Genomic DNA, 56,465 nt, shown 5'->3' on the forward strand with positions numbered 1-56,465 from the left:
TTGTTCAGCGCGCTCCTAGACAGCGCTCAGGCGACGCCGACGTAGGAGAGGACGCCGTCGAGTGCGCGCTCGAGGTGCACGAAGTCGCCGGTCGCCTGGTAGATCGACGCCCCGCCCTGCACCGCGGCCAGCACGACCGACGCGGCGGCCTCCGGCTCGACGTGGCGGCAGCCGCCGCCGGCTGCCTGCAGCCTGCCGACCGCCTGCGTCATCAGCGTGTGCCAGCGCGACTGCATGTCGAGGACGATGCCCTCGGCCTCGGGGCCCGTCCGGGACAGTTCGACGACCAGCGCGTTGACCGGGCAGTAGCGGCCGATCTCGACGTAGCGCGCGATCACCGCGGCCCGCCAGGCGCGCCACGACTCCGCTGTGGACAGATCCTCGATGTGCGGCTGCTGGTCGGAGATGACCCGGTCGGCCTCGAAACGGGCGATCGCGCAGAACAGCTCGGCGCGGCCGTCGGGGAAGTAGTGGAACAGCTGGCTCTTGCTCGACCCGGTGGTCTGGCAGATGAGTTCGAGGCTCACGCCCGCGGTGCCGTTGCGGCGGAGCAGCTCGGCGGCGCCCTCGAGGATCCGCCGGCGTGTCGCTGCTCCCTTGGCCGTCAGCACGCGTGCCATGGAGGCATCGTACGGCCACGACAGATACGTCGGGAAAGGCCTAACGACTCTCCCTCGGACGGGGCCGGACGGATCGGCCGTTCGCGCTGCGCCTCAGGGGCGCCCCGACGCGGGCGCGGCCGCCGTCGGTGCCGGTCGGCGGTCCGTCCGACGATCCGTGCGGCGTGCGCCGAGCGCCGGGGCGACGACGTCGGCGACGGCGCGCATCGTCGCGACGTGCGTCGCAAGACCTCCCCCGCCGGGTTGGGTCTGCACGACGAGTTCGGTGGCCCAGCCGAGGGCGGGATCGCGGCGCAGCCGGGCGACGACGTCGGCGGCGGGTTCGCCCGCGGACACGATGCGCGACACCGCGACCCGGGGTGCGCCGACGGCGCGGGACCAGTAACGCGCGAGGTCGGCGGCGACGGGGGAGCCGGGGACGTCGGCGGGCCGTCCGGTGATCAGGCCCATGCTCCGGGCCGCGGCGGCGTCGACGGCCGCCGTGGACCCGGTCGCCCACCACAGCCGTTGCGTCAGCCCGGCTGCGGCGGGGACGAGCCGGGGGCCGCGCAGGATCGTGCGCAGCGTGTCGACGAGCGCGACGGTGTCGTCGTGGCGGTCGGCGTGGTCGCGGCCGAACGCCGCGGAGGCGGCCGCGTCGGCACCCGCGCCGACGCCCAGCTCGAGGCGGCCGCCGCTGAGCGCGTCGACGACGGCGGCGTCCTCGGCGAGGCGCATCGGGTCCTCCAGCGGCGCGGCGACGACGCCGGTGCCCAGCCGGATCCGGGTCGTCGCCGTGGCGGCCGCGGCGAGCAGGACGAGCGGGGACGGCAACAGGCCGCGGGCCTCGTCGGCGTGGTGCTGGGCGACCCAGAACGTGTCGAAGCCGTGTTCCTCGGCGGCGACGGCTGCGGCGACGGTGTCGCGGTAGGTGGCGGCGGGACCGGCGGGACCGGTGACGTGCGTGAGGTACCCGAGCCGCATGCGCGGAACGTAGCGCATCGGGCACGCAGGGTGCGCGACCTGGGCGGGGGTTGTGACGGGCGCTGCGCCGGCTTGACCCGTGTCCGAGCCGCCCGGTTCACTGGTCGTGCCATCCAGAGCGGCCGAGAGACCTGGCTCGTCGACGCCGCAGCAACCACGTCCGGTTGACGGACGGGGTGCTTCCGCCGGGACCGATGGGAGAGGACCACACCGTGAGGCCGAGCACCGCCGACGCCGCCCATGCCGACAGCCGCACGGTGCGGCGGCTACAGATCGCCGACGACCTCCTCGACCGGTTGGAGGCGCTGGTCGACCGGCATCGGGCCCTCGCCCCTCACGAGCCGGGTCTGCACGACGCGCTGCACGCCGAGCTCGTCGCGGCCGAGGTCGCGCACGAGCTGGCGGTGGCACGCAGCGCGCTGCGTGCCATCCCGGAGTACGTCAGCCGGGCAGGTGCAGAATCCCCAGCCGCAGCGCGGCCGTGACGGCGGCCGTCCGGTCGTCCACCTGGAGCTTCTCGAAGATCCGCAGCAGGTGGCTCTTCACCGTCGACTCGCCGATCCCGAGCGCGCGCCCGACCGCGGGATTCGACAGCCCCTGCGCCACGGCCCGCAGCACCTCGGCCTCGCGCGGGGTGAGCGCGGGGACCGGCGGGGTGCGCACGGCCCGGGCGAGCCGGGCCGCGACCGGCGGCGCCAGCACCGTGTCGCCGCGGGCGGCGGCGCGTACCGCGGTGACCAGCTGCGCCTGCGGGGTGTCCTTGAGCAGGTAGCCGACCGCCCCCGCCTCGACCGCGCGCAGGATGTCGGCGTCGGAGTCGTAGGTGGTGAGGATCAGGACGCGCCCGGTGCCCGCGGCGACGATGTCCGCGGTGGCCTCGACCCCGCCTCGCCCGCCAGGCATCCGCAGGTCCATGAGCACGACGTCCGGGCGCAGCGCCGCGGCGGCGGCCACCGCCTCGTCGGCACCTGCCGCGTCCCCGACGACCTGAATGCCGTCCTCCGCCGCCAGCACGCTGCGCATGCCTTCCCGGACGATCGGGTGGTCGTCCACGAGCAGCACCCGGACGGTGCTCATGCCGCCTGCCGGGAGCGTGCCGGGAGGCGCACCTCGAGCCGGCAGCCCGCGCCCGGCGCACTGTCGACGGTGACTGTCCCGCCGAGCTCGGCGGCCCGCGAGCGCATGTTGTCGAGCCCGAACCCCGAGCGCGGCGAACCGGGGTCGAACCCGCGTCCGTCATCGGAGACCAGGAGTGTCTCCGCGGCGCCGTCCCGGGTCAGCCGGACCTCGAGCCGCGTCGCGCCGGCGTGCTTGCGGACGTTCGCGATCGCCTCCTGGGTGAGCCGCAGCAGCGCGACGTCGTGGCCTCCCGGCAGCGGCCCGTCCGGCCCCTCCAGCGCGAACGACACGGCGATCCCGAGCTCGCCGCCGACGTCGTCGACGATGCGGCGCAGTGCCGCCGGGAGCGGAGCCTCCGCGAGCGGGGCGGGCGTCATCGCGCGGACGAGCGCGCGGGTCTCGGCGAGGTTGTCCCGGGCGGTCCGGCCCGCCAGGTCGAGGTGCCGGCGGGCGGCCTCGGGATCGCGGTCCAGCTCGTCGGACACCGCGCGGACCAGCAGGACGAGGCTCGTGAACCCCTGCGCGAGAGTGTCGTGGATGTCTCGGGCGAGCCGCTCCCGCTCCGCCAGCGCACCCGCCTCGCGGTTCGCCGCGGCGAGCTCGGCCCGGGTGCGGTCGAGCTCCTCCAGCAGGGCCGCGCGGCGGGCGCTCTGCGAGCTGATCGTGGTGATCCACAGCCCGAGCAGGACGGCGGCGACCAGCGCCCCGCCGAACAGGGCGAGCAGGGCCGGGGTGTCGGCGGGGTCGGTGCCGCGGGCGAAGAGCCCGATCGCTCCGAGCGCCGCCATCGTGACAACGGTGGCCACCACGGCCGCGCGGGTCGGCAGCAGGCGCCATATCAGCGGGAACAGCACGAAGAGCATGACCGCGCCGACCGGGGCGAGGGTGAACAACGCGAGCGTCAGCGGCCCCGCGACCGCGAGATACGCCGCGCCGAGCTTGCCGCCGCGGTGCAACGCGGGCCCGCCCGCAGCCGCGTAGGCGGCGACGATCCCGCCCAGGAGCACGAAGGCGAGGACCGGATGGTCCGGGCGGCTCACGACCAGCAGAACCGCGGTGACGACCGCGAACCCGGCGAACCCGGCGTGCCACGCGGGGTCGAGCCGCTCCCAGACGTCCCGGTCCTCGACGTGGCTGCTCACCGGCGTGATACTGCCCGAACGCACGCCGGATCTCCTCCACCGGTCGATGGAGGGTGGCACCCGTCCGTCGTGGGTGCCACGGCCGGCACGGGCGGGTCAGGCTCCGGTCCATGACCGAGAACCGCATGACCGCAGGTGCCGTCGTGGTGTCGATGATCTTCGGGATCGTGGTGGCGATCCTGGCCGTGACCGGAAGCGAGGCGCTGAGCCTCGTCGCGATCATCGGGGGTGCCGTGGTCGGGCTGACGTGGGTCGTGGTGGGCATGACGTCGGCGAGCCGCCGCCGCGGAACGCAGACCCGTTCCTAACGGGGACCCAGGAGGTCGAGGAACCCGAGCACGACCTGGGTCTGCAGCCCGCCCGCCGCCGAGCGCCAGTCGTCGTCGCCGAGGACGGTGTCGATGCGGGCGATGCGCTGGTAGACGGTGTTGACGTGGACCCCGAGGTCGCGTGCGGTCGCGGGCGGGTTGCGGTCGTGGGCGAAGTAGGCCCGCATGGTCGCGACGAGCGGGGTGCCGTGCTCGCGGTCGTAGTCGACGAGCGGGCCGACGCAGCGGTCGAGCAGCGTGGCGACCCGGTCGGGGGCGACGTCGGCCAGCAGCGAGCCGAGGACCCCCAGCTCGTCCACGGCGGCGCCCTGCCCGGTGCGGCCCAGGGTCGCGAGGAGCCGTGCACCGCGGGCGGCGCCGGGGTGCAGGTCGTGCACGTCGTGCAGGCACTCGGCACCGGTGCGCGGTCCGTCGGCGCCGGTGGTGACGGGTGCGCCCGTGGCCGTGGTGAGCGCGGCGGCGACCCGGCGGGCGGCCGCGCCCGGGTCGGCGCCGGGGACGACGAGGACCGCGAGGCCGGCGTGCTCACCGGCGATGCCGTCGTCGGGTTCGGCGAGGTCGGCGGCGGCCGCGAGCAGCGCCCGGCGGGGGACGGCGTCACACACCGCGACGACCACGCAGTGCAGCAGGTCGGGGGCCAGCACCCCGAGCCGGGCGGCGCGTCGTTCGAGCACGCCGGGGTCGGCGCCGGCGACGAGGTCGGTGACGAGCGCGGCGAGCTGTTCGCGGGCGACGGCCTCGGTGCGCCGCCGCGTCAGCAGCAGCAGCGCGGCGGTCTGCGCGGCCCGTTCGACGATGCGGGCGTCACCCTCGTCGAGCGGGGTGTCGCGGTGGACCCGCAGGACACCGAACGTCTCCGGCCCGGCGCGCACGGCGACCTCGCACCCCGGCGCGCCCGACGACGAGCCGGACGCCTCGGCGAGCACGGCCCCGTCCCCGGCGACGAGCGTGACGTGCGCGTCGAGGAGGGCGGCGACGGTCGTCGCGAACTCGTCGAGACCGGCCTGCCGCAGCGCCATCGGCATGAGCTGCTCGTGGGCGCGCCCGGCCCGTTCGAGGGTCTCGCGGTGCTCGCGGAGCCGGGCGTTGGCGGCGCGCAGGTCGGCGGAGTCGGCCTGGACGCGCTCGAACAGCCGCGCGTTCTCGATGACGATCGCGGCGTGCGCGGCCAGGGACGCGAGCAGCGCGATCTCGTCCTGGTCGAACGTGCGCCGGTGCCGGTCGGCGGCGAACAGGGCGCCGATGACGGTGCCGCCGGCGGCCATCGGCACCCCGGCGATGCTGACGACGTCGTCGGCGGCGACGGCGGAGGCCACGTCGGGGTCGTGGTGGATCCGCGGGTCGTGGAGGTAGTCCGACGTGGCGAGCGGCCTGCCGGTCTGGATGACGTACCCGCCGACGCCGAACCCCGGGGCCTGGCGCACCCGTTGCAGCGCCTCGGTCCGGGTGCCGGCGGTGACGCGCATGAACGCGTCGCCGGTCTCGGGGTCGACGAGCGCGATGTAGCTGGAGTCGCAGGCCAGCAGCGTGCGGGCGCGGTCGACGATCGCGGCGAGCACCTCGTCGCCGGGGCGCAGCGAGGTGAGGTCCTCGGCGGTCTCGTAGAGGGCCTGGCCCTCGTGCTCGCGGCGGGCGGTGCGGTCGAGCAGCTCCCGGACGCGCGCGGCGTCGGCAGCGGGGGAGCGGTGCGGCCCGGCGAGGTCGAGTACGGCCGCGAGCTCGGACGCGGGCGCCTCGTCGGCGAGCATCCGCAGCACCGTCGCGAGCGGGCCCGTGGCCTGCCCGGTGGTCGCGCCCATCTGCCGCTCCCTCACGTCCCCGGCGCCGGGACGAGCTCCTCGAGCGGGATCTGGGTGGTGAGCCGGTGCAGCTGCAACCCGAGCTGCATCGTCACCCCGCCCTCGGTCTCGCGCCACCGCCGGTGCCCGAGGACGTGGTCGACGCGGTCGAGACGTTGGTAGACGGTGTTGGGGTGGACCTGCAGCCGACGCGCCGCGGCCCGCGGGTTGCGGCCGGCGGCGAAGTAGGCGTCGAGGGTGTCGAGCAGCAGCGCGTTGTGGTCGGCGTCGTAGCGGCGAAGGGGTTCCACGGTGCGGGCGAGCAGGGCCCGGACCTGGCGCTGGGTGGTGCCGTCGAGGATGACGCCGAGCATCCCGAGGTCGGTGGGGCAGGCGCCCTCGCCGTCGCGGCCGAGCGCGACGAGCAGCCGCAGGGTGCGCTGCGCCTCGCGGTGGCGGGCCCGGACGTCGGCGGCGGTGTCGGCGGGCCCGGCGACGCCCGCGGTGACCCTCCCACCGGTGAGCCGGCTCAGCTCGACGGCGATGGTGCGGGCGACGGCGTCGGGGTCGGGTCGGGGCAGGACCATGACGACGCGGCCGTCGTGCTCGGCGGCCAGGCCCCCACGGACGCCGACGTGCGTGGTCGCGGCCCGCAGCAGCGCGGCCCGGGTCACGCCGGTCGCGGTGGCGACGACGACGGTGTGCGCGACCCGCAGGTCGAGCGCCCCCGAGCTGCGGATCCGCCGGGTCAGCGCGGTCCAGTCGGGTTCGCGCTCGGCGAGCAGGTCCTCCAGCAGCTCCCCGCGGACCTGGTGCTCGGCGGCGCCGACCTGCTGGTCGATCAGCAGCATCAGGGCCGCGGTCTGCGCGGCCCGTTCGAAGGTGCGGACGTCGGCGTCGGAGGGCACCTCGTCGGTGACCAGGACGAGATGGCCGAACGACGTGTCGCCGGCCCGGACGGGGACCGTCCAACAGGTCGGGACGCCGCCGGGCAGTGCGACGTGCGCGTCGTCGGGCGGTTCGGGCAGCGGGGACGGGAGGTCGCCGTCGCCGCTGGTCACGAGCACGGACCCGTCGGTGCCGACGGCGGCGACCGTTCCGCCCAGCATCACGGCGACGGTGTCGACGAGCTCGCCGAGGTCGGCGCGGCGCAGCGCGAGCGGCATCATCTGCTCGTGCGCGGCGCCGGCCCGTTCCAGGGCACGTTGGCGTTCGGCGAGCTCCTCGTTGGCCGCGCGCAGCTCGGCGGCGGTGCGCTCGGCGCGCTCGAACAGCTCGGCGTTGCCGATGACGATCGACGCGTGGTCGGCCAGTGAGCACAGCAGGTCCATCTCGGCGGTGTCGAAGGCCCGTGAGTACCGGTTGGCGACGAACAGCACCCCGACGACCTCGTCGCCGCGCCGCATCGGGGCCCCGGCGATGCTGACGATGCCGTCCTCGACGACGGCGTCGGTGACGTCGGGGTCGCGGCGCAGCCGGGGGTCGGCGAGGTAGTCGGCGGTCGCGAACGGCACCGCGGTGGCGACGACCCGGCCACCGATCCCGCTGCCCACGGGCTGCCGGATCGTCTCGATCGCCCTGGTCAGGGTGCCCAGCGTGATCCGCATGTAGACGTCACCGCGGTCGGGGTCGCGCAGCGCGAGGTAGGTGGCGTCGGTGCGCAGCAGCTGGCGGGTGCGGCGCACGAGCGCGTCGAGGACCTCGTCGACGTCGTGCAGGGAGGCGAGGTCACGTGCCGACTCGACGAGCGCGAGCGCCGCCCGCTCCCGGCGGCGGCGGTGGGCGAGCAGGTCGCGGACGCGCCCGGCGCTGCCGAGGGCGAGGAACATCTCGTCGCGTCGCGGGCCGGGCGGGCTCGCCTCGACGGCAGCGGCGAGCGCCTCGAACTCGACGGCCGGTGCTTCGGTGGCGAGCAGGTGCAGCAGCCGCGCCGCCAGGTCCTCGGCCGTTCCCGGGGCGGAGCGGGCAGCCGTATCGGCGGTCGGGTCGAGCATCGCGTCACCTCCGTCGGTGTGTCACCGGGCCGTTCCCCACGGCCGGACCGCCGCCGATCACGTTAGGGGGACGGTCCGGCCGAGGGGCAGCGGCTGATCAGGCGGCGTCCGGCGGGACACCGCGTTGTTCATCCCGCGCGGGTCACGCCGCGGGCAGCCCGGCGCCCTGCCCGAACTTCGCGGCGACGCGCTCCTGGCTGACCTTCGGCGTCCAGCGGTCCTCCTCCTCGCCCCACACGTCGCGCAGCTTGGGGATGACGTCGCGGCCGAACAGCTCGTTGTTGCGCCGGGCGACCTCCTCGGGCAGGTCGCCGACGTGCATGCACGTGATGAGCTGGCCGATCCGCAGGTCGGTGGCCAGCTCGCGGACGCGCTGCTCCACCCGCTCGGGGGTGCCGGCGATGATGTAGCCGAGCTCGTCGTACTCCCAGAACGACAGCTCACCGCGGGCGGCCTTCATCCGCTCCTCGGCCGACTGGGTGCGGGCCCGTTCCAGGTTGGCGCGGATCGAGGGCAGCGTGTTGTAGCCGGGCGGTGTCGCGAACTCCAGGCCGGTCGGGTTCTGCCGGTAGAAGTACTTCACGGCGTCGGCGTACTGCGCCTCCGCCTCCTTCTCCGAGTCGGCGCAGCAGATGATCTGCGTGAACGCCATCCGGTTCGGGTTCATGTTCGCGTTCTGGCTCTCGGTGTAGTCCCAGAACCCGCCGACGATCGGCGCCGCGCTCTGCTTGCCGGAGAACGACAGGTAGCCGTAGCAGTAGTCGAGCGCGTTGACGACGTCCCACGTCTCCGGGCTGCCGGAGCCGGGGATCCAGACGGGCAGCTCGTCCTGGATCGGCCGCGGCCACGTGTTGACGTAGCGCAGTTGCGTGTACTTGCCGTTGAACGCGAACGGCTCCTTCGCCTCCCAGGCCCGCACGATCAGGTCGCGGGCCTCGTGGAACCGCTCGCGCAGCTCGATCGGCGGCACCCCGTAGGAGAACGCGGTGTCCATCGGGGTGCCGAACACGATGCCCGCGATGATCCGCCCGCCCGACAGGCAGTCGAGCATCGCGATCTCCTCGGCGACGCGCACCGGCGGGTTGTAGAGGGCCAACGAGTTGCCGCACAACGCGATCGCGGCGTTCTCGGTGGTCGCGGCGAGCGCCGCGGCGATCAGGTTGGGCGACGGGGTCATCGCCAGTGTCGTCTGGTGGTGCTCGTTGAGCAGCAACGAGTCCCACCCGAGGGTGTCGGCCTGCTGCATCAGCCGCAGGTAGAGGTGGTAGTCCTCGCCGACCTGCTGCGGGTCGGCCACCGAGATCGGTGGCGTCACCCACGAGCTGTGGACGGTGTCGCCGAAGTCGGCGGGAAGTTTCGTGTAGTACTGCTGGGCGAACCAGTGGAACTTCACCTGTGGTGCTCCTGCTCTCGAAAGAAGGGGGCGTCAGCCGGCCGTCATCCCGCCGCCGTCGACGCGGTAGACCTCGCCGTTGACGAACTCCGAGTCGTCCGAGGCCAGGAACGCGACCATGTTGGCGATGTCCGAGGGCTCGCCCACGCGCGGCGACGCGACGCCGGCCAGCGCCTGGGCGGGCAGGTCGGGCACCGCGTCGAGCAGCTGCTGGGTGCGGATGACACCGGGGGCGATCGCGTTGCAGCGCACGCCCTGACGGCCGTGCTGGGCGGCGACGTAGCGGGTCAGCCCGATCACCGCGGCCTTCGACGACCCGTACGCCGTGAGCGCGGGGGAGCCGCGCAGCCCGGCGACCGAGGCCATGTTGACGATCGATCCCTTTCCTGCGGCGGCCATGTGCGGCAACACGTTCTTGCACATGACGAAGATGCTGCGGACGTTCGTGGCGAACGCGCGGTCCCACATCTCGATCGTGGTGTCGACGACCGAGCCGTCGGTGTACCAGGCGTCCGGTCCGACGAGCGCCGCGTTGTTGTGGACGACGTCGATCCGCCCGTGGCGCCCGACCACTTCGGTGACCAGCGCCTCGATCGACGCGGCGTCGGTGGCGTCGAAGTGCAGGGCCGACGCGGCGGCCCCGATCTCGTCGGCGACCTGCTTCGCGCGGTCGAGGTCGATGTCGGCGATCACGACCTCGGCGCCCTCCCGGGCCAGCGTCCGGGCGGTCTCCCGGCCGATGCCCGCGGCACCGCCCGTGACCAGGGCGAGCTTGCCCTCGACCCGGCCGGTCACGACCCGCTCCCCGCGGCGAGGAACTCACTGACGACCGACACGAACGCGTCCTCCTGCTCGACCTGCGGGTAGTGGCCGGCCTCCGGGAGCACGGCGAGCCGGGCGTCGGGGATCAGGCGGGTGAACTCCGCGGCGTAGGAGACGGGCAGCAGCCCGTCGGAGGCGCCGTGCACGACGAGTGTCGGCGCGTCGACCAGCGGCAGCCGCCTGCGCAGGCCGCGATCGGCGATGGGCCACATGAACTTCGTGGCCGAGCCGAGGTTGCGGGCGCTGAACAGGACCGCGCCGTGCGGGTCGCCCGGGTCGGGGACGAAGTTGGTCGGCTCCTGCGCGGGGGGCTCGCCGTGCCACTTCGCGGCGGCCACCTCGTCGGCCGGGCCGAACGGGTCGAGGGCGGGTTCGTCGTCGAGCCAGAGCCCGAAGGCGTCGACGAGCACCAGCCGGCGGACCAGCTGCGGCGCGAGGACGGCGAGCTCCGCGGCGAACATGCCGCCCAGGGAGTGCCCGACGACGTCGATGCGGTCGATGCCCCACGACTCGACGAGCTCGCGGTGGAACAGCGCCACGTCGTGGATGTCGACGAACGCCTCCACGCCGGTGGAGCGGCCGTAGCCGGGCTGCTCGGGGGCGAGCACGCGACGGTCGGCGGCCAGCCGGGTCAGGAAACCCGCCCCGCCGGGGTGGCGTTCGTATCCGTGCAGGTAGAGCAGCGGTTCGCCGCTTCCCTGCTCCCAGACGTCGACGTCGAACGTGCCGACGTGCGGGATCTCGAGGGTGGTCACACGGTTCTCCTTCCGGCACGGGCGTGGCGGCCGGGGGCCGCCCGTGCCCGTGCTGCGAGTCTGTGGCTGACGGGCCGGGGCGGACAACGGGACGATGTCCACCCCGGCCCGGGTCGTCATGTGCGGACGTCCATGTCCCCGGCGGCCAGGGACGGCTCCGCCATGGGCTCGCTCGTGGCGGCGACGGCCTGGTGGACGCGCACCTCGCGGGACAGCAGCACCGGGATGATCGCGAGCGCGAAGATCACCGCGCCGACGATCCACACCGTGTTGAGCTGCGAGCGTCCCTCGGCGGCGGTGTTGATCCACTTGCCGCTCTGGTCGGTGATGATCCAGCCGACGGCGACCTGCATGGCCGCGGAGGCGCCGTTGAGGGTGCCGGTCACCTCGGGGCGCGCGATGCCCGACCAGTAGCTGTTGACGGTGCCCCAGAACATCGGGTCGCACAGGAACGCGAACGCCCCGATGAAGAAGCCCCACAGCACCCAGGTCGAGTTGTCGAGCAGCACACCCATCAGGAAGCCGAGCGCGCCGCACGCGGGTCCGGCCACGAGCCACGGCCGGGTCCGCCCGCCGAAGAACTTCGCGACGAGGGAGCCGTTGAACAGCCCGAACACCACGGGGACGGCCGCGATGAGCGGGCTGACCCAGGCGACGGTGTCGGGGTTGACCTTGTCGAGGGTGATCAGGCCGTAGGGCAGCCACGGCCCGGACAGCCAGGTCGGGGTGGTGGCGAAGGCGGTCGCGATGATCATCGTGAAGACGCTGCGGCTGCGCAGGGCCCGGCCGAGCTCGCGGAACGTCAGCTTCTCGCGGACGGTCGCGCCGCGGTGCTCCTCCTGGATGGATGCGATCTCGGCGGCTCCGATGCCGCGCAGCTTCTCCGGCTTGTTCGAGGTGAACAGCAGCAGCAGGACCAGCGCCGGGACCCCGAGCGCCGCGACGATCAGGAACGCGTCACGCCACGACAGGTGGTTGGCCAACGGCAGCGCGATCGCCGGCGCGATCACGCCCGCGACCAGGCACGAGCTCATCCACGTCGACGTCGCCCGCGCGTTGAGCGCACCCGGGAACCACACCGACAGCAACCGTTGCGACGGTGCCCAGAGGAACCCGAAGAAGATGCCGAACAGGAAGTTGCGCCACCACATCTCCTCGTAGGTCTGGACGAACGCCATCGTCGCCGACAGCACGGTCACGCCGCAGATGCAGATGACGAGCATCAGTTTCGCGCCGATGCGGTCGGCCATGATCCCGGCGAGCAGCAGCAGGGGGAAGTAGCCCAGCAGGTAGCTCGCGGTGACGCTGGAGATCTGGGCCGTCGTCAGATGGAGGTCGACCGACCAGAACGGGTTGAGCAGGCTGAACTTCGCGCTGTCGAGCCAGACGACGAAGTTGAGGAAGAGGATGCTCGCGAGCATCAGACCGCGTTTGCCCGCGAACAGGCGTGGGGCTGCGGTCGCGGTGATCGACATGGATGACCTCCGGTCGGCCGGCGACGGTGCCGGCGCGGATCGGCCCGGACACGGCGGGCGGGGCGCCCACGACCCGGCGGGGCCCGCGCAGGGCTCCCGCCGGTTGTCGTCCGGGGTGGTGCGTCCTCGAGGGACCGAGGGGCGCGCGCGATGGCGGCGCCCGGTTCACGACGTGGGGGTTCGTGACGTGCTGACCGGTTCACTGTGACCGCGCTCGCACCGCGTCACAACGGAAGGGCGACCAGGCCGGCTCGGCGCCGGATGGTCGGATGCACATTGCGCGGGCGCGGTCAGCCCGTGAACTGGCCACCCGCCGGGTGCAGCATCTGCCCGGTCACGAACGACGATTCGTCGGTCGCCAGGAACAGGCACGCCGCGGCGATCTCCTCCGGGCGCCCGAGCCGGTTCATCGGGGTGATGCTCATCGCCGACGCGAACGCCGCCGGCTGCTCCTCGATACCGTCGATCATCGGCGTGGCGGTGTAGCCGGGGCCGACCGCGTTGACCCGCACCCCGGTCGTCGCCAGCTCCAGGCCGAGGACCTTGGTGAGCATCCAGACGCCCGCCTTGGAGACGCAGTAGGGCGCCGCACCGGCCAGCGGGATCCGGGCCGCGCTCGAGGCGATGTTCACGATCGAACCGCTGCCCTGCGCGACCATCCGCCGTGCCAGCGCCCGGTCGGTCTGCATCACCCCGATCACGTTGACGTCGAGCACCCGCTCGAACGTCTCCGTCGCCAGGTTGACGACGTGCGTGGCGTTCTCCACGTCGGCCGTGCGGGTCTGGACGTTGCTGGGCCCCGCGGCCGTTGCGATGCCCGCCGACGCGACGCCGACGTCGACGCGGCCGAACCGGTCGACGGCCAGCGCGACGAGCGCCTCGCAGTCGTCCTCGCGGGTGGTGTCGGTGCGCAGGTACGCGGCGCGGCCGCCGGCCTTCTCGACCTCGGCGACCGCGTCGTCGCCGGGCGCGAGGTCGCCGATGACGACGTCGGCACCCTCGGCCGCGAACCGGACGGCGGTGGCGCGACCGATGCCGCTGGCCCCACCGGTGATCACGGCGACCTTGCCGTCGAGCGCTCCCATGCGGGCTCCTTCCGTTGCAGGGTTCAGGGACGGTCGGGCAGCACGACGACCTTGACCGAGCCGTCGGTGGCGTGCTGGGCGGCGAAGGCCTCGTCGACCCGCGACAGCGGGATCCGGTGCGTGACCAGGGGTGCGACGTCGACCGCGCCGCTCTCCAGCAGGCGGAAGGCCTCGGTGGCGTCGTCACCGGTGTAGGCGAACGTGCCGCGCAGCCGCAGCTCCTTCTGCACGACGGTGTCGAGGTCGACGCCCGGCCGGTGCCCCGACAGCCCGGTCAGCGCGACGGTGCCGCCCGCCCGGGTCACCGCCGTCGCGGCGTTGATCATCGGCTGGGCGCCGGAGCACTCGAAGAACGCGGCGACGTTGCCGCTGCCCGGCTGGTACGGCGAGTCCGAGGTGCCCCAGCGGTCCAGGAGGCCCGCGACGACGTCGCCCTCGCGGGCGTCGAGCACGTCGACCCCGGTCGCGGCGGCGACCCGCAGCCGCGGCGTCGAGACGTCGATGCCGACGACGTCGGAGGCGCCGTAGGCGCGCAGCACCCGCACGACGCACTGCCCGATCGACCCCAGCCCGGCCACGACGACCGGCGCGGCGAGATCGGGGTCGGCGCAGCGCACCGCCCGGACCGCCACCGACAACGGCTCCAGGAACGCGCCCTCCTCGAACGACATCGTGTCGGGAAGCCGGAACAGCCGCGCACCCGACTCCGCGTGCGCCACCAGCACCTGGTCGCCCAGCCCGCCGAAGGAGCTGTGCGCCGGGTTCGCACACAGGTTCGAGGAGCCGCCCGCGCACTGCCCGCACGATCCGCAGGGGCCCATCGGGTTGACGGCGACCCGGTCGCCCACGGCGAACGTCGACACCTGCGGGCCGACTGCGCTCACGGTGCCCGCGAACTCGTGTCCCATCGGGTCGCCCGCGGAGATCCAGGCGCCCTCGGCGAACGCGTGCACGTCGGACCCGCAGATGCCGCACGCCTCGACGTCGAGCACCACGTCGTGGGGCCCCGCCTGCGGCGCTGCGGTGTCGACGAGGCCGACCGAACCGATCGCCTGCCATCGCGTGGATCTCACCGGCACCACTCCTCGACGTCGTCGTCGGTGGGAATCGGACAGCTCCGATGCTAGGAACCGGCCTCGCCGCGGCGCGATGTGAAGGTCTCCACGAAATCCGTGCCCGGAGTGGTCGGCGATCCGTTGCCGCCCATCAGGTGCCGACCGACGATGAGCGCGCAGGCACGACGGTCGACGAGCAAGGGGTGCCCATGGCCGAGTCAGTCGTGAACGGGGTGCGGCTGCACCACGAGACCGTCGGGTCCGGGCCGCCGCTGCTGCTCGTCGCGGGCCTCGGGTCGAGCTCGGCGGCCTGGGCGGGCGCCGTCCCCGTGCTGGCCGAGCGGTTCAGCGTGACCACCGTCGACAACCGGGGGACCGGACGCAGCGACGTCCCGCCCGGCCCGTACGCGATCGACGAGATGGCCGACGACGTCGCCGCGCTCGTCGACCGCCTGGGCATCGGCCCGGTGCCGGTCGTCGGCTGGTCGATGGGCGGCTCGATCACCCAGTCGCTGCTGGTCAGGCACCCCGAGACGCTGTCGCGGGCGGTGCTGCTCAGCGCCTTCCCCTCCTACACCCGGGTGCAGGACGCGTGGCTCGACGCCGGCCTGACGCTGCGCCGGGCCGGGCTCGACGCCGTGGCGGTCGGGGTCGACTCGATGCCGTGGGTCTACACGCCGCGGCTGCTCGCCGACCACGACGCGGCCATGACGCTGGCCGAGCTGGCCCGCAAGGACCCGTACCCGACGTCGCTCGCCGGGTTCGAGGCCCAGGCCGCGGGACTGCGCGGCTACGACTCGCGCCCGCAGCTGCCGACGGTCACGACCCCGACGCTCGTGCTCGTCGGTGCCGAGGACGTCCTCACCCCTGTCGCGCAGTCCGCCGAGATCGCCGCGCTCGTCCCCTCGGCGCGGCTGCAGGTCCTGCCGCGCGGTGGGCACGCCATGCTCGTCGAGTACCCCGACGACACGCTCGCCGCGATCACGGCGTTCCTCTCGTGAACGCGCCCGCCCTCGACGGTCTGGGCTCCGGCCGGCCCCTCGTGCTGCTCGACGACGCCGGACCGGGCCCCGCCACCGGCGTCCTCGTCTCAGCCGCCGGGGCCGTCGACCCGGCGGCGATGGCGTTCGTCGTGCGCGCGAGCAGCGGCGTCGTCGGCGTCGCGCTGCCCGGCGACCGGCTCGACGCCCTCCGGCTCCCGCCGCAGGTGACGGGCGGGCGTGGCCCGGCGTTCGCCGTCTCCGTCGACCTGCGTCGCGGCGTCACGACGGGCATCTCCGCCCGCGACCGCGCCGCCACCGTCCGCGCCCTCGCCGACCCCGACCTGCATCCCGACGACCTCGTCCGGCCCGGCCACGTGCTCCCCGTCCGGGCCCGCGACGGTGGGCTGGCCGAGCGGGCCCGCCCGGCCGAGGCGGCCCTGGCCCTCTGCACGGCCGCGGGACTGGCTCCGGCCGCGGTGCTCGCGACGCTCGTCGCGCCCGACGGTGACGTCGCCGGTCCCGCGGCCGCCGCCGCCTTCGCCGACGAGCACGGGCTCGCCGCCGTCACCGTCACCGACCTCGTCCGCACCGACCTCGGCGTCGTCGCACCGACCGCCCTGACGCTCCCCGACCCGCTCGCCGACGCGGGCTGACCAACGGAGACCTTCGTGACCGACCCTGCCGACCTGCCCCTCCTCGAAGCGCTGCACTCCACACCGGCGCGGCGCTACCTCGCCACCGACCCCGTCCCCGACGAGATCCTCTGGGAGCTGCTCGACGCCGCCGTCCGCGGCCCGTCGGGCGGCAACTCCCAGGGCTGGGGCTGGGTCGTCGTCACCGATCCGGACGTCAAGAAACGCATCGCCGGCTGGTACCGCGACAACTGGGACCGCGCCTACGGCCGCAGGCGCGACGAGATCCTCGCCCAGCCGCCGGGTGCACCGGGCCTGAGCCGCAACGGGTTCCTCGGCGCCGAACACCTCGCCGAACACCTCGAGGACGCGCCCGTCTGGGTCTTCCCCGTGCTGCGCGGAGCCGCCGCCGCCACCGACCCCATGACCGGCGCCTCCGTCTACGGAGCCGTGCAGAACCTGTGCCTCGCCGCCCGCGCCCACGGCCTCGGCACCTCGCTCACCACCCTCTACCGCGGCCACGAGGACGAGCTGCGCGAGCTCCTCGGCCTCCCCGACGACGCGCTCACCATGGCGCTGATCCCCATCGGACGGCCCGCCCGCGGCCGCTGGGCCCAGCCGCGGCGCCGGCCCGTCGAGGAGGTCGTGCACTGGGACCGCTGGGGCGCCACCCGCACCCGCGACACGGGCGCCGCCGACGCCTGACACCCGGGCCGGCAGCGACGGGCGAGCGGCAGCACCAACCGGACCCACCGGACACCACGGCATACTCGGGTCGACCGTGATCGTCGTGTGGGGAGTGCGCGTGCTCGAGGTTCGCAAGGGTTCCAAGACCGACCTGACCGGTGGCCGCTACGACGTGACGGTGACGGTGCCCGACCGGCCCGATCTCGTCGACGTCGCCGTCGCGCTCCTCGGCGCCGACGGCCGCGTCCGCACCGACGACGACTTCGTGTTCTTCAACAACCCGCACGGCCCGGGCGTCACGCTGACCTCGACGACGACCGTCGCGATCGACCTGGACGCCGTCCCCGGCGACGTCGACCGCGTCCTCGTCACCGCCAGCACCGAGGCCCAGGGCGCCCGGTTCGGCGACGCCTCCGGCGCCGTCGCCGACCTCACCGGTGCCGACGCGCTGCGCCTCGACCTCGGCGGCCTCACGACCGAGACCGTCGTGCAGGTCGTCGCGCTCTACCGGCGCGGCACCGGCTGGCGCCTCGACGCCATCGCCCAGGGCTACGCCGCGGGCCTCGCCGCGCTGGCGAAGGAGCTGGGGATCGACGTCGCGGAGGACCCGCCCGCTGCGGTGCCGCCGCCCGTCCCGGCTTCTGCGGCCCCGCCCGCAGCCCCTGCGGGCTCCCCGATCTCGTTCGAGAAGGTCCGCGTCTCGCTGGCCAAGGACGCCCCCGACAAGACCGCCCGCATCGACCTGCGCAAGAGCGGCGGCGACCCCGGCTGGGTGCTCACCGTCGGCCTCGAATGGGACGGGCGCGGCGCCAGGTACGGCCGCGACGGCACCGTCAAGAAGTTCGGCACCGGCGACCTCGACGTGTACTTCTTCTGCCGCAACGAGATCACCGGCGAGTACGTGGTGATCAGCGGCGAGCACCAGCACCGCGGCAGCCTCGACGTGTGGCCCTACGTCCACCACGACGGCGACAGCCTCGGACCCGGCGGCAACGGCCGGCCCGCCACCGAGCAGGTGCGCATGACCCCCACCGAGAACGGCGACATCCTCGTCAACGTCTACCAGAGCGTCGACAACGGGGCCGGGGCCATCGACACCTTCGGCCGGCCCCGCGTCGCCGTCCGCTACGGCCGCGCCGGCGCCGACGGCCTCCCCGGGCCCGACGCCGACGAGATCATCGTCGAGGTCGGCAACGGCAAGAACTCCTACTGGGCCACGGTCGCCCACATCGACGTCGAGGGCGGCGTCCTCACCGTCGACGGCGAGACCCGCTACAGCGCCTTCGGCAGCGAACGCATGCCCGGCCTCGACACCGCCGGCAACTGGGTGCGCAAGCCCGCGGACGGGCCGGTCGGGCGGAGCAAACAGCGCAACAACGGCATCGGGCTCACCCGCTACTCGGGGACCTGCCAGCCGGGCTGACCTTCCTGCACACGCAGGGCACTCGCGCCACACCGCTCGGCGATCGCGGCGCGGGCCGCGGGGTGGCAGCCTGCTCACCGGCGCCGTGCCACATCGCTGCGGGGCGTCGGAAGGTGGTGCGCGATGACGGTCGATCGGATGCCCGGTGGGGCACCGTCGAAGGCCTCGGTGCGGCGGTGGCGGCGGATGCTGGCCGACGAGCGGGCGGAGTCGCGGCTCTACCGCGACCTCGCCAGGCGCCGCACCGGTGAGGACCGCGAGATCCTCCTGGGCCTGGCCCAGGCCGAGGAACGTCATGCGGCGCACTGGGAACGCATGCTCGGCCCGGACGTCGGACGGATCCCGCGGCCCGGCCTGCGCAGCCGCGTCCTCGCCGTCCTGGCCCGGCGGTTCGGGTCGGTGTTCGTGCTGGCACTGGCCCAGCGCGCGGAGAGCCGCTCGCCGTACGCGACCGACCCCGAGGCGACGGCGACGATGGCCGCCGACGAACGCATCCACGAGGAGGTCCTGCGCGGGCTCGCGGCCCGCGGCCGGGCGCGGGTCTCGGGGACGTTCCGCGCCGCGGTGTTCGGGGCCAACGACGGGCTCGTCAGCAACCTCGCGCTCGTCCTGGGCGTGTCCGGTGGCGGCGCGACCGCGCGGACCGTCCTGCTGACGGGCATCGCCGGGCTGCTGGCGGGCGCGCTGTCGATGGGCGCGGGGGAGTACGTGTCGGTGCGCTCGCAGCGGGAGCTGCTGGAGGTGTCGGCGCCGGAGCTGTCCGACGCGCCGCAGGTGCTGCCCCACCTCGACATCGACGAGAACGAGCTCGCGCTGGTGATGCGGGCGCGCGGGCTGTCGGAGGAGGAGGCCGTCGTCCGGTCGCGGGAGATGCTGCGGACCTTCGACCCGGCGGTCGGGCTGCGCGGCGGCGCGGCCGGGTCCGACGACGCGCACGAGACCGTCGGGACCGCGCTGGCCGCGGCGTCGTCGAGCTTCGCGTTCTTCGCCTCCGGTGCGGCGATCCCGATCCTGCCGTTCGTGTTCGGGGGCTCGGGGGCGATCGCCTACGTCGTCTCCGCGGTCCTCGTGGGGCTGGCGCTGATGGCGACGGGCGCGACGGTCGGGCTGCTCTCGGGCGGCCCGCCGCTGCGCCGCGGGCTGCGCCAGCTGCTGATCGGCGCCGTCGCCGCGGGCGTCACCTACGGCCTGGGGCTGCTGTTCGGCACGGTCCTCGGATAGTCAGCCGGCGTCGAAGGTGAGTGCCGCCGCGTCGGGGTCGGGTGCATCGACTCGGACCCGGCCGCCCGGCGCGACGTCGCCCGCGATGACCATGCGGGCCAGCCGCCGCTCCAGCTCGCGGACGATGGTGCGCCGCAACGGCCGCGCCCCCAGACCCGGCTCGTGGCCGCGCCGCGCCAGCCACGCCAGGGCACCGTCGGCCACGTCGAGCGTGATGTGCTGCGCGGCGAGCCGGGTGGTCGTCTCGGCGAGCAGCAGCCCGGTGATGGTCGCCAGCTCGGCCTCGCCCAGCGCGTGGAAGGGCACGACGTCGTCGACACGGTTGAGGAACTCCGGCCGGAAGTGCATCCGGGCCGCGGCGAGCAGCGTCTCGCGCGTCGGGTCCCCGACCCCGGGCAGGATCGGCGCCCCCAGGTTGCTGGTCATGATGACGACGGCACGCGTGAAGTCGACGGTGCGGCCGTGGGAGTCGGTGAGCCGGCCGGCGTCGAGCACCTGCAGCAGCGTCGCCACGACCTCGGCGTGCGCCTTCTCGATCTCGTCGAACAGCACCACCGCGTACGGGGTGCGACGCACCGCCTCGGTCAGCTGGCCGGGCTCGTCGAAACCGGCGTGCCCGGGCGGCGCCCCGACGAGCCGGTAGGCCCCGGCGCGGTCGGAGTACTCGCTCATGTCGAAGCGCAGCAACGCGTTCTCGCTGCCGAACAGTGCATCGGCGAGCGCGCGGGCCAGCTCGGTCTTGCCGACGCCCGTCGGACCCAGGAACAGGAACGAGCCCACCGGCCGCCCCGGGTGCGCGAGCCCCGCCCGGCCCGACCGGACCGCATCGGCGACCGCGGACACCGCCTCGTCCTGGCCGACGATCCGCCGGTGCAGCACGTCCTCCAGGTCGAGCAGGCGTCGCCGGTCGTCGGCGGTGAGCCGGGCGACGGGGATGCCGGTGCTCTCGGCGAGCACCGCGGCAACGTCGTCGGCGGTCACGGTGAGCGGATCGGGCCCGGCGCCCGTCCCCGTCCCCGTCCCCGTCCCTGTCCCTGTCGCCTCCTCGATCTCTCGGGTGAGCAGCAGCGCCCGCTCGTAGTCCTCGGCGTCGACGGCGACGTCGCGGGCCCGGCGCAGCCCCTCGACGTGCGCGGGGTCGGTCCCGGACGGGCGCGATGCACGGATGCGGGCCCGGGCCCCGGCGCGGTCGACCAGGTCGATCGCCTTGTCGGGCAGGAACCGGTCGGTGAGGTGACGGTCGGACAGCTCGGCGGCCGCGACGAGCGCGCCGTCGTCGATCGTGACCTCGTGGTGGGCCTCGTAGCGGGCGCACAGGCCCCGCAGGATCGTGACCGTCTCCGCGACCGTGGGCTCACCGACCCGCACCGGCGCGAGCCGGCGTTCCAGCGCGGCGTCGCGCTCGATGTGGCGGCGGTAGTCGGCGACGGTCGTCGCCCCCACCAGCTGCAGCTCGCCGCGGGCCAGCGCGGGCTTGATGATCGTGGCCGCGTCCATCGCGCCGCCCTCGGCGGCCCCGGCGCCGACGACGGCGTGCAGCTCGTCGACGAACAGCACGATCCCGCGCTTCGCCGCGACGACCTCGTCGATGACGCGGGTGAGCCGCTGCTCGAAGTCGCCGCGGTAGCGGGTGCCCGAGACCAGGCCCGCCAGGTCGAGCGACACCACCCGCACCCCGGCCAGCGCGGGCGGGACGTCGCCGTCGACGATGCGCTGCGCGATGCCCTCCACGACCGCCGTCTTGCCGACGCCCGGGTCCCCGACGAGCACCGGGTTGTTCTTGGTGCGCCGCGCCAGCACCTCCAGGACCTGCGCGATCTCGTCGTCGCGGCCGATCACGGGGTCGAGCTCGCCCGCGGCGGCTGCGGCGGTGAGGTCACGACCGAACCGGTCGAGCCGCGGGGTGCGGGCACCGGGGCGGGCCTGGGCCCGGGTCCCGGACGGGCGCTGCGCGGGGCGGTCCTGGGCCGTGCGGTCCTGCGCATCGTCGCGGGGTTCACCGAAGCCGGTGCCCAACGTCGAGCCGAGGTTGTCGATCAGGCGCTCGACGATGTCGTCGAACGGGCCGAAGTCGGGACGGTCGGATGCCACGTCTCCAGAGTGCTCCGATCCGGGCGATTCGGCACGCCACCGGAGAATGTGACATGTCGACAGATGTCGACGGGTGCTAGCCTGGGGCCCGTGACCTCGGCCAACGAGAACCTCGCCTTCGACGCCCTGTCCGACCGGGTGCGCCGGCGGATCCTGTCGATCCTCGGCGAGGGCGAGTTCACCGTCACCGAGATCGCCGACCGTGTCGGCGTCGTCGGCCGCACCACCGTCTCCAGCCACCTGCGGGTGCTGCGGACCTCGGGGATCGTCACCGAACGCCGCGACGGCCGGCTGCGCTACTACTCGCTCGACGCCGAGGGCTCGGTCCGCGACGCCTTCAACTTCCTCCAGTCGCTGCTGGAGAGCAGCGTCCGGGTCGCCGACCGTGAACAGGACCGGCCCGACGCGGCCAGGCGCGAAGCCGGCTGACCCGCCGTGGACTCGACCGCCACGCTGAGCGCCGAGTCCGTCGTCGACCTCCCGGTCGCCGACACCTTCGCCCTGTTCGGGAGCGGCCGTTCCGAAGCGTGGCTGTTCGACGCCCGCTGCGAACGCGTCGCGGCGGGCAGCGTCGTCAGCATGCGGCTCCCGATCGACGGCGACGACCGCCGCTGCGGCCGCCACGGCGTCGAACTGCTCGGGCGCATCTCCGCGGTCCGCGCCAACTCGCGCATCGTCGTCGAGCACGACCAGCCGTGGCGCGGCCGGATCCGGCTCGCCTTCGACGCCGACGGCGCTCACCGCACCCGCATCCGCGTCCGCGCCGACGTCACCGCGTCCGGCATCGACTGGCTCATCCGCCGCGGCGGCGTCGCCCTCCCCGATCCCGCACCCACCGGTGCCCTGCGCATCGGGCTGCTCACCACCAAGTCCGGGCCCGGCGCGGTGTACGCGTCGGCGACGCAGTACCTCGCCGAGCTGGCCGTCGCCGAGGTCGAGGCGCTCGGCGGCGTCGGCGGCCGGCGCCTGGAGCTGCTCGTCGCCGACGACGCGACCGACCCCGCGCTCGCCGCCGCCGAAGGCGCCCGCCTGGTCCGCGCCGGGTGTCGCGCCATCTTCGCCTGCACCACCTCCAGCAGTTTCGACGCGCTGCGTTACGCCGTCCGCCACGACGACGTCCTGCTCGTGCACTCGGTCATCAACGAGGGCGGCGCCTCCGGCGGGGAGTCGGTCATCCGGTTCGGCGAGCGCCCCGGCGACCAGGTCGCCGCGCTCGCCCGGCCGCTCATGCGGGCCGCCGGCGGCCGCCGGTGGTTCCTCGTCGGGCAGCGCTACAGCTGGTCGTTCGGGGCGCACCACGCCGCGCGCCGCGTCCTCGGCGGAGCCGGCGGCACCGTCGTCGGTGAGGCCTGCGTCCCGCTGGGCACCACCGACTTCGCGGGCGTCGTCGACCGCGTCGCCGCATCCGGGGCCGACATCGTGATGTCCTCGCTCGTCGGCGCCGACGAGGTCGCGTTCCAACGCCAGTGCGCCGCCGCCGGACTCCGGGCGTCGACGAAGGCGCTGTCGCTGGTCATGGACGAGTCGACGTGGGAGCACGTCGGCGCCGCCGCGGCCGACGGCGTCGTCACCGCGCTCGGCTACTTCCAGGACGACCCCGCTGCCGGCAACGCCGACCTGCTCCGCCGCTACCGCGACCGGTTCGGGCCGTGGGCGCCGCCGATCTCGTCGCTGTCGGAGACCGTCTACGAGGCGGTCCTGCGCTACGCCCGCGCCGTCCGCCACGACCCCGACGCCGATGCGGCACACCAGGGTCGCGCGCTGCTGCGACCCGCCGGCGCCGGCTCCGCGATCGGGGAACGCGACCTGCTCGGGCGCCACCTCTACCTCGCCGAGGCCGGACCCGAGGGCCTGCGCGTCGTCGACGAGGCGGGCTGAGCCGGCTCCCGGGTCGCCGGTCGCGGCGCGCAGTGGTGTCCTGGAGGCATGCTGGATCGCATGGACCATCCCACCGACCACGGCCTGTTCGGGCCCACCTCGGTGACGTGGCGGGTGCACCTCGAGCCGATCATGTGGATCGCCGGGATGCGGGCGCTGCTGCTGCAGTCGCTCCAACCCGACGTCATGCGCGCGACCTGGCAGAACTCCGCCCTGTTCGACCCCAAGAAGGCCTACGCGCGGTTCCAGCGGACCGTCGAGTTCGTCGGCACCCGCACCTTCGGCAGCCTCGCCGAGGTCGAGGCCGCCGCGTCCCGGGTGCGCAGGCTGCACTCGTCGCTCACCGGGTACGACCCCGACACCGGCCGCCGCTTCCGTGTCGACGCGCCCGCGGGCCTGCTCTGGGTGCACTGCGCCGAGATCGACTCCTACGTCGACATCGCCCGCCGCTCCGGGATGCTCGACGCCGCCGAGGCCGACACCTACGTCGCCGAGAGCGTCCGCGCCGCCGAGGTGATCGGCATCGACCCGGCTCTCGCACCGCGCTCACGCGCCGAGCTCGCCGACTACTTCACCTCCGTGCGCCCGACGTTGCGCCTCACCGAGGAGGCCACGCGCGGTGTCGCGAACCTGCTGGCCCCGCGCGGGGAGGCGCCCCGGTGGACCAAAGCCGCGATCTCGACGGTGTCGACGCTCGCCGTCGCCACCCTGCCCCGCTGGGCCCGGCGGCTCTACGGCCTGCCGGGTCTGCCGACCACCGACCTCGCGACGGCCGCGACCCTGCGCACCGTCCGCACCGCGACCCGACTGCTCCCCGACGTCCCGGCGCCGCCGGAGATCCGGGAAGCGCGCCGCCTGGTCGCGGCCGCAGACGGCTGAGCCCCATACCCCTGTGAGTGGCAATAGTCGCTATCGCGACTATTGCCACTCACGAGGTCGTGGGGTGGCGCGGTTCGTAGCCTCGACGTGGACGACCCTGAGCAGTCCGGAGATCATGGTCCTCCGTGGAGCGCCGACGAGAACGGACACGATGATGACGGAGCCGGTCAAGGGACCTGCCAGCTACTTCCCGTCGATCGAGAAGAAGTACGGGCGCCCGATCGCGGAGTGGAAGGACCTGATCCGCGCCTCGGGCGTCACCGGGCACATGAAGATCGTGAACTGGCTCAAGAACGAGCACGACATGGGCCACGGCCACGCCAACGCCCTCGTCGCCCACACCCTCGCCGAGAGCCCCCGACCACGATGATCATCACTCGTGGTGCCTGAGCGACGTGTATGGCGCTCACGCACCGAGTTTGGCGATCACAGCGCCTGGGAGCAGCGCGCGGGCTGGGCGCCGGCGCTGTGGCTGCCCGCCCCGGGTGATCGCTGATAGCGGTGCTTCAGCGTCGTGTGCGTCGTTCATCCACCGCGAACAGCGATCAGGGCAACGGGCCGGTCGGGCGGACCGCGGGGACGTGGTCGCGTTGATGACGGTGCGGGGCGGGTCGGAGCGCCTGCACCAGTACGGCCGGACGTCGGCCGTGCGGCCGGGCGGGCCGTGCCGTGGGGCGGGGTGTGCCCGATGAGCTGTGGCACTGAGGAGGGCGTCGGCACACAGACGCTGTTCATGCCGCGCGACAGGCTGCGCACGCTGTTCCCGCGCCCCGAGCGGCTGTTCGCGGACACGGGCGAGACCCCGGCGGGCTACCTGCGCCGCCGCCGGCTCGAGCGGGCCCGCGACCTGATGCGGACCCGCCCCTCGCCGGCCGTGCACGAGGTGGGGGAGCGGTGCGGGTTCGCCAGCCCGTCGGCGTTCAGCCGCGCCTTCCGGGCCAGGTTCGGCGAGACACCCCGCGAGGCGCGCGCCGCTCAGGTCGTCCCGGCCGACCCGGCGTCGCCCGCGGTGCTGGGGCGCTGACCCTTCTTGTAGACCATCACGGTCCGCTGGAACGTCATGATCGTCGTGCCGTCCTGGTTGAACCCCTCGGTGCGGACGGTGAGCAGGCCCGCGTGCGGCCGTGACTTCGACTCCCGCTTGTCGATGATCTCCGTCCGCGAGTAGACGGTGTCGCCCTCGAACACCGGGTTGGGGATCTTCACGTCGTCCCAGCCGAGGTTGGCGATGACGTTGTGCGAGATGTCGCGGACGCTCTGGCCGTTGACCAGCGCGAACGTGAGCGTCGAGTTGACCAGCGGCTTGCCGAACTCGGTCTGCGCGGCGAAGTGGTGGTCGAGGTGCGCGGCGGCGGTGTTCTGGGTGAGCAGGGTGAACCAGATGTTGTCGGTCGTCGTGATGGTGCGGCCGACGCCGTGCTCGTAGACGTCGCCCTTCACGAAGTCCTCGAAGAAGTGGCCGGTCGAGGTGTGGTGCACGGTCACGGGAAGCGCCCTCCTGGACGGGTCGGGGAACGGGGACGGGTCGGGGAACGGGAACGGGTCAGAACGAGCGCGGCATGCCCAGCACGTGCTGGCCGACGTGGGCGAGGATGAGGTTCGTCGAGATCGGCGCGATCTGGTACAGCCGGGTCTCGCGGAACTTGCGCTCGATGTCGTACTCGGTGGCCATGCCGAACCCGCCGTGGGTCTGCAGCGCGGCGTTGGCGGCCTCCCATGACGCGTCGGCGCCCAGCAGTTTCGCCATGTTGGCCTCGGCGCCGCAGGGCTGACCGGCGTCGAACAGGTCGGCGGCCTTCCATCGCATCAGGTCGGCGGCCTCGACGTGGACGTGGGCGCGGGCGATCGGGAACTGGATGCCCTGGTTCTGCCCGATGGGCCGGTCGAACACGACGCGCTCGGTGGCGTACGTCGAGGCGCGTTCGACGAACCAGCGGCCGTCGCCGATGCACTCCGCGGCGATCAGGATCCGCTCGGCGTTCATGCCGTCGAGGATGTAGCGGAAGCCCTTGCCCTCCTCGCCGACGAGCGAGCTCGCCGGGATGCGGGCGTCGTCGAAGAACACCTCGTTGGTCTCGTGGTTGACCATGGCGCGGATGGGCTTGACGGTGATGCCTTCGACCTCGCGCATGTCGATCAGGAACATCGACATGCCGTCGGACTTCTTGGCCACCTGGTCGAGGGGGGTGGTGCGGGCGAGCAGCAGCATCAGGTCGGAGTGCTGGACCCGCGACGTCCACACCTTCTGCCCGTTGACGACGTAGGAGTCGCCGTCGCGGCGTGCGAAGGTCCGGATCTTGGTGGTGTCGGTGCCGGCCCCGGGCTCGGTGACACCGAAGGCCTGCAGCCGGACGGAGCCGTTCGCGATGCCCGGCAGGTACTTCTCGCGTTGTTCGCGGCTGCCGTGCCGCAGGACGGCGCCCATCGTGTAGAGCTGGGCGTGCACGGCGGCGGAGTTGCCGCCGTTGCGGTTGATCTGTTCGACGATGACGGTCGCGTCGCCCAGGCCGAGCCCGAGGCCGCCGTACTCCTCGGGGATGAGCGCGCCGAGCACCCCGGTGCCGGTCAGGGCGTCGACGAACGCCTCCGGGTAGGAGTGGGTCTCCTCCAGTTCGCGCCAGTAGGCGTCGGGGTGGTCGCGGCAGACCCGGTCGATGAGCTCGCGCAGGTCGCGGCGGACCTCGCTCTCGGTGAAGCGGGTGTCGGTGGAGGTCATGGCGGTCGGGTTCCCTTCCGGTGGGATCGTCAGACGATGCCGCGGTCGCGCAGGGCCGCGATCTCGTCGGGGGTGCGGCCCAGGCGGGCGAGCACGGTGTCGGTGTGCTCGCCGAGGGCGGGGACGGTGCCGAGGTCGGGGCGCTCGTCGGTGCGGCCGGGCAGCCCCGGCGGGAACAGCGTGCGGGCCGGCCCGGTGGGGGTGTCGGTGTCGATCCAGCGGTTGCGTTCGACGAGCTGCGGGTGGGTCGGCAGGTCGGCGAGGTCGTTGAGCCGCGACTGCGCGATGCCGGCCTTGTCGAGCAACGCCTGGGCGTCGGCGGTGGGCAGCGCGGCGAACCGGGCGCCGATGAGGGCGTCGAGCTCGGAGCGGTTGCCGATGCGGTCGTGGTTGCTGGCGAAGCGTGGGTCGTCGGCGACGGCGGGGTCGCCGAGCACGATGTCGCACAGTCGTCGCCACTCCCGGTCGTTCTGCACCGCGACCAGCACGGGGGTGCCGTCGGCGGTGGGGAAGGCGCCGTAGGGGGCGATCGTCGGGTGGGTGGTGCCCATCCGCGGCGGCGTCGTCCCGCCGTACATCGCGTAGTACAGGGGATAGGCGAGCCATTCCGAGAGCGAGTCGAACAGCGCGACGTCGACGGGCAGCGCCTCGCCGGTGCGGTCGCGGTGCACGAGCGCGGCGAGGATGCCGGAGTAGGCGTACATGCCCGCGGAGATGTCGGCGATCGAGATGCCCACCTTGGCCATCTGGTCGGGGGCGCCGTTGATCGAGATCATCCCGGTCTCGCCCTGGACGAGCAGGTCGTAGGCCTTGGCGTCGCGCATCGGGCCGCCGGTGCCGTAGCCGGAGAGCCCGCAGGCGATCACGTCGCGGTGCCGCGCCTGCACGGCGGCGGTGTCGAGCCCGGCTCGTTGCGCTGCAGCGGGTGCGAGGTTCTGGACGAACACGTCGGCCTCGGCGAGCAGCCGTTCGAGGATGTCCTGGCCCTCGGCCGTCTTCAGGTCGAGCGTCAGCGACTCCTTGCCCCGGTTGAGCCACAGGAACACGCTCGACGTGCCGCCCACGGTGCGGTCGTAGGCGCGGGCGAAGTCGCCGCTGCCAGGCCGCTCGATCTTGACGACGCGGGCGCCCAGGTCGGCGAGCTGCCGGGTCGCGAACGGTGCCGCGACGGCCTGCTCCACCGTGACGACGGTGACCCCGGCGAGCGGGCGGGCCGTCATCGCAGTCCCGTCCGGGCGAGGTCGGACAGGTTGTCCCACACCGTGTCCGCGTCGGCGGCGTGCCCGCCGCGGGCGAGGCAGTCGTCGAACTTGGCGCGGATCGCGTCGGTCCCCGCGGGTCGGGTGGCGTGGCCGCGCGGGGCGGGGCAGCGCGCGGTGTGCGACGCGCCGTCCCGGGTACGGACGGTGACCTCCGCGCTGAACTCCAGCCCGTCGCCGGAACCGCTGGGCGGCAACGACTCGTCCGAGGTGACGCGGGCGGCCAGCGACGCGACGGCGGGGCGGGTGACGGCCTCGTCGGTGAACGACGACAGCCGCAGCTCCCCGTCGGACAGGCACGCGGCGACGACGTAGCCCATCGAGAACTTGCCCTCCAGCTCCGTCGTCGGCGCCCGCGTGATGAGCGGACGCAGCCCGCCCGGGGGGACCCGCACCGCGACGGACTCGACGTCGTCCGCGCGGATCCCTTGCGCCGCAAGGTCGAGCGCGGCGTCGGCGGGGGCGTGGGTGGCGTAGCAGCAGGCGTGCAGCTTGACGTTGACGGCGGCGGCGCCCGGATCGTCCACGACGGCGAGCGCGCGATCTGCGGCGGCAGGGAGGTCCGTCACGTCGGAGAACAGGGCGAGGTAGCCGAGCTGGCTGTCGAGCTGGTCGGCGTCGGCGGTGAACCCGGCCGCCGCGAGCCGGGCCGCGAACACTCCGTCGGCCGCGGCGGCGCCGGCGTGCAGCGGCTTGGTCATCGACCCGAAGTTGCGACGGCTGCCCGCCGCCCGCGACGCCGCGATCCCGAGGGCGTGCCGTGTCGTGGCCGCGTCGAGGCCCAGCAGCACCGCGGCGACCGCGGCCGCGCCGGGAACCCCGAGCGTGGCGGTCGAGTGCCAGCCGCGCGCGTAGTGCGGACCGATGCCCAGGCCGGCCGCGAGCGCCCGCTCCACGACGAGACCCCGCCAGTAGGCCTCGACGACGTCCGGGCCCGCCGCGCCCACCGACTCCGCGACCGCCAGCAGCGCCGGGACCAGCACCGTGCTGGGGTGGCCGGTGAGCGCGTCGTCGACGTCGTCGAAGTCGAGCGCGTGCCCGGCGGTGCCGTTGACCAGCGCGGCCGTGCGCTCGTCGGTGCGGGTGTCCTTCGCGCCCAGCACCCGGCAGGGACCGTCGGGCAGCGGGCCGAGCGCGTCGTGCAGCCGCGTGACCGCGGGTTCCGACGTCGCCGCCAGCGCGCACCCGACGGTGTCCAGCACCGCCGACGTGGTGAGCGCGGCGATCTCGTCGGTCGCGTGCCGCGCGGGGTCGGCGACGAACTCGGCCAGCGCGGGCGTCAGCCGGGCGTTCACGAGCCCGCCCCCGCCAGCAGCGCCCGGGCCCGGCGGGTGATCGGCTCGTCGACGAACGTGCCGTCGGCCAGCCGCGCGACACCCGATCCGGTGGCCGCGGCCGCCTCCGCCGCGGCGACGACCTCACGTGCCCAGTCGAGGGTGGCCTCGTCGGGTGCGAACTCGGCGTGGACCGCGCCCAGCTGCGCCGGATGGATCGCGGCCTTCCCGCCGAAGCCCAGCGTCCGCGCCACCCGCACGGACCGGACCAGCCCGGCCGCGTCGTCGACGTTGAGGTACGGGCCGTCGATGGGCGCCAGGAGGCCCGCCGCGGCCGACGCCAGCACCAGGTGCGCGCGGGCGTGCGCCAGCTCGGCGCCCTCGGCGGTGACGGTGACGCCGAGCTCCGCGGACAGGTCGGCCGGGCCGAACAGCATCTGCGTCACCCGCGGCGAGGCGGCGGCGGTCCCGCGGGCGTCGAGGATGCCCGCGGCGGTCTCCGCGATCGCGACGATCGCCAGGTCGTCGGGGGCGTCGTGCTCGGCGAGCAGCCGGTGCAGCTCGGCGACACCGGCGGGGGAGGACATGGGCAGGACCAGCGCGTCGAGCGATCCGAACGCGGGCGCGAGCGCGGCGACGTCGTCGGCGATGTACGGGGTTCCCGCGGCGTTGACCCGGACCATGACCCGGCCGTCGACGCGGCCCGCGACCAGCAGCTCCGCCAGCGACGTGCGGGCGCCGGCCTTCGAGTCGGGGGCGACGGCGTCCTCCAGGTCGGCGACGATCGCGTCGGCACCGCGGGACGGGGCGGACAGCACGCGGTCGGTGCGGTCCGCGGGGACGAACAGGACGCTCCGGTAGCTCTGGCGGAGGGCCACGATGCCCCTTCCTGTCGTTCCGATGGTTGGAACGACGTATCGACTGTGCGTACGATTCTCGGCACGACGCCCGAGAGGCGTCAAGGCGGGAGGGTTCATGTCACGTGCGGGGGAGACGGGCGTCCAGAGCGCGCTGAGCACGCTGCGCATCCTCGAGGAGGTCGCGCGGCGCCAACCCGTCGGCGTCTCCGAGCTGGCCCGCATCGCCGACATGCCCAAGAGCTCCGTCCAGCGCTACCTCGCCACCCTGCAACAAGCCGGCTGGCTGCGCATCGTGGACACCGAACGCGCACGCTGGGGGCTCACCGCCAAACCCATCGGCATCGGCCTGCGCGCCGCGGGGGAGGGCGGGCTGCGGGAAGCTGCGCTGCCGGCCATGCGGGCGCTGTCCCGCGAGATCAACGAGACCGTCCACCTGGCCATGCGCGACGAGAACTCACTCGTCATCGTCGCCCGCCGCGACGGCACCCAGACCGTGCGCACCTACGTCGAGCTGGGCACCATCGCGCCCATCCACGGCACCGCCAGCGGGCTGTCGATCCTCGCGCGGCTGCCCGACGCCGAGGTCGACGCGGTCATCGCCGCCGGGCTCGCCGCCCACACCGGCACCACGATCGTCGACGCCGACACCCTGCGCGCCGAGGTCGCGGCCACCCGCGAGCGAGGTTACGCGATCAACGCCGCCAGCTGGTGGCGCCCGCACGTCGCCGCCATCGGCGCCGCGATCACCGACCGCACCGGCCGCCCCCTCGCCGCGTTCGCGCTGTCCATCCCGACGGTCCGCTTCGACCCCGCCGACGCCCCCCGTCTCGGCGCCCTCGCCGTCGCCGCCGCCGACCAGGTCTCCGACCTGCTGGACTGAGCGTTCCGCCGACACCTCTCGCGGGATCGCGCCACGCCGCGATCGGGAGTCCGGCCGCGGCACCGCGATCGGGAGTCCGGCCGGGGTCGGCGACGAGCGGTCAGGGCGCCCGGACCGTCATCCGGTCGAGCATCTGCGGCCGTTCGGCGCACTGTCCGTGGCGCAGGAGGTGCGCTTCGGCCGAAACCCCACCAGGAACGGTGTCCACCCCGTAATCTCTCACTCACTGAGAGCAAGGAGTCGACCATGGGCGGCCGTGCGGTCGACCGGACCGTCACCGGTCTGCTCCAGTGGGGATGCCGGCAGATGTGGGGCTTCGCCCCGCGGATGATCCCGCACATCGTCGAGCGCAAGGGCGCGGGGGGCGCGCTGCGCTGGTTCGCCGCGAACATGCCCCGATATCTCACGACGATGCAGGTGCTCGGCCCGGCGCGGACGCACCTGGCGGCGATGGTCGTGTCGCTGCACAACGGCTGCATCTACTGCGCGTACGGGAACGCCTACGCGCTCGAGCTGATTCACCTGCGCGAGCACGACAGGCTGTTCCCGCTCGACTCGCGCGCCCTGCACGGCTGGCTGGGTCTCGAGCCGAGGGAGCTGGCCGACCGGTTGCGCGGCGTCCTGCACGAGGCAGGCATGCACGCCGAGATGCTGTGGGTCGACAGGACGCTGGAGATCCTGCGCGGCCAGCAGCCCGTCGACGCGGCGGAGGCGCGGCTCGCGCACGTCGTGACGATGGTGTCGGAGATGAACTCCATCGCCACGACGGCGGGTGTCGAGCCCGACGAGGCGCAGAACCCCGTCAACAAGGACGGCGCCCTCAAGTCCCGGCACGCCGCCCTGCGAGCAGGGGTCTGATCAGGCCTTCGCCTGCATCGAGCTGCGGGCGGGGTTGGCCTGGTCGTCGGCCTTGGGGTCCTTCTCGCCGGCCTTCGCCCGGACACCGGCCTCGACCTTGTCGCCGAGGTCCCCGTCGACGTTGCGCCAGTACTCGAAGGCGCGTTGCAGGACCGGCTCGCTCACGCCGTTGAGCAGGTGCCCCACGATGTTGTCGACGAGCCGTTCGCGCTGGTCGTCGTCGAGGACCTCGCGCACGAGCGTCCCGGGCTGGCCCCAGTCGTCGTCCTCGGCGTGGTCGACGTAGGCGCTGCGCATGATCGCGCCGTCGGCCTGCCAGCTCGGGACGTGCTGGGTCGTGTCGGCGGCGGGGCCGCCGTAGGAGTTCGGCGCATACACCGGGTCGGACACCTTCTGTATCCGCATCGCGCCGTCCTTGGAGTAGGAGCGCACGGGGCAGACGGGCGTGTTCACCGGGATCTGGGTGTAGTTGGCGCCGAGGCGGTGGCGGTGGGCGTCGGCGTAGGAGAACAGCCGGGCCAGCAGCATCCGGTCGGGGCTCGGGCCGATGCCGGGCACGAGGTTGTTGGGCTGGAACGCGAGCTGCTCGATCTCGGCGTGGTTGTCGGTGGGGTTGCGGTCGAGCGTCATCCGCCCGACCTCCTGAAGCGGGTAGTCGCCGTGCGGCCAGACCTTCGTCAGGTCGAACGGGTTGAAGCGGTAGGACTCGGCGTCGGCGTAGGGCATGACCTGCACGTGCAGCGTCCAGCTGGGGTGGTCGCCGTCGCGGATGTGCTCGAACAGGTCGCGGGTGTGGTAGTCGGTGTCGGCCGCGGCCATCTGGTCGGCCTCGTGCTGGGTGAAGAACTCGACGCCCTGGTCGGTCTTGAAGTGGTATTTCACCCAGAACTGTTTGCCCGCGGCATTGATCCACATGTAGGTGTGGGACGTGTAGCCGTTCATGTGCCGCCAGGTGCGCGGAATTCCGCGGTCGCCCATCAGCCAGGTCACCTGGTGGGCCGACTCGGGGGACAACGTCCAGAAGTCCCATTGCATGTCGTGGTCGCGCAGGTTGTTGTCGGCCCGCCGTTTCTGGGAACGGATGAAGTGCTGGAACTTCATCGGGTCCTTCACGAAGAAGACCGGCGTGTTGTTGCCGACCATGTCGTAGTTGCCCTCGGGCGTGTAGAACTTGACCGCGAATCCGCGGGGGTCGCGCCAGGTGTCGGGGCTGCCACGCTCACCGGCCACCGTGGAGAAGCGCACCGCGAGGTCGGTGGTGGCGCCCGGCTGGAACGGCGCGGCCTTGGTGTACTGCGAGACGTCGGCGGTGACCTCGAACCGCCCGAAGGCGCCGCTGCCCTTCGCGTGCGGCTGCCGCTCGGGGATCCGCTCCCGGTTGAACTGGGCCATCTGCTCGATGAGATAGCTGTCCTGCAGCAGGATCGGGCCGCCGGCACCGACCGTCAGCGAGTGTTCGTCGCTCTCGACGGGGATGCCGGCATCGGTGGTCGTCGGGGGGACCCGCTGGTCGGTCACGTGCGTCATCTCCTCGTGGTGTGCACTGCGCGCAAGCGTCCGGGCCCGGGGCGAAACCCGCGGGCATGACCCGGGGTCACCGTTTCGCGCGCGTTCAAACCCCGGCCGCCGTGCCGGTTTCCTGAGTTGAGTTGTTCGCGGCCTTTCGGGTGACGAGCACCGGGCGTCCGCGCCCGGGGGCTACGACGAACGGTGTGAAAACGGTTGCGCAGGTTTGGTGGATCCCCCGGCGGCACACTCTCGATCAAGTTCGTCCCGGCCCCCAGAGAGGAAGTGGGAAGAATGATCATCCTCGGACTCATTCTCCTGGTCATCGGTCTCATCGTCGGAATCCCGGTGCTGTACTACATCGGCGGAATCCTGCTGTTGATCGGAATCGTGTTGCTCGTGCTCGGCAGCGTCGGCCGCCCGGTCGGTGGACGAAAAGTGTGGTTCTGACGCCCTCGACGGCGTCATGTGAGCGGTGACGACGGCCGGCCCCGATCAGGGGTCGGCCGTCGTCGTTGTGCGGGCGATGTTCGGCACTCCGGCGACATCGGGTGACCGCGGCCTGATATCACCGACGTGCGGCAGCACCGGGGCGGCCGCGTGTGCCGTACTGGAGGAGCAGGCTCGATGCCGTCGCTGTTCGACCAGGTCGCCCTGCGGGGGCTGACCGTCCGCAACCGGATCTGGCTGGCGCCGATGTGCCAGTACGCCGTCGACGCGCAGGACGGCGTCCCCACCGACTGGCACCTCGTGCATCTCGGTGCGCGCGCGACCGGCGGCTTCGGCCTCGTGTTCACCGAGGCGTCGGCCGTCGTGCCCGAGGGTCGGATCAGCCCGCAGGACGTCGGGGTCTGGAACGACACCCAGGCCGACGCGTGGGCGCGGATCGCCGGGTTCCTGCACGACCGCGGCGCCGCGGCGGGTGTCCAGCTCGCCCACGCGGGCCGCAAGGCGTCGGTGGCGGCGCCCTGGCGGGGCAGCACCCCCGTCGCACCGGCCGACGGCGGCTGGACGGCGGTCGCGCCGTCCGCGGCGGCGTTCGACGACTTCGTCGAGCCGCAGGCCCTCGACCTCGCGGGGATCCGCGAGATCGTCGACGCCTTCGCGGCCGCGGCCGTACGCGCCGACGCCGCCGGGTTCGACACCGTCGAGCTGCACGGCGCCCACGGATACCTCGTCCACCAGTTCCTGTCGCCGCTATCGAACCTGCGCGAGGACTCCTACGGCGGTTCCTTCGAGAACCGGACGCGGCTGCTGCTCGAGATCGTCGACGCCGTCCGGAAGGTGTGGCCGGAGCGCAAGCCGGTGTGCGTGCGGCTGTCGGCGACCGACTGGGTCGAGGGCGGCTGGACGCTCGAGGAGACCTGCGAGGTGTCGCAGCTGCTGGCCGGGCAGGGCGTCGATCTCGTCGACGTCAGCTCCGGCGGGCTCGACCCCCGCCAGCAGATCGAGATCGGCCCCGGCTACCAGGTGCCGTTCGCCCGCGCCGTGCGGGAGAAGGCCGGGGTCACGACGGCCGCCGTCGGCCTCATCACCGACCCGGCGCAGGCCCAGCGGGTCCTCGACGACGGCGACGCCGACGTCGTCCTGCTCGCCAGGGCCGCGCTGCGGGAGCCTGCCTGGCCGTGGCGGGCCGCGCACGAGCTCGGCGTCCCGGCCGAGAACGCGTCGTACCCGCCGAACTACGCCCGGGGCGCCTGGCGCTCCTGAGCCCTGCCGCTACCGGGGTCCGCCGGTAGCGTCGGGGACCGTGGCCGAAGATCCCCGCGACGACGCGGCGCCCGTGGTCCCACATCCCGTTGCGGCACATCGTGGCCCGAGCGGGCCGGCACCGGCGGACCTGCCGTCGCTGCTCGGCGACCTCGCGCGTCGCGACCCCGCCGCGACGGTCGTGCTCGACCACACGGAGGGCGGTGCGACGCTCGCCGTGACCCGCGGTGAGCTGTGGGCGCGGACCTGCCGGCTCGCCGCCGAGCTCGCCGCCCGCGGCGTCGGGCCGGGGGACTGCGTCGCGATCTGGCTGCCCACCTGGTCCGACGTCCTCGCCTGGAAGTTCGCGGCCGCGGCGCGGGGCGCGCACGTCGTCGGCATCAACACCCGCTACAACGTCGATGAGGTCGCCCACGTGCTGGAACGTGCGCGGCCGGTGCTCGTCGTCGTGGCCCACGGCTTCCACGGACTCGACCTGCTGGGCCGGCTGCGCGCCGCCCTCGCCGCTGTCGCCGCGGCCGACGTCCCGGTGCCGGTGGTTGCGCTGGTCGCCGGTCCGGGGCAGCCGCCACCCGACCCCGGTCCCGCCGACGTCGGCGCCGGCTCGTGGACCCCGGCGGCCGACGGCCCCGCACCCGATCCGGCGCCCTCGGACCCCGCGGCGCTCGCCGTCGCATTCACCACGTCCGGCTCCACCGGCATGCCCAAGCTCGCCGCCCACAGCGGCCGCGCAGTGCTCGACCACGCGGTCGCGGACGCCGCCGCGATCGGCCTGCGCGACACCGACGTGATGCTCTGCGCGCTGCCGCTGTCGGGCGTCTACGGCTTCAACGCCACCACCGCTGCGCTGGCCGCCGGCGGGGTGTGCCTGTTCGTGCCGGTGTTCGACGCGGACGTCGTCGTCGACCTGATGGCCGCGCACGGCGTCACCCACGTCGCCGCGGGGGACGACATGGTCCTGCGGCTGCGCGCCGCCCACGACGCCCGCCCGCGCGACCTGTCGGCCTGGTGCTGGTGGGGCGCCGCGGATTTCCAGGGCCGGCTGCGCGAGCTCGCCGAGTGGGCCGCGGACCTGGGCGTCGTCACGTCCGGGGTCTACGGCGCGTCCGAGCTGTTCGCGCTGCTGTCCATGTGGCCCGACGCCGAACCGGTGCCCGGCCGCTGGCGCGCGGGCGGGCGCGTCGCGCACCCGGGGATCGAGGTCCGCGTCGCCGACCCCGCGACCGGCGAGCCCGTCCCCGACGGGACCGAGGGGGAGCTGCAGTTCCGCGGCTCGTGCGTCGTCGACGCCTACCTGGGCGACCCGGGCCGTGCCGCCGCCGTGGTCACCCCCGACGGCTGGTTCGGCTCCGGAGACCTCGGCGTCCTCGTGGACGAGGGCGCCTTCGTCTACGTGTGCCGGATGGGGGACGCGCTGCGGCTGCGCGGGTTCCTCGTCGATCCCGCCGAGATCGAGGTCCGGCTCGCCGCGCACGCGGGCGTCGACACCGCGAAGGTCGTGGGCGTCACCGCCGACGACGGCGCCACGGTCGCGATCGGCTTCGTCACCGCCGCCCCGGGCGCAATACCGGACCCGGCGGAGCTGCGGGACTGGTGCGCGGAAGGGTTGGCGCACTTCAAGATCCCGGAGACGGTGCACGTCGTCGACGAGATGCCGACGACGTCGGGCACCAACGGCACGAAGATTCGCGCGGCCGTGCTGCGGGAGTGGGCGCTGGAGCGCCGCGGCTAGCACCCTCCTAAGCCCTGCGGAACAGCCGTGCGGGTTTGCCGACACCGCCGCGGCTGAGCGCCCCCGTCTCGTCGAGGCCGCCGATCATGATGCGCCGGAACGTGTCCTTCTGGAACTCGGTGCCGGCGACGGCCTCGTGGAGCCGCTGCAGTTCGAGCAGGGTGAACTCCGCGCCCAGCAGGCCGCGGGGGTCGGGGTCGAGGCGATGCAGGTCGCGGGCCCACCGCACGGCCCGGGCGACGATCTCGTCGTGGTCGAACGGGAGGGACGCGTCGGCGAGCTCGGTGACCGGGGCCAGGCGCAGGCCGTCGCCGCCGGTGAGCAGCGTCTCCGCGGGGACGAGGTCGACGTGGGCGACGCTGAGCACCCGGCCGCGGCTGTCGCGGTCGACCCGGTCGAGGACGCCGAGCTGGTCGGGCCGGTGCCCGGTGACGCCCGCCTTGTCGCGCAGGGCGCGCAGCGCCGCCTCGGCGAGGGTCTCGTCGACGTGCAGGAACGTGCCGGGCAGGGCCCAGCGGCCGGTCTCGTGCTCGCCCGTCCGCTCGTGCAGCAGGACGGCGAGGCCGTCGTCGACGACGGTCAGCAGGGCGACGTCGACGGCGACCGACGGGCGGTCGTAGTCGGCGAGGGTCCGGCCGGAGTGGTCGCGCCACATCATGCTGGACAGGTTAGCGCAGATGTGCTCTTATTAATTAGAGCAACAACGCGCTAACTTCTCGGAGGTGTCATGCCCACCCTCGACCGGGCCGCCGGCGTCCTGCTCGGCGGTGCCGCCGGCGACGCGCTCGGCGTCCCCTACGAGTACGGCAGCCGCCCGCTGCCCGGCCCCGGCGAACACCCGCAGATGCTCGGCGGCGGGCTCGGCGGCTTCGCGCCGGGGGAGTGGAGCGACGACACCGCGATGGCCTGCGCCATCGCCGAGGTCGCCGCGCAGGGAGCCGACCTGCGCTCCGACGCCCTCGACCGGGTCTCCGCCGGCTTCCAGCGCTGGTACGACTCCGGGCCCACCGACGTCGGAGTGCAGACCCGCCGCGTGCTCGGCGGCGTCCTCGCCCCCGGCGCCGCGCCCATGCGCGCCATGGCCGCCGAGCTGCACGCCCGCACCGGACGTACCGCAGGCAACGGCTCGCTGATGCGCACCGGGCCCGTCGCGCTCGCCCACCTCGGCGACACCGACGCGATCGTCGCCGCCGCCCGCGCCGTCAGCGCGCTGACCCACCACGACCCGCAGGCCGGCGACGGCTGCGTGCTCTGGTGCCTGGCGATCGACCGGGCCGTCCGCACCGGCGAGCTCGACCTGCGCGCCGGGATCGGGCATGTCGACCCCGCGTGGGAGGCCTGGATCGACGAGGCGGAAGCATTGCAGCCCAATGCCTTCGCCGCCCGCAACGGCTGGGTGGTCGCCGCGCTGCAGGGCGCCTGGTCGGCCGTCGTGCGTGCCGAGGGGCTCGTCGACGGCATCGAGCGAGCCGTCCTCGGTGGCGGCGACACCGACACCGTCGCCGCCATCGCCGGTGCGCTGCTCGGCGCTACGTTCGGCGGGAGCGCCGTCCCAGCCCGGTGGCGCCGGGCGCTGCACGGCTGGCCCGGGCTGCGCGCGGCCGACCTCACCCGGCTCGCCGTCCTCGCCGCCCGCGGCGGGCGCACCGACCCCGAGGGCTGGCCGCTCGCCGCGGCCATCCCCTCCTACCGCGGGGCGTGGTCGGGGACCGTCGCCCACCCCGACGACCCGGGCGTCCTGCTCGGCGCCGTCGGATCGCGCCGGCCCGGGGTGGCCGACGCCGTCGTCTCCCTGTGCCGGCTCGGCGCCGCGCAGACGAGCGTCGACGGGATCGCGCCGCGCGACACCGTCGAGGTCTGGCTCGTCGATGCCGACGACGCCAACCTCGACGTCCCAGGGGTCCTGGCCGACGCCGCCTCCACGGTCGCCGACCTGCGCCGCGAGGGGAGGACGGTGCTGCTGCACTGCGTGCACGCGCAGAGCCCCACCCCGGTCGTGGCCGCCGCCTACGGCGCGCTGGTCACCGGCGACGCTCCCGCTGACGCGCTGGCCCGCGTCGTCGCCGCCCTGCCCGCGGCCCGGCCGCGGGCCTCACTCGTCGCGGGTCTGGACGCGGCAGTCGACCGGCTGCGGTCGGAGACGGGTGAGCGTGCCGGCCACGACTGACCGTCCTCAAGCGTCCTCGGGGACGACGAACACGTGCGACGGCACGGACCCTCCGATCGGTCGGCATCACACGGTGCGGTCGCCGACGGTGGTGATCGGTTTCGGTGCTCGCGCGACCGGGCATGCAAGGTCCGAGAACCTCGTTGGAAGGAGCTGTCGTGCCGAATTCGAGCATCAAGGACGAGAAGACCTACGAGGAGATCCGCAAGAAGGGTGGGTCGAAGGAGAAGGCGGCGCGGATCGCGAACGCGTCGGCGGCCGAGGGGAAGAAGAAGGTCTCCGCCCGCGGGGGCAAGGCCGGTAGCTACGACGACATGACCAAGGACGAGCTCTACGACCGGGCCAAGAAGATCGGTATCGACGGCCGGTCGTCGATGAGCAAGTCCGAGCTGGAGAAGGCGCTGCGCGACCACTGATCCCCGGAGTTCCGCTCGGCACGCTCCTCGGAGATCCGCGACGATCGTCGTGACCTCACGACGAACGGAGCGGACAACGATGACGTCACCACAGGAGAGCCCGGATGCGCTGCGCGACAAGGTCGCCGTCGTCACCGGCGCGGCGGGCGGGCTGGGCCGGGCGATCTCGCGACGGCTGCACGCCGCCGGTGCCCGGCTCGCGCTGGTCGACCGCGACGAGGCCGGGCTGGCCGACGCGGCGGCCGAGTTCGGTGACGACGCCGCGACGTTCGCCGTCGACCTGACCGACGACGCCCGCACCGAGGCGCTGCCCGGCGAGGTGCGCGACCGCCTCGGCACCCTCGACATCCTGGTCAACAACGCGGGGGTGCGGCAGATCGCGTCGATACTCGACCTGACGCCCGACGAGTGGCGCCACACCCTCGACGTCGACCTGACGGCCCCGTTCGTGCTCTCGCGCGCGGCGATCCCGGGGATGATCGAGCAGGGCCGCGGCAAGATCGTGAACATCGCGTCGATCACCGGGGAGCTGGCCTTCGCCGACCGGTCGGCGTACTGCGTCGCGAAGGCCGGGATCATCATGCTCACCAAGACGATCACGCTGGAGTTCGCGGCTCGCGGGATCTGGTGCAACGCGATCGGTCCCGGCGTGGTGGAGACGCCGATGACCAGCGAGTACTTCCGGTCGGGGCCGATGCGGGAGTCGATCGAGCGCAACGCCCCGATGAAGCGCTGGGCGCAGCCCGAGGAGATCGCGGGCCCGGTGGCGTTCCTGTGCGGGCCCGAGTCCGACTACGTCAACGGCACGACGCTGTTCGTCGACGGCGGCTGGAACAGCGCGAAGACGTACTGAGCACACCTCGTGAGTGGCAATAGTCGCTATAGCGACTATTGCCACTCACAGGGTCAGTGTTTGCCGCGGACCTTCGCGAGGCGCGCCCGGCAGCCGACGAAGATGCCGAGGCAGATCAGGGCAACGACACCGAAGATGATCGCCGGGGTGATCGTGCCGAGGTGGATGAAGATCCACGTGACGAACAGGCACAGGACCACGGCCATGATCGAGATGCCGGCGTGGAGCTTCAGGGTGCTCTGCCCGTCGTGGCTGTTCACGGCCCAGCCGGGGCCGCCGACGGCGTCACGTCCGGTTCGGGTCGTGGTGGTGCCGTCCGTCACCGGTGTCGGGGTCGGCTCCGCGGCGTTCGATGTGGACATAGGACAGGGTACCCACGACCCGGGGCCGTGACGCCAGTGTCTCGGGCGAGAGTCACCTCAACCGTTACGGCGCGCAGGGCCGCCCGGGAAGGTGAGAACCCTCGTGCGCGGCGCCGTGATCAGCCGATGGTGACGACGGCCGTCGGGCCGTCGACGCGGTAGCGGACGTCCTCGACATCCGTCACGGGCGGGTGCCCTTCTGCGAGGTGGGGGTGAGGGCCGGGCGCACGAGCGTCGCGACCTGGTCGGCGACGAACCGTTCGACGCCGTAGCCCTCCGCGAAGTGCCAGTGCTTGAGCGCCCACACCTGGGCGAGCACCGTGAGGTCGAAGACGAGCATCTCGGGGGAGACGCCGTCGGCGAGCAACCCGGCGTCGGCGGCCTCGCGCACGACGGCGGTGAGCGGCGCGAACGTCTCGCGCTCGGCCTGCTTGAGCCGTTCGCGGGCGGCCGCGCCGAGCTCGGCGGACTGCCGGTAGGTGAGCAGCCCGGCGTTGCGGTGGGCGTCCATCGCGACGCAGTACCCGCCGAACCCGGCCGCGAGCCGGTCGACGGGGTCGTCACCCGCGGCGGCGATGCGGGTGTCGACCTCGCGGCGGATCTGCTCGGCCAGGTCGGCCACCACCGCGACGACGACGTCCTCCTTGCCGCCGAAGTAGCTGTAGATCAGCCCGACGCTGATCTGCGCCTCCTTGGCCAGCGCCTGCATCGACATGCCGTGCAGCCCACCGGTGTTGATCAGCCGGACGGCGGCGTCGAGGACCTGCCGGGTGCGCCACCGGGCCCGCACGTCGCGGATGTCGCGGCGGACCTGTTCCTCGGCGTCCGGCACCGCGGCCTCCCGATGAACGCTCCTTCTCTTGACACTGAAGCTACGTTCATTTCGACGCGGTCGTCAACGGAGGCGGCCGGTGGCGACGCCGGGAGGTGCTGGTGGTCCAGCCGTCGGACGCGGGCTTCGGGGTGATGCTGCCGACCTTCGACCCCTTCCGCAGGGGACGGACGCCGGTGGTCGAGGGGGCCGTGCTCGCCGAGGAGCTGGGGTTCGACTCCGGCTGGGTCGGCGACCACCTGAGCTTCCACCCACCGCTTCTCGACGCGCTGACCGCGCTCACCGCCGCCGCGGTCCGCACCGAACGGCTCGTCCTCGGGACGGGCGTGCTGCTGCTGCCGATGCGCAACGCCGTGTGGACGGCCAAGCAGCTCGCCTCGATCGACTCCCTCGCCCCCGGCCGGCTGCTGTTCGGGGTCGGTGTCGGCGGGGAGAACCCGGCCGAGTGGGAGGCCGCCGGGGTGTCGACGGCCGGGCGCGGCGCCCGCCTCGACGAGGGTCTCGACATCGTGACCGCCCTGCTGCGCGGCGAGGCCGTCGACCATCCGGGACCGTTGCTGCCGACGCGCTCGCCCGCCCTCGAACCGGCGCCGGCGACGCCGCCCCCGCTGGTCGTCGGCGGCCGGTCGGAGGCCGCGCTGCGCCGGGCCGCCCGCCGCGGCGACGGCTGGCTCGGCGTGTGGATGTCGGCCAACCGCGTCGCCGCGGTCCGCGCCCAGCTCGACGGGTTCGCCGCCGAGTACGGCCGACCCTCGCCGACACCCCTGCTGATGGTGTTCGTGCACGTCACCGACGGCCGGAGCGGGCTGGAGACGGGCCGCGCCGAGGTCGCAGGCTTCGTGAAGGGGCAGTACGGGCTGCCGGTCGAGCGGCTGGAGCGCTGGGTGCTCGTCGGCGACACCGACCACGTCGCGAAGGGCCTCGACGAGCTCGTCGAGGCCGGTGTGCGGGGGTTCGTGCTGATGCCCGCGGCGTCGGATCCACTGGAGCAGTTCCGCAGGCTGGCCGGAGTGCGGGAGCGTATGACGAGCTCGCTGTGAGCGGGATCGGACCCGAGGACGGGAGTCGACGATGACGCCGGCCGCCTGCCAGGAGGAGAGCGCATGACGGACAGGATCGCGGTCGTCACGGGGGCCGCGTCGGGGATCGGCCGGGCCGTCGCGCTCGGACTGGCCCGCACCGGGGCGCGCGTCGTCGCCGCCGACCTCGACCTCGACGGCGCCACGGCGCTGTCGCGCGAGGCCGAGGGCATCACGCCGCTGGCCGTCGACGTCGCCGACCCCGACTCGGTCACCGCGCTCGCCGGTCAGGTCGCCGCCGACATCGGGACCGCGAACGTCCTGGTCAACTGCGCGGGCTGGGACCGGACCGGCAAGTTCCTCGACTCGACGCCCGACTTCGCGGACAAGATCGTCGCCATCAACTACCTCGGCCAGGTGCACATGTGCCGGGCGTTCCTGCCGGGCATGGTCGAGGCCGGGGACGGCGGGAAGGTCGTCAACGTCGCGAGCGACGCGGGCCGCGTCGGCAGCTCGGGGGAGACGATCTACGCGGGGGCCAAGGGCGGCGTCATCGCGATGAGCAAGTCCCTCGCGCGGGAGATGGCCCGCCACGGCATCAACGTCAACGTCGTGTGCCCCGGACCGACCGACACACCGCTGTTCGCCGCCCAGGACGAGCGGCTCAAGGAGGCGCTGGTCCGGGCGATCCCGTTCCGCCGGCTCGCGAAGCCGGAGGAGGTCGCCGACGCGGTGCTGTTCTTCGCCTCCGACGCCGCGTCCTACGTCACCGGCCAGGTGCTCAGCGTCAGCGGCGGGCTGACCATGGCCGGCTGAGCGCCGGGGCGGACGGGGACCACGCGCGGGGTGGCGGCCCCGTTCCGCCCGGTCGGCCGTCAGGAGACGGCGGACGCGATCTTGTCGAGGGTGGCGTTGAGGTCCTTCTCGCTGACGACGGGGAACATCGCGAGGAACTGCTCGTCGTGCACGCTCATCCACTCGTAGGTCTGGGTGACGCGGGTGCCCTCGTCGGTCTCGGCCAGGTCGTAGGTGAAGGTGTGGCCGCTCACGTTCATGTCGCCGATCTTCGACGCGAGATCACACGACGGGTCGATGGCCGGCGCCCAGCCGATCCGGCTGCCGGGCTGGTACGCGGTGACCGTGTTGACCATGCGGTAGTCGCCGAGGGCGTCCTGGTGCATGTTCATCGTGAAGACCTGACCGATGCCGCCGATGGGCGGCGCGTCGCCCTCCGGGCCGCGGACCATCCCGGCGTCGTCGAGGTCGACGTGCCGTTTCGGGTCCGACAGCAGCGCGAAGATCGTGTCCGCGGGCGCCTCGATGACCTTGCTCGCCTGCAGTTTTCTGCTGGTGTCCACCGGTGCTCCTCTACGACGTACGGGTACGGCCACAGGGCCGTTCGGGCGACACGGGCTACCCGCCTTCCGGAGTCCGGAAACGCGGTGCCGCCGCTGACGCCCGTGGGTCGCGCGAGCGTGTCGCACACCTTCCGTACCTGCCGCACCCCGTGCAGCCTGTGCGACGAGCACGCAAGGTGTGCGGCGGCCTGCACCGGACGCGCCTCGGCCTTGCGCCACCACCGAGGGACGTCTAGAACGGGTGATCGGCTCTTTAAGGCGGATGCCTCAGCGGGGAGGTCGGCGTGCACGTCGGTATCGGAGTGTTCTTCCAAGGGCTCGAACCGGGCCGCGACGACCACGCCGTCATGAGGGACCAGCTCGCGCTGGCCGACGCCGCGGAGCCGACGGGGTTCGACTCGGTGTGGACGGCCGAGCACCACTTCACGCGCTACCAGATGATGCCCAACCCGGCGCAGTTCCTGACGTGGATGGCGGGCCGCACGAGCCGGGTGCGGCTGGGGACGATGGTCATGGTGCTGCCCTGGCACGACCCGGTGCGGGTGGCGGAGGAGATCGCCTGGCTGGACTCGGTGTCGGAGGGCCGGGTCGTGCTGGGGCTCGGGCGGGGGCTGGGCTCGGTGGAGTTCGACGGGTTCCGGCTGGAGATGGGGGAGTCGCGGCGACGGTTCGTCGAGTACGCGACCGCCGTCTCCGGGGCGCTGGAGTCGGGGGCGATCCAGTTCGACGGTGAGCTGCTGCACCAGCCGCGGGCGGAGCTGCACCCGCCGGCGTTCACGTCGTTCCGCGGGCGGACGTACGCGTCGGCGGTGTCGCCGGAGTCGGCGAAGATCATGGCGACGCTCGGGTTCGGGCTGATGCTGATCGCGCAGAAGCCGTGGGAGACGACGTTGCGGGAGACCGCCGAGTACCGGGAGCTGTACCGGTCGATCCACAACGCGGAGCCGCCGGCGCCGGTGCTGGTCAACTTCACGACGACCGACGTCGATCCCGGCCGGGCCCGCGAGATGCACGAGCGGTTCGCGGTCGGCTACGCCCGTTCGACGATCGACCACTACGAGTTCACCAACGAGCGGCTCGAACACGTCGAGGGCTACGAGTACTACGCGGGTCTGCGTCGCAACATCGAGAAGCACGGGCTGGCGAGGTTCAACAGGTTCCTGGCCGACCTGCAGATCGGCGGCACGCCGGACGAGGTCGTCGAGCAGACGGTGGAGCGGGTGCGGGCGCTCGGGGCGGGCGGGGTCGTCAACGTCCTCGGGTTCGGCGGGATGACCGGCGAGGAGTCGCGGCGCTGCTTCGACACCTACGCTCAGCACGTGCTGCCGCGGCTGGCGGCCGTCGACACCCACCGTGACATCGGTGCACCTCTTCCTGAAGGGCAGGCCGCGTGAGCGACCAGAACGGGCCGGTTGCAGTCGTCACCGGCGGCGGCAGCGGGATCGGCCGGGCGACGGTGCTGCGGCTGCTCGACGCCGGTTTCCGCGTCGTCGTCGCGGACGTGAACGCCGAGACGGCGGCCGCGACGGTGGAACTGGCGGCGGCGCCGGACCGCGTGGCGGTGGCGGCCGTCGACGTCCGCGACGAGGACGCGGTGGCCGCGGCACTGGCGTTGGCCGTCGACCGGTTCGGCGGGCTGAGCGCCGTGGTGAACAACGCCGGCGTCGGCGGGGCGTTCGGGGCGATCACCGAGATCGAGAGCGCGGACTGGGACTACACGTTCGAGGTGCTGGTCCGTGGCGTGTTCTACGGGGTCAAGCACGCGGCCCGGATCATGCAGGCGCAGGGGAGCGGGGGCAGCATCGTCAACGTCGCGTCGGTGGCCGGGCTGTCGGGTGGGCTCGGGCCCGTGCCGTACTCGGCGGCGAAGGCGGCCGTCGTCAACTTCACGAAGGCGGTGTCGATCGAGCTGGCCGCCGACCGCATCCGGGTGAACGCCGTGCTGCCGGGAGCGATCTCGACGCCGCTGGTGCACCACGGCCGGCCCGAACGCGCCGAGGACAAGCTCGCCGCGACCCAGCCGTGGCCGGCGGCGGGCCGCCCGGAGCACATCGCGTCGGCGATCGCGTTCCTCGCTGGCGGCGAGTCGGAGTTCGTGACGGGGGAGGCCCTCGTCGTCGACGGCGGGCTCACCGCGGCGGGCCCGGGTCCGGCGTTCGCGGAGCGGTTGGGCAACGACCCGCGGCTGCGCGGCATGGCCGGGGTCAACCACGGGACGACGGGCGTCGCGTCGGTGGTGCGCACCCGGCCCGAGTGAGCCCTCAGCCCAGTCCGTGCTCGCGGCGGCGTCGCTCGGCGGAGCGCTGGTCGTCGCGCACCGCCGCCGCGTAGCCGACCGGGTAGCCGGCCTTCACCGCCCGGTGCTCGTTCGTCTCATAGATGTAGACGCTCGACCAGAACAGTCCCATCAGCGCGCCCATCCCGACCGCGCCCGCCCGCACCCACAGCGGGCCCGGGATGAAAATGATCAGCAGGACGGCGAACGGCACGATCTGCACGACGGTCCGCGCCGCGTGCCGCAGCATCCAGGTGCGGGTCGTGACGTCGTAGAGCACCCAGCCACGGTGGCGCCGCGGCAGCCCGGCACCGAAGGCGTAGAGCAGCCAGTGCCACGGGTCGGGCCGGTTGATCGGCTCGGCACCTTCGTCGAGCCAGCCGGTTTCTGTCCGGTCGGACATCGCGACCTCCTGCGACGACGTCGGTACCGGGTACCCGGCCGCCCGCCGACGACACCCCGCCGTGGCGGATCCCTCAGATCTCGTGGGCGGCGTCGTAGCCCAGGTCGCCGTCCGGGTCGACCTCGCGCCGCGGCATCGGTACCGCCCCGCCGGCGCGACGGCCCGGCCGGTTCGTCGGCAGGTTGAGGACGGCCTTCATCTCGTGGGCAAGGTCGTAGGCGTAGTCGCCCGAGTACTCCGAATCCCCCGACACCATCGACTCCTTCACGCTCACAACCCCAACAGGCTCTGACGCTCCGTAACCGTGGCCATTCGGTCGGTGCACAAAAATCATCGCTCTACCGGGGCGCGTGAGCAATACGCGTCCACCGCATGGACGCGCTCTGTACTCGAAGAGGTGATCATCACCCGTACGAGTTGCGCAGGTGCGGGCAATCCGCCAAGGACCTCGGCGACCCGCCGAGGACTTCGGCGATCCGTCAGGGACGCAGGCGGTCCAGCTCGGCGACGACCTTGTTCCAGGGCGCCGAGCGGGCGTAGAGCCAGCCCTGGGCGAGGTCGCAGCGCGCGGCGCGCAACTGGGCCGCCTGGGCCGTCGTCTCGACGCCCTCACCGGTCACGGTGAGCCCCAACGAGTGCGCGAGCGCGATGAGACTGGTGACGATCCGGCCGGCGCCCGCCGCGGGCCCGCGCAGACCCTCGACGAGGACGCCGGCCAGCTTGAGGGAGTGCAGCGGCAGCCGGGGTAGGTAGCCCAGGTTGGAGTAGCCGGTGCCGAAGTCGTCGACGGCGATGTGGATGCCCAGCCCGGCAAGGGCGGAGATGGCGTCGACGGGCCGGCCGGCGGGGCCCAGCAGCGCGCTCTCGGTCAGCTCCAGCTGCAGCAGGCGGGCGGGCAGGCCGGTCTCGGCGAGAACGTCGGCCACGTCGGACACCAGGGCCGGGTCGTGGGCCTGGCGGACGGCGAGGTTGACGCTGACGAACAGGTCGGCCCCCGGGTGGGCGGCGTTCCACTCGGCGGCGCGGGCACACGCCTCGCGCAGGACATGGCGGCCGAGCGGGACGATCGCGCCCGTCTCCTCGGCGACCTCGATGAACCGGTCGGGGCCGAGCCGGCCCAGCGTCGGATGGTTCCACCGCACGAGGGCCTCGACGCCGACGACGCCGCTGTCGGACAGCCGCACGATCGGCTGGTACTCGACCTCGAACTCCTCGCGCTCGATCCCGGCCGCCAGCGTCGCGGAGAGGGTGTAGCGGGTCATGTCGCCCGCGGCGCGTTCCGGGTCGTAGCGGGCCCACCGGTTGCGGCCGTCCGCCTTGGCCCAGTAGAGGGTCACGTCGGCGGACTTGAGGACGTCGGCGGGGGTGGTGCCGGCGACGGAGGCCTCGACGACGCCGATGCTGGCGCTGACGACGAGGCGGTGCTCGTCGACGTCGAAGGGTGGGGCGAGGGCGGCGAGGACGCTGTCGGCGAGGTCGGCGACCTCCCCCTCGGGCGGGTCCTCGACGAGGATGACGAACTCGTCGCCACCCATGCGCCCCACCATGTGTCCGCGCCCGGAGACGGACGAGTGCAGCCGGCCCGACAGCGCGAGGAGGAGCTTGTCGCCGACGTCGTGGCCGAGCCGGTCGTTGACGACCTTGAAGTTGTCGACGTCGAGATAGCAGACGCCGATGCGGCCGTTCGGCCGGGCGAACAGCTCGGCGAGCCGGTCGTTGACCATCGTGCGGTTGGGCAGGCCCGTCAGCGGGTCGTGCGTGGCCTGGTGGCGCAGCCGGTCCTGCATCTCCCGGCGCGTGCGGGCGTCCTCGGCCATGGCGACGGTGTAGAGCGGTGCCCCGTCGGGGCTGCGGATCAGCGACGCCGTCAGGTCGGTCAGCACCGAGGATCCGTCGCGGTGCCGGTAGCTCTTCTCGATGCGCACCGACTCGCGGTTGCCCGCGATGATGTCCGCGTAGAGCTCCCACATGCCCTGGACGTCGTCGGGGTGGACGAAGTCGGACACGTTGATGTGCAGGAACTCCTCGACGGTGTAGCCGAGCATCGACGCGAACGCCTCGTTGACGTCGACGATGCGGCCCGTCATGTCGGCGATGCCGATGCCGACGCCGGAGTTCTCGAAGATGGCGCGGAAGCGGGCCTCGCTCGACAGCAACGCGTCCTGGGTCTGTTTACGGGCGGTGACCTCGGCCTGGCGCACCGTCTCCTGCTCGCTGAGGATGCGGTCGCGCATGCGGCCGACGTAGCCGGACACCACGGCGGACATGACGGCGCGGGCCGCGGTGACGTTGCGGGTCACGCCCAGGCCCGCGGCGACGTCCGGCAGGTGCGTGCAGAGGGCGGAGACGGTCAGCGGGAGAGCCTCACCGTCGAGGAGGTCGTTGTCGACGAGTGAGGCGCCGACCGATCGGGCCGTGCGGGTGTCGACGGGCTCCGCGGCGGTGGCCGCGGCCAGGCGCAGCGCCGCCCAGCGCACGAACCTGCGGAGCTCCACACTGCTCATCGGGCGGTACACCGCGCGCGCGAGATCCGCCGTCCACGCCGACACCAGATCATCGACGTCCGGTGCCGGGGACGGCGGCCACGGCGTGGCCCGGTCCCCGCCGATCACCGGGGGAGCATACGGCGACACGGCGATCGGACCCGGCTGTGTCATTCCGTCGGGTGACAAGTTCGGCCTACTCTCGTCGCGCAGCGTGCCGGACCGCACGCAGTACGTGGAGAGTGGGGGAACATGAGCCGGCCGTCGTGGGCACCGAAGGACATCGATCTCGACCGGCCGAGCGGGGCCAGGGTCTACGACTACTTCCTCGGCGGTGCGCACAACTTCGCCGTCGACCGCGAGCTCGCCGGGATGATCGCGTCGATGACCCCGGACATCGGCGACACCATGCGCGCCAACCGGTCGTTCCTGCGCCGGGTGGTGCGCCGCATCCTCGACGACGGGATCACGCAGTTCCTCGACATCGGGTCGGGCATCCCGACGGTCGGCAACGTCCACGAGGTCGCGCAGAAGGCCGACCCGTCGTGTCGCGTCGTGTACGTCGACGTCGACCCGATCGCGGTGTCACACAGCCGGGCGATCCTCGACGGGAACCCAGGGACCGTCGTCGTCCAGGCCGACGCGCGCGACGTCGAGTCGATCGTCGCCGATCCCGACGTGCGGGAGCTGCTCGACTTCGACCGCCCCATCGCCGTGCTCGTCCTCGGCGTCCTGCACTTCGTCCCCGACGCCGACGACCCCGCCGGGATCGTCGCCCGGCTGCGCGAGTCGGTGCCCGCCGGCAGCATGCTCGCGCTGGTCAACGTGACCCACGAGGACCAGCCGCCGGAGGTCATCGAGGCGCAGAAGCTGTCGTCGCGCACCGGCACACCGATCTTCCTGCGGTCCCGGGCCGAGCTGCTGGCCCAGTTCGACGGCTGGGACCTCGTCGAACCGGGGCTGGTGCACCTGCCGTTGTGGCACCCCGACGTCCCGTTGGCCGACGGCGAGCGCCCCGAACGGTTCGGGGCGCTCGCCGGGCTGGCGGTCAAGAGGTGAGGAACCCGGCGACGGCATGCGGGACGTAGGGCTGCTCCAGGCGCTCGACCTCGTCGTCGGAGAGGGTGACGTCGACGGCCGCGATCGCGTCCTGCAGGTGCTGCAGCTTCGTGGCGCCGACGATCGGTGCCGAGACGGCGGGCTTGCCCAGCATCCAGGCCAGTCCGACCTGCGCCATCGGGATGCCGCGCGCCTGCGCGACCTCCTCGACGCGGGCGACGATCTCGGCGTCGGAGTCCTTGTAGAGGGTCTTGCCGAAGTTGTCGGTGCGGCTGCGCGCGCTCTCGCTGTCCCACGGCCGGGTCAGCCGCCCGCGCGCCAGCGGGCTCCACGGGATGACGCCGACGCCCTCCGCCTCGCACAGCGGCAGCATCTCGCGCTCCTCCTCGCGGTAGAGGAGGTTGTAGTGGTTCTGCATCGTCGAGAACCGGGTCCAGCCGTTGGCGTCGGAGAGGTAGAGGGCGCGGGCGAACTGCCACGCCCACATCGACGACGCCCCGATGTAGCGGGCCTTGCCCGCGCGGACGACGTCGTGCAGCGCCTCGAGCGTCTCCTCCAGCGGGACGTCCGGGTCGTAGCGGTGGATCTGGTAGAGGTCGACGTAGTCGGTGCCGAGCCGGCGCAAGCTGTGGTCGATCTCGGTCATGATCGCCTTGCGCGACAGGCCGCTGCCGTTGGGGCCGGGCCGCATGCGCCCGTTCACCTTGGTGGCCAGCACGATCTCGTCGCGGTCGGCCATGTCGGCCAGCGCGCGCCCGACGATCTCCTCGCTGGTGCCGTCGGAGTAGACGTTGGCGGTGTCGAAGAAGTTCACGCCCGCGTCCAGCGCAGCTTTGATCAGGGGGCGGGAGGCGTCCTCGTCGAGGGTCCACTCGTGGTTGCCGCGGCCGGGGATGCCGAAGCTCATGCAGCCCACGCAGACCGGCGAGACATCGAGTCCCGTCGATCCCAGTTTCACGTACCGCATCGGGTTCCTTCCCGTTCGGAGGTGATCACCCCGAGCCTGCACCCGCGCCGCCCGGCAGGCCACCCGGTCCGTGCCGGTTGTCCTGTGACCTCGGGCGCGGGTCGGCCTGCCGCGTCCTGCCGGACGGCTCGCCGCGATGCACACCCACGCGTCCCGCGGCATCGACCGCGGCCAGGTGCATCTCGGCGGCTGCTGGTCGTCGTCAGGAGACGGTCTTGAGGATCCGCTCGCTGCGACCCTCCGGCGGGGTGTCGATCAACCGGCGCGCGCGGGCCTGCAGCTCCGCGACCGACTCCAGGTCGTCGGAGATGTCGGACAGATCGGCCGACGCGTTGCGCGCGGTGTCCGCGGCCTCGCGGGCCGCGTCGAGCTGGTCGGTGAACTCCGACGCCCGGGTGTTGACGACGGTCGTCGCGGCCTTGCGCAGATCGCCCTGCAGCAGCCGCGTGGCGTCGCGGATCTGCTTGCTCATCGCGAGCTGGTACTCGTCGATCATCCCGCGCAGCGTGGACTTCGCGTCGCCACGGCGACGGTCGAGCTGGCGTTTGCGCTCACCCGACAGCGCCGCACCACCGAGACCGGCGGCGCCGACCACCGCGCACACCGCGATGACCCAGCCCGGCATGTTCAGGCCGAGGAACCGCGACAATACGATCGCCATCATGATGCCGCCGTAGGTGGGCATCAGGATGCCGAGCATGCGGGTGCCGGCGGGCGTGTTGCCGCCCCCGGACGACTGGCGCGCCTGAAGCTCCCCGACGAGCCGGTCGGGCGCGACGACGGGAACCGACTCGATGCTCGGCGGCGGGGCGTCGAGCTGCTCACCGAGCTGCGCCGCCACACGCCTGCTGCGCTCGAGCAGCAGCGAGTACACGTCGTCGGCCTCGACGGCGAGCCGGTGCCGCAACCACCCGTCGAAAGCCTCGCCGTTCTTCTTCGGGTCGTTGGCCTCGATCGACTCCTCGGCCTCGGCGATGACCTGCCGGGCCCGGGTGCGCAGCGCGAACTCGGCGTCGGAGCTCATCGCCGAGAACCCCTCGCCGAGCAGCTGCGGCCACTCCCGCGAGCGGGTCTGGAAGTCCTCGAAGTGGTTGCGGGCCCGGTCGAGCTCGGCGCGCAGCCGGGCGGCGCGGCCCGGGTCGGCCAGCGTGGTGCGCCGGGTCCGCAGGTCGATCTTCAGCGACTCGAGCGCGCGGATGCACTCCGACGCGGCGTCGCGGACCGTCGCCGGGCCGGGGTGGCGGGCCAGCGCCGTGCGGACGGTGGTGAGCTTGCGGATCAGGTCGTCGCGGTCGTTGGCCTCCGACCCCTGGATGCAGAGCTCGATGATCGCCCTGGCCTCCGCGACGGCCGCGTCCTTGCGAGGCTGCTGGGGGGTGGCGTCCATCCGTGCTCGTCCTCTCGCGCCGCCGGCGTGGGGCCGGTGGCCGTCATGGTGCGACTGCGACTGCGTCTCGCTGAACCGTTGTTCTCTGTTACTGCGACATCGTGCGCGGTCGCGCCCACCCGGGACGATCGAGAGGTCCCTACACCCTCGGGGCGTTTCCCGACGCCGAGGGTAGGGCACACCCCAGCCGCTGAACAGACGACGCGACGACCCGCCACAGCTACCCGGACACCGCGGCAGAAACGGTCACGAACAGCGGATTCGCGAGGCGCCGGTTGTTCCGTACGGTGTGGGGTCACGCGTGCCCGGCTCCCGAGCCGGGGGCCGCCGCAACGGCGCCGGGAGGCCCACTGTGACCACGACGTCCGAGCCGCTCGTCGTCGAGTTCCACGTCGCCGCGCCACCCGCGCACGCCTTCGAGGTGTGGACGACCCGCATCGCGACGTGGTGGCCGCAGTCGCACACGATCAGCGGCGACCCGGCGTCGATCACCATGGCGCCCGCGGTCGGCGGCCGCGTCGTCGAGACCACCCACGACGCCACCACCTACGACTGGGGCGAGGTCGCGACCTGGGCACCGCCCACGCGGCTCGGGCTGCGGCTGCGGCTGTTCATCGACCGCGACGAGACGTCCGAGGTCGACATCGGGTTCGCCGCCGACGACGCCGGCACCCGGATCCGGCTCGAACAGGCCGGCCTGGACCGGCTCGGCCCCGCCGGCACGCCGCGACGGGCCCGCGTCGGCGCCGCATGGGTGTCGATCACGACGCACTTCGTCGTCGCCTGCGAGGCCGGCTGGGCCGCCCAGACCTGAACCCGGCCGCTCAGCCGTCCAGCGCTCCCGACAGGAACTCCAGCACCAGCGCGCTGACCAGCTCCGGAGCCTCCAACGGCAGGGAGTGCGTGCCGGGCAGCACCGCGAACCGGCCCGCGGGCAGTATGGCGGCGACGGCGCGCCCGTGCGGGACGGTCGCCTCGTCGCGGTCGCCCTGCAGGATCAGCGTCGGCGCGGTGACCCCGGCGAAGCGGCGCAGGTCGACGTCCGGCTCCCGGGCGAACAGGTCGAGCAGCTTGCCGACGACGACCCGGAAGTGCCCCGGCCCGTCCGGCGACGCGTGGGAGCTGCGCAGGTGGTCCAACGGCCCGTCGCGCAACGCCTCGAGCGAGGCCAGGAACCCGGGCCGCGCGACCCCGTCGGGCGAGTAGTACTGCCCGATCAGGACCTGCCGCGCCACCAGCTCCGGCGCCCGCATCGACACCAACGCCGCCACCACCGCCCCGTCGCTCCACCCCACCAGGTGCGCCGGCCCGCCCACCGCCGCACGCAGGAACCCCACCGTGTCGTCGGCCATCGCGTCGTAGGTGATCGGCCCCTCGACGTCCGGTGTCCCGCCGTGGCCCCGCCGGTCGGGGGTGAGCACCGTGTACCCGCCCGCCGCCAGCAGCTCGGGCCACGGACCCCACGAGTCCGACGCGACGATCCCGCCGTGCAGCAGCACCAGCGCGGGGCCGTCGCCGGTGGCCTCGAAATAGGTCGGGAGGCCCTCGATGTCGAGGATCGGCACGCGTCGACGGTAGCGCCGGCCCGCGTCCACGGCGCGGCGGACAGCCGCCGATGCACATGGCTGCGGTTGATCTTGCTCGGCGCGACGCTCAGGTGCATCTCGGCGAGCCGTCCGACAGGGCGCGGCTCGTATCAGCTGAGAGCTCGCCGATAGGTATGGTGACGTATCGCGCCCGAACGATCGACGGTCAGGAGTCGCGTCATGAGCCGGCCGATGGCGATCACCCCGTGACGCAGCCGCTCCCCGAGGGCGTCTACGAGCAGTTGCGCACCGCCGGACTCGACGCAGTCCTCGCCGCCCTTCCTGATCTCGACCCGCACTTCCTCCCGGTCGAGGTTGCCGACCAGCCACAGGTGCTCGCACGGCACGTGGCCGCCGCATTCCAACGGGTTCTCGAATCCGAGCCTGATCCGAAGCGCCGCATTGAGCTGACCAACGATCTGCTCGCGCGCCTCCCCGCACCTGGAGACGATCTCGGTGAGGCGATTCAGTACCTCGCTGTTCTCAGCCGCAAGATCGCGCCGGGCGTGCACCGGCTGATCCGGCCGAAGACGTCGCTGTCGGCGGCGGCGCTGATGACCAACACGCCCGGCGAGCCGTCGCTGTCGGCCGAGCTGAAGTCCGAGCTGGTCTCGGCCGACGCCGTGAACCTGTTGTGCGCCTTCATTCGCTGGCCGGGCCTGCGGCTGCTGCGGGACGAGCTTGCCGTGCTGAACGAGCGTGGTGTGCCGTTGCGCGTCATCACGACGACGTACATGGGCGCGACGGAGCAGCGGGCCGTCGATGAGCTCGTGACCCGCTTCGGCGCCGAGGTAAAGATCAACTATGCGTCGGCGACCACCCGGCTGCACGCCAAGGCCTGGCTCTTCCGACGCGACACGGGCTTTGACACCGCGTTCGTCGGCAGCAGCAACCTGTCGAAGTCGGCCCTGGTTGAAGGCCTGGAGTGGAACGTGCGGCTGTCGTCGGTGGCGACGCCCGACCTGATCCGCAAGTTCACCAGCACCTTCGACACCTACTGGGCCGACCCGAACTTCGTCCCGTACGACCCCCACAATCCCGACGACGTCGCCCGGCTCTCCGACGCTCTTGGGCGGGCCCGGGTGCCGTCCGCCGACCAGCTGCTCACCGGGCTCGAGGTGCGGCCGCTGCCGCATCAGGCCCAGATCCTCGAAGCCCTCGACACCGAGCGGGAAGTCCACGGCCGCCACCGCAACCTCGTGGTCGCCGCGACCGGAACAGGCAAGACAGTCGTCGCAGCGCTCGACTATGCGCGGCTGCGCCAGACCCTCCCGCGCGCCCGGCTGTTGTTCGTCGCGCACCGCAAGGAGATCCTCGACCAGTCCCGGCGGACCTACCGCGCCGTCCTCGCTGACGGGTCGTTCGGCGAGCTCTACGTCGGCGGGCAGCGCCCCGAACGCTGGAACCACGTCTTCGCCAGCATCCAGGGGCTCGCGGCCTACGGCGTCGACAACGTCCCGGCTGACCACTTCGACGTCGTCGTGGTCGACGAGTTCCACCACGCCGAGGCAGCGAGCTACCGGCGCCTGCTCGACCACCTGACACCCCGCGAGCTGCTCGGCCTGACCGCGACGCCGGAGCGCGCCGACGGCACCGACGTCCGCGACCAGTTCGAGGGTCGCAGCGCCGCCGAGCTGCGGCTGTGGGACGCGCTCGCCGACGACCTGCTGGTCCCGTTCCACTACTTCGGCATCGCCGACGACGTCGACCTCACCGGTGTGCAGTGGAAGAAGGGTGGCTACGACACCGCGGCGCTCGACGCCGTCTACACCGGCAACGACGCCCGCGCGGCGAAGGTCGTCCGGGAGACGCGCGACAAGGTCACCGACGTGCTGGCCATGCGCGCCTTGGGCTTCTGCGTGTCGATCGCCCACGCGGAGTACATGGCGACGGTGTTCACCAAGGCTGGCATCCCTAGCCTCGCGGTGACCGGCGGCACGTCACCTGCCGACCGGGCCGCGGCGCTGCGCCAGCTCAGCGCGCGCGAGGTGAACTGCCTGTTCACCGTCGACCTGTTCAACGAGGGTCTCGACCTGCCGCAGGTCGACACGATCCTCATGCTGCGCCCAACGCAGAGCGCGACGATCTTCCTGCAGCAGCTGGGCCGTGGCCTGCGCCGCGCACCCGACAAGGCCGTCCTGACCGCGCTCGACTTCATCGGCCAGCAGCGCCGCGAGTT

General features: G+C 73.3%; 56 protein-coding genes and 1 riboswitch (1 of these 57 running past the window's edge). Of the genes, 27 read left to right on the forward strand and 29 right to left on the reverse strand.

All coding sequences use genetic code 11. The features are described 5' to 3' along the window. Positions 1–26: 26 nt before the first annotated feature. Positions 27–620, reverse strand: a complete 594-nt coding sequence (locus PSU4_RS14005) for a TetR/AcrR family transcriptional regulator (RefSeq protein ID WP_147107723.1) — start codon at positions 618–620, stop codon at positions 27–29. 93 nt (positions 621–713) lie between these two features. Further along, positions 714–1,583 (reverse strand): LLM class flavin-dependent oxidoreductase, encoded by an 870-nt coding sequence (locus PSU4_RS14010; protein WP_147107727.1) that lies wholly within the window; start codon positions 1,581–1,583, stop codon positions 714–716. Between the two features lie 106 nt (positions 1,584–1,689). Continuing rightward, positions 1,690–1,784: riboswitch (SAM riboswitch) on the forward strand. Positions 1,785–1,795: 11 nt separating this feature from the next. On the opposite strand from PSU4_RS14010, the gene PSU4_RS14015 reads away from it, so the two are divergent. Continuing rightward, the gene (locus tag PSU4_RS14015; RefSeq protein ID WP_147107730.1) at positions 1,796–2,068 is read left to right on the forward strand and encodes a hypothetical protein; all 273 of its coding nucleotides are present in this window, start codon (positions 1,796–1,798) and stop codon (positions 2,066–2,068) included. Here the strand turns inward: PSU4_RS14015 and PSU4_RS14020 are convergent. After that, the gene (locus PSU4_RS14020) at positions 2,025–2,660 is read right to left on the reverse strand and encodes a response regulator (protein WP_147107733.1); all 636 of its coding nucleotides are present in this window, start codon (positions 2,658–2,660) and stop codon (positions 2,025–2,027) included. The genes PSU4_RS14015 and PSU4_RS14020 overlap by 44 nt on opposite strands. Continuing rightward, a complete protein-coding gene (locus PSU4_RS14025; protein WP_147107735.1) occupies positions 2,657–3,844 on the reverse strand; it encodes a sensor histidine kinase in 1,188 nt (395 codons plus the stop codon). The genes PSU4_RS14020 and PSU4_RS14025 overlap by 4 nt, the downstream gene beginning before the upstream one ends. Positions 3,845–3,954: 110 nt before the next feature. Between PSU4_RS14025 and PSU4_RS14030 the strand changes: the two genes are divergently transcribed. Continuing rightward, complete coding sequence (locus PSU4_RS14030; RefSeq protein ID WP_147107738.1) at positions 3,955–4,152, forward strand: hypothetical protein; 198 nt, start codon at positions 3,955–3,957, stop codon at positions 4,150–4,152. On the opposite strand, the gene PSU4_RS14035 is transcribed toward PSU4_RS14030, so the two are convergent. From PSU4_RS14035 to PSU4_RS14070, 8 genes are all read right to left on the reverse strand, one after another. After that, complete coding sequence (locus tag PSU4_RS14035) at positions 4,149–5,972, reverse strand: helix-turn-helix domain-containing protein (protein ID WP_147107741.1); 1,824 nt, start codon at positions 5,970–5,972, stop codon at positions 4,149–4,151. The genes PSU4_RS14030 and PSU4_RS14035 overlap by 4 nt on opposite strands. A gap of 11 nt (positions 5,973–5,983) precedes the next feature. After that, positions 5,984–7,945, reverse strand: a complete 1,962-nt coding sequence (locus PSU4_RS14040; RefSeq protein WP_147107744.1) for a helix-turn-helix domain-containing protein — start codon at positions 7,943–7,945, stop codon at positions 5,984–5,986. 142 nt (positions 7,946–8,087) lie between these two features. After that, positions 8,088–9,338, reverse strand: a complete 1,251-nt coding sequence (locus PSU4_RS14045) for an LLM class flavin-dependent oxidoreductase (protein WP_147107747.1) — start codon at positions 9,336–9,338, stop codon at positions 8,088–8,090. Between the two features lie 33 nt (positions 9,339–9,371). Then, entirely contained in the window at positions 9,372–10,133 is a 762-nt protein-coding gene (locus PSU4_RS14050) for an SDR family NAD(P)-dependent oxidoreductase (RefSeq protein WP_147107750.1), read from the reverse strand. Further along, positions 10,130–10,915 carry an alpha/beta fold hydrolase gene (locus PSU4_RS14055; RefSeq protein ID WP_147107753.1) on the reverse strand — a complete coding sequence of 262 codons (786 nt, stop codon included), beginning with the start codon at positions 10,913–10,915 and terminating at the stop codon, positions 10,130–10,132. The genes PSU4_RS14050 and PSU4_RS14055 overlap by 4 nt, the downstream gene beginning before the upstream one ends. Before the next feature lie 116 nt (positions 10,916–11,031). Beyond that, complete coding sequence (locus PSU4_RS14060; RefSeq protein ID WP_147107756.1) at positions 11,032–12,390, reverse strand: MFS transporter; 1,359 nt, start codon at positions 12,388–12,390, stop codon at positions 11,032–11,034. A gap of 290 nt (positions 12,391–12,680) precedes the next feature. Then, positions 12,681–13,475 (reverse strand): SDR family NAD(P)-dependent oxidoreductase, encoded by a 795-nt coding sequence (locus PSU4_RS14065; RefSeq protein ID WP_147107759.1) that lies wholly within the window; start codon positions 13,473–13,475, stop codon positions 12,681–12,683. A 23-nt stretch (positions 13,476–13,498) separates the two neighbouring features. Then, on the reverse strand, positions 13,499–14,548 hold the full coding sequence (locus PSU4_RS14070; RefSeq protein ID WP_147107762.1) for a zinc-dependent alcohol dehydrogenase: 1,050 nt from the start codon (positions 14,546–14,548) through the stop codon (positions 13,499–13,501). A 191-nt stretch (positions 14,549–14,739) separates the two neighbouring features. Here PSU4_RS14070 and PSU4_RS14075 point away from each other — a divergent pair, with 191 nt between their 5' ends. The 5 genes from PSU4_RS14075 to PSU4_RS14095 all read left to right on the forward strand — a co-directional run bounded on the left by PSU4_RS14075 (position 14,740) and on the right by PSU4_RS14095 (position 19,476). Beyond that, positions 14,740–15,531, forward strand: coding sequence for an alpha/beta fold hydrolase (locus PSU4_RS14075; RefSeq protein ID WP_147107766.1), 792 nt, complete (start codon positions 14,740–14,742; stop codon positions 15,529–15,531). Further along, complete coding sequence (locus PSU4_RS14080; protein WP_147107769.1) at positions 15,528–16,166, forward strand: 3,4-dihydroxy-2-butanone-4-phosphate synthase; 639 nt, start codon at positions 15,528–15,530, stop codon at positions 16,164–16,166. Before PSU4_RS14075 ends, PSU4_RS14080 begins: the two co-directional genes overlap by 4 nt. 15 nt (positions 16,167–16,181) lie before the next feature. Next, positions 16,182–16,850, forward strand: coding sequence for a nitroreductase family protein (locus PSU4_RS14085; protein WP_147107772.1), 669 nt, complete (start codon positions 16,182–16,184; stop codon positions 16,848–16,850). A gap of 100 nt (positions 16,851–16,950) precedes the next feature. Continuing rightward, entirely contained in the window at positions 16,951–18,255 is a 1,305-nt protein-coding gene (locus PSU4_RS14090; RefSeq protein ID WP_147107775.1) for a TerD family protein, read from the forward strand. Positions 18,256–18,729: 474 nt separating this feature from the next. Further along, entirely contained in the window at positions 18,730–19,476 is a 747-nt protein-coding gene (locus PSU4_RS14095) for a VIT1/CCC1 transporter family protein (RefSeq protein WP_373866055.1), read from the forward strand. On the opposite strand, the gene PSU4_RS14100 is transcribed toward PSU4_RS14095, so the two are convergent. Continuing rightward, positions 19,477–21,567, reverse strand: a complete 2,091-nt coding sequence (locus PSU4_RS14100; protein ID WP_147107778.1) for an ATP-dependent Clp protease ATP-binding subunit — start codon at positions 21,565–21,567, stop codon at positions 19,477–19,479. A 90-nt stretch (positions 21,568–21,657) separates the two neighbouring features. On the opposite strand from PSU4_RS14100, the gene PSU4_RS14105 reads away from it, so the two are divergent. The 5 genes from PSU4_RS14105 (at position 21,658) to PSU4_RS14125 (ending at position 25,348) form a co-directional block, all read left to right on the forward strand. Then, on the forward strand, positions 21,658–21,996 hold the full coding sequence (locus tag PSU4_RS14105; RefSeq protein WP_186816936.1) for an ArsR/SmtB family transcription factor: 339 nt from the start codon (positions 21,658–21,660) through the stop codon (positions 21,994–21,996). A gap of 6 nt (positions 21,997–22,002) precedes the next feature. Further along, a complete protein-coding gene (locus PSU4_RS14110; RefSeq protein ID WP_147107783.1) occupies positions 22,003–23,445 on the forward strand; it encodes a substrate-binding protein in 1,443 nt (480 codons plus the stop codon). Between the two features lie 60 nt (positions 23,446–23,505). Continuing rightward, the gene (locus tag PSU4_RS14115; protein WP_246115111.1) at positions 23,506–24,324 is read left to right on the forward strand and encodes an oxygenase MpaB family protein; all 819 of its coding nucleotides are present in this window, start codon (positions 23,506–23,508) and stop codon (positions 24,322–24,324) included. A gap of 151 nt (positions 24,325–24,475) precedes the next feature. Next, a complete protein-coding gene (locus tag PSU4_RS14120; protein ID WP_246115112.1) occupies positions 24,476–24,694 on the forward strand; it encodes a DUF4287 domain-containing protein in 219 nt (72 codons plus the stop codon). 318 nt (positions 24,695–25,012) lie between these two features. Then, positions 25,013–25,348 (forward strand): helix-turn-helix domain-containing protein, encoded by a 336-nt coding sequence (locus tag PSU4_RS14125; protein ID WP_147107793.1) that lies wholly within the window; start codon positions 25,013–25,015, stop codon positions 25,346–25,348. Here the strand turns inward: PSU4_RS14125 and PSU4_RS14130 are convergent. Genes PSU4_RS14130 through PSU4_RS14150 form a run of 5 tightly spaced genes read right to left on the reverse strand, consistent with a single transcriptional unit; the run spans position 25,300 to position 30,451 of the window. After that, positions 25,300–25,809 (reverse strand): MaoC family dehydratase, encoded by a 510-nt coding sequence (locus tag PSU4_RS14130; RefSeq protein WP_147107796.1) that lies wholly within the window; start codon positions 25,807–25,809, stop codon positions 25,300–25,302. The genes PSU4_RS14125 and PSU4_RS14130 overlap by 49 nt on opposite strands. A 58-nt stretch (positions 25,810–25,867) precedes the next feature. Next, the gene (locus tag PSU4_RS14135; protein ID WP_147107799.1) at positions 25,868–27,040 is read right to left on the reverse strand and encodes an acyl-CoA dehydrogenase family protein; all 1,173 of its coding nucleotides are present in this window, start codon (positions 27,038–27,040) and stop codon (positions 25,868–25,870) included. Positions 27,041–27,069: 29 nt separating this feature from the next. Then, the gene (locus PSU4_RS14140; protein WP_147107802.1) at positions 27,070–28,260 is read right to left on the reverse strand and encodes a CaiB/BaiF CoA transferase family protein; all 1,191 of its coding nucleotides are present in this window, start codon (positions 28,258–28,260) and stop codon (positions 27,070–27,072) included. After that, a complete protein-coding gene (locus PSU4_RS14145; RefSeq protein WP_147107805.1) occupies positions 28,257–29,594 on the reverse strand; it encodes an MmgE/PrpD family protein in 1,338 nt (445 codons plus the stop codon). Before PSU4_RS14145 ends, PSU4_RS14140 begins: the two co-directional genes overlap by 4 nt. Continuing rightward, positions 29,591–30,451, reverse strand: coding sequence for an HpcH/HpaI aldolase/citrate lyase family protein (locus tag PSU4_RS14150; protein WP_222596257.1), 861 nt, complete (start codon positions 30,449–30,451; stop codon positions 29,591–29,593). The genes PSU4_RS14145 and PSU4_RS14150 overlap by 4 nt, the downstream gene beginning before the upstream one ends. Before the next feature lie 97 nt (positions 30,452–30,548). Between PSU4_RS14150 and PSU4_RS14155 the strand changes: the two genes are divergently transcribed. Beyond that, a complete protein-coding gene (locus PSU4_RS14155; RefSeq protein WP_147107811.1) occupies positions 30,549–31,313 on the forward strand; it encodes an IclR family transcriptional regulator in 765 nt (254 codons plus the stop codon). A gap of 246 nt (positions 31,314–31,559) precedes the next feature. Continuing rightward, positions 31,560–32,171: a hypothetical protein gene (locus PSU4_RS14160; RefSeq protein WP_147107813.1), complete on the forward strand. Its 612-nt coding sequence runs from the start codon at positions 31,560–31,562 to the stop codon at positions 32,169–32,171. On the opposite strand, the gene PSU4_RS14165 is transcribed toward PSU4_RS14160, so the two are convergent. After that, positions 32,172–33,689 carry a catalase gene (locus PSU4_RS14165; protein WP_147107816.1) on the reverse strand — a complete coding sequence of 506 codons (1,518 nt, stop codon included), beginning with the start codon at positions 33,687–33,689 and terminating at the stop codon, positions 32,172–32,174. A 282-nt stretch (positions 33,690–33,971) separates the two neighbouring features. Between PSU4_RS14165 and PSU4_RS31260 the strand changes: the two genes are divergently transcribed. From PSU4_RS31260 to PSU4_RS14175, 3 genes are all read left to right on the forward strand, one after another. Beyond that, positions 33,972–34,127, forward strand: coding sequence for a hypothetical protein (locus PSU4_RS31260; protein WP_186816938.1), 156 nt, complete (start codon positions 33,972–33,974; stop codon positions 34,125–34,127). Positions 34,128–34,304: 177 nt separating this feature from the next. Next, on the forward strand, positions 34,305–35,387 hold the full coding sequence (locus PSU4_RS14170; protein WP_147107819.1) for an NADH:flavin oxidoreductase/NADH oxidase: 1,083 nt from the start codon (positions 34,305–34,307) through the stop codon (positions 35,385–35,387). A 40-nt stretch (positions 35,388–35,427) separates the two neighbouring features. Further along, positions 35,428–37,119, forward strand: coding sequence for an AMP-binding protein (locus tag PSU4_RS14175; RefSeq protein ID WP_186816939.1), 1,692 nt, complete (start codon positions 35,428–35,430; stop codon positions 37,117–37,119). 7 nt (positions 37,120–37,126) lie between these two features. On the opposite strand, the gene PSU4_RS14180 is transcribed toward PSU4_RS14175, so the two are convergent. After that, a complete protein-coding gene (locus PSU4_RS14180; protein WP_222596258.1) occupies positions 37,127–37,777 on the reverse strand; it encodes an NUDIX hydrolase in 651 nt (216 codons plus the stop codon). Between the two features lie 69 nt (positions 37,778–37,846). On the opposite strand from PSU4_RS14180, the gene PSU4_RS14185 reads away from it, so the two are divergent. From PSU4_RS14185 to PSU4_RS14195, 3 genes are all read left to right on the forward strand, one after another. Next, positions 37,847–39,286, forward strand: a complete 1,440-nt coding sequence (locus tag PSU4_RS14185) for an ADP-ribosylglycohydrolase family protein (RefSeq protein ID WP_147107822.1) — start codon at positions 37,847–37,849, stop codon at positions 39,284–39,286. A gap of 158 nt (positions 39,287–39,444) precedes the next feature. Next, on the forward strand, positions 39,445–39,702 hold the full coding sequence (locus PSU4_RS14190) for a DUF7218 family protein (protein ID WP_147107825.1): 258 nt from the start codon (positions 39,445–39,447) through the stop codon (positions 39,700–39,702). A 79-nt stretch (positions 39,703–39,781) separates the two neighbouring features. Beyond that, positions 39,782–40,555 carry an SDR family NAD(P)-dependent oxidoreductase gene (locus PSU4_RS14195; RefSeq protein WP_147107828.1) on the forward strand — a complete coding sequence of 258 codons (774 nt, stop codon included), beginning with the start codon at positions 39,782–39,784 and terminating at the stop codon, positions 40,553–40,555. 53 nt (positions 40,556–40,608) lie between these two features. Here PSU4_RS14195 and PSU4_RS14200 read toward each other — a convergent pair whose 3' ends face one another. Both PSU4_RS14200 and PSU4_RS14205 read right to left on the reverse strand, forming a co-directional pair. Next, entirely contained in the window at positions 40,609–40,917 is a 309-nt protein-coding gene (locus tag PSU4_RS14200; RefSeq protein ID WP_147107831.1) for a hypothetical protein, read from the reverse strand. Positions 40,918–41,098: 181 nt separating this feature from the next. Further along, entirely contained in the window at positions 41,099–41,749 is a 651-nt protein-coding gene (locus PSU4_RS14205; protein WP_147107833.1) for a TetR/AcrR family transcriptional regulator, read from the reverse strand. A gap of 101 nt (positions 41,750–41,850) precedes the next feature. Between PSU4_RS14205 and PSU4_RS14210 the strand changes: the two genes are divergently transcribed. Together PSU4_RS14210 and PSU4_RS14215 are read left to right on the forward strand one after the other, a co-directional pair. Next, entirely contained in the window at positions 41,851–42,789 is a 939-nt protein-coding gene (locus PSU4_RS14210; RefSeq protein WP_147107836.1) for an LLM class flavin-dependent oxidoreductase, read from the forward strand. A gap of 63 nt (positions 42,790–42,852) precedes the next feature. Further along, positions 42,853–43,584: an SDR family NAD(P)-dependent oxidoreductase gene (locus tag PSU4_RS14215; protein ID WP_147107839.1), complete on the forward strand. Its 732-nt coding sequence runs from the start codon at positions 42,853–42,855 to the stop codon at positions 43,582–43,584. Between the two features lie 59 nt (positions 43,585–43,643). Here PSU4_RS14215 and PSU4_RS31265 read toward each other — a convergent pair whose 3' ends face one another. After that, entirely contained in the window at positions 43,644–44,126 is a 483-nt protein-coding gene (locus PSU4_RS31265) for an SRPBCC family protein (RefSeq protein ID WP_186816940.1), read from the reverse strand. 284 nt (positions 44,127–44,410) lie between these two features. On the opposite strand from PSU4_RS31265, the gene PSU4_RS14225 reads away from it, so the two are divergent. Continuing rightward, complete coding sequence (locus PSU4_RS14225) at positions 44,411–45,520, forward strand: LLM class flavin-dependent oxidoreductase (RefSeq protein WP_147107844.1); 1,110 nt, start codon at positions 44,411–44,413, stop codon at positions 45,518–45,520. Next, positions 45,517–46,383 (forward strand): SDR family NAD(P)-dependent oxidoreductase, encoded by an 867-nt coding sequence (locus PSU4_RS14230; RefSeq protein ID WP_147107846.1) that lies wholly within the window; start codon positions 45,517–45,519, stop codon positions 46,381–46,383. Before PSU4_RS14225 ends, PSU4_RS14230 begins: the two co-directional genes overlap by 4 nt. Before the next feature lie 4 nt (positions 46,384–46,387). Here PSU4_RS14230 and PSU4_RS14235 read toward each other — a convergent pair whose 3' ends face one another. From PSU4_RS14235 to PSU4_RS14245, 3 genes are all read right to left on the reverse strand, one after another. Further along, positions 46,388–46,804 (reverse strand): DUF5313 family protein, encoded by a 417-nt coding sequence (locus PSU4_RS14235; protein WP_147107849.1) that lies wholly within the window; start codon positions 46,802–46,804, stop codon positions 46,388–46,390. 73 nt (positions 46,805–46,877) lie between these two features. Beyond that, complete coding sequence (locus PSU4_RS14240; RefSeq protein WP_147107851.1) at positions 46,878–47,072, reverse strand: hypothetical protein; 195 nt, start codon at positions 47,070–47,072, stop codon at positions 46,878–46,880. Positions 47,073–47,283: 211 nt separating this feature from the next. Continuing rightward, positions 47,284–49,416 (reverse strand): putative bifunctional diguanylate cyclase/phosphodiesterase, encoded by a 2,133-nt coding sequence (locus PSU4_RS14245; protein ID WP_246115113.1) that lies wholly within the window; start codon positions 49,414–49,416, stop codon positions 47,284–47,286. 123 nt (positions 49,417–49,539) lie between these two features. On the opposite strand from PSU4_RS14245, the gene PSU4_RS14250 reads away from it, so the two are divergent. After that, on the forward strand, positions 49,540–50,346 hold the full coding sequence (locus PSU4_RS14250; RefSeq protein ID WP_147107857.1) for an SAM-dependent methyltransferase: 807 nt from the start codon (positions 49,540–49,542) through the stop codon (positions 50,344–50,346). Here the strand turns inward: PSU4_RS14250 and PSU4_RS14255 are convergent. Together PSU4_RS14255 and PSU4_RS14260 are read right to left on the reverse strand one after the other, a co-directional pair. Beyond that, positions 50,336–51,313, reverse strand: coding sequence for an aldo/keto reductase (locus tag PSU4_RS14255; RefSeq protein ID WP_147107860.1), 978 nt, complete (start codon positions 51,311–51,313; stop codon positions 50,336–50,338). The genes PSU4_RS14250 and PSU4_RS14255 overlap by 11 nt on opposite strands. A gap of 202 nt (positions 51,314–51,515) precedes the next feature. Beyond that, entirely contained in the window at positions 51,516–52,700 is a 1,185-nt protein-coding gene (locus tag PSU4_RS14260) for a hypothetical protein (RefSeq protein WP_147107862.1), read from the reverse strand. 352 nt (positions 52,701–53,052) lie between these two features. Between PSU4_RS14260 and PSU4_RS14265 the strand changes: the two genes are divergently transcribed. After that, positions 53,053–53,514, forward strand: coding sequence for an SRPBCC domain-containing protein (locus PSU4_RS14265; protein ID WP_186816941.1), 462 nt, complete (start codon positions 53,053–53,055; stop codon positions 53,512–53,514). Positions 53,515–53,524: 10 nt separating this feature from the next. On the opposite strand, the gene PSU4_RS14270 is transcribed toward PSU4_RS14265, so the two are convergent. Further along, a complete protein-coding gene (locus PSU4_RS14270; protein WP_186816942.1) occupies positions 53,525–54,265 on the reverse strand; it encodes an alpha/beta fold hydrolase in 741 nt (246 codons plus the stop codon). A 227-nt stretch (positions 54,266–54,492) separates the two neighbouring features. On the opposite strand from PSU4_RS14270, the gene PSU4_RS14275 reads away from it, so the two are divergent. Further along, positions 54,493–56,465, forward strand: partial view of a DEAD/DEAH box helicase gene (locus PSU4_RS14275; protein WP_147107869.1) — the 5' portion only. Its footprint extends 1,114 nt past the window's final position; 1,973 of the gene's 3,087 nt are visible here — the first part of the coding sequence; its start codon is at positions 54,493–54,495; its stop codon lies off the right edge, out of view.

Origin of the sequence: Pseudonocardia sulfidoxydans NBRC 16205 (assembly GCF_007989085.1) — a bacterium.
GTDB lineage: Bacteria > Actinomycetota > Actinomycetes > Mycobacteriales > Pseudonocardiaceae > Pseudonocardia > Pseudonocardia sulfidoxydans.

Excerpts from the sequence above, each read along its gene's own strand:
- PSU4_RS14005 (WP_147107723.1), bottom strand. The coding sequence starts at position 620 with ATGGCACGCGTGCTGACGGCCAAGGGAGCAGCGACACGCCGGCGGATC.
- PSU4_RS14010 (WP_147107727.1), bottom strand. The coding sequence starts at position 1,583 with ATGCGGCTCGGGTACCTCACGCACGTCACCGGTCCCGCCGGTCCCGCC.
- PSU4_RS14020 (WP_147107733.1), bottom strand. The coding sequence starts at position 2,660 with ATGAGCACCGTCCGGGTGCTGCTCGTGGACGACCACCCGATCGTCCGG.
- PSU4_RS14030 (WP_147107738.1), top strand. The coding sequence starts at position 3,955 with ATGACCGAGAACCGCATGACCGCAGGTGCCGTCGTGGTGTCGATGATC.
- PSU4_RS14035 (WP_147107741.1), bottom strand. The coding sequence starts at position 5,972 with ATGGGCGCGACCACCGGGCAGGCCACGGGCCCGCTCGCGACGGTGCTG.
- PSU4_RS14040 (WP_147107744.1), bottom strand. The coding sequence starts at position 7,945 with ATGCTCGACCCGACCGCCGATACGGCTGCCCGCTCCGCCCCGGGAACG.
- PSU4_RS14060 (WP_147107756.1), bottom strand. The coding sequence starts at position 12,390 with ATGTCGATCACCGCGACCGCAGCCCCACGCCTGTTCGCGGGCAAACGC.
- PSU4_RS14065 (WP_147107759.1), bottom strand. The coding sequence starts at position 13,475 with ATGGGAGCGCTCGACGGCAAGGTCGCCGTGATCACCGGTGGGGCCAGC.
- PSU4_RS14075 (WP_147107766.1), top strand. The coding sequence starts at position 14,740 with ATGGCCGAGTCAGTCGTGAACGGGGTGCGGCTGCACCACGAGACCGTC.
- PSU4_RS14095 (WP_373866055.1), top strand. The coding sequence starts at position 18,730 with ATGGCCGCCGACGAACGCATCCACGAGGAGGTCCTGCGCGGGCTCGCG.
- PSU4_RS14115 (WP_246115111.1), top strand. The coding sequence starts at position 23,506 with ATGGACCATCCCACCGACCACGGCCTGTTCGGGCCCACCTCGGTGACG.
- PSU4_RS14120 (WP_246115112.1), top strand. The coding sequence starts at position 24,476 with ATGATGACGGAGCCGGTCAAGGGACCTGCCAGCTACTTCCCGTCGATC.
- PSU4_RS14125 (WP_147107793.1), top strand. The coding sequence starts at position 25,013 with ATGAGCTGTGGCACTGAGGAGGGCGTCGGCACACAGACGCTGTTCATG.
- PSU4_RS14135 (WP_147107799.1), bottom strand. The coding sequence starts at position 27,040 with ATGACCTCCACCGACACCCGCTTCACCGAGAGCGAGGTCCGCCGCGAC.
- PSU4_RS14140 (WP_147107802.1), bottom strand. The coding sequence starts at position 28,260 with ATGACGGCCCGCCCGCTCGCCGGGGTCACCGTCGTCACGGTGGAGCAG.
- PSU4_RS14155 (WP_147107811.1), top strand. The coding sequence starts at position 30,549 with ATGTCACGTGCGGGGGAGACGGGCGTCCAGAGCGCGCTGAGCACGCTG.
- PSU4_RS14160 (WP_147107813.1), top strand. The coding sequence starts at position 31,560 with ATGGGCGGCCGTGCGGTCGACCGGACCGTCACCGGTCTGCTCCAGTGG.
- PSU4_RS31260 (WP_186816938.1), top strand. The coding sequence starts at position 33,972 with ATGATCATCCTCGGACTCATTCTCCTGGTCATCGGTCTCATCGTCGGA.
- PSU4_RS14170 (WP_147107819.1), top strand. The coding sequence starts at position 34,305 with ATGCCGTCGCTGTTCGACCAGGTCGCCCTGCGGGGGCTGACCGTCCGC.
- PSU4_RS14180 (WP_222596258.1), bottom strand. The coding sequence starts at position 37,777 with ATGATGTGGCGCGACCACTCCGGCCGGACCCTCGCCGACTACGACCGC.
- PSU4_RS14185 (WP_147107822.1), top strand. The coding sequence starts at position 37,847 with ATGCCCACCCTCGACCGGGCCGCCGGCGTCCTGCTCGGCGGTGCCGCC.
- PSU4_RS14195 (WP_147107828.1), top strand. The coding sequence starts at position 39,782 with ATGACGTCACCACAGGAGAGCCCGGATGCGCTGCGCGACAAGGTCGCC.
- PSU4_RS14200 (WP_147107831.1), bottom strand. The coding sequence starts at position 40,917 with ATGTCCACATCGAACGCCGCGGAGCCGACCCCGACACCGGTGACGGAC.
- PSU4_RS14215 (WP_147107839.1), top strand. The coding sequence starts at position 42,853 with ATGACGGACAGGATCGCGGTCGTCACGGGGGCCGCGTCGGGGATCGGC.
- PSU4_RS14235 (WP_147107849.1), bottom strand. The coding sequence starts at position 46,804 with ATGTCCGACCGGACAGAAACCGGCTGGCTCGACGAAGGTGCCGAGCCG.
- PSU4_RS14250 (WP_147107857.1), top strand. The coding sequence starts at position 49,540 with ATGAGCCGGCCGTCGTGGGCACCGAAGGACATCGATCTCGACCGGCCG.
- PSU4_RS14255 (WP_147107860.1), bottom strand. The coding sequence starts at position 51,313 with ATGCGGTACGTGAAACTGGGATCGACGGGACTCGATGTCTCGCCGGTC.
- PSU4_RS14260 (WP_147107862.1), bottom strand. The coding sequence starts at position 52,700 with ATGGACGCCACCCCCCAGCAGCCTCGCAAGGACGCGGCCGTCGCGGAG.